This window comes from Inquilinus limosus (genome assembly GCF_051487185.1).
GTDB lineage: Bacteria > Pseudomonadota > Alphaproteobacteria > DSM-16000 > Inquilinaceae > Inquilinus > Inquilinus limosus_F.
The window spans coordinates 1-57,380 of the sequence record NZ_JAHVDK010000005.1; the positions used below are offsets into that span (position 1 = coordinate 1).

Annotated in this window: 48 protein-coding genes; 26 read left to right on the plus strand and 22 right to left on the minus strand. The window is 68.0% G+C overall.

The annotated features are described in order from the left end of the window. Positions 1-171: 171 nt before the first annotated feature. A complete protein-coding gene (locus KXR53_RS06975) occupies positions 172-1,197 on the minus strand; it encodes a LacI family DNA-binding transcriptional regulator (RefSeq protein WP_437374380.1) in 1,026 nt (341 codons plus the stop codon). A 324-nt stretch (positions 1,198-1,521) separates the two neighbouring features. Here KXR53_RS06975 and hisE point away from each other — a divergent pair, with 324 nt between their 5' ends. Further along, entirely contained in the window at positions 1,522-1,854 is a 333-nt protein-coding gene (gene hisE / locus KXR53_RS06980; protein ID WP_437374381.1) for a phosphoribosyl-ATP diphosphatase, read from the plus strand. Positions 1,855-1,957: 103 nt separating this feature from the next. Here hisE and KXR53_RS06985 read toward each other — a convergent pair whose 3' ends face one another. Then, positions 1,958-3,265, minus strand: a complete 1,308-nt coding sequence (locus tag KXR53_RS06985) for a calcium-binding protein (protein ID WP_437374382.1) — start codon at positions 3,263-3,265, stop codon at positions 1,958-1,960. Positions 3,266-3,572: 307 nt separating this feature from the next. Here KXR53_RS06985 and KXR53_RS06990 point away from each other — a divergent pair, with 307 nt between their 5' ends. Next, positions 3,573-4,052, plus strand: coding sequence for a cupin domain-containing protein (locus KXR53_RS06990; protein WP_437374383.1), 480 nt, complete (start codon positions 3,573-3,575; stop codon positions 4,050-4,052). Positions 4,053-4,086: 34 nt separating this feature from the next. Further along, positions 4,087-5,589: a M81 family metallopeptidase gene (locus KXR53_RS06995; RefSeq protein WP_437374384.1), complete on the plus strand. Its 1,503-nt coding sequence runs from the start codon at positions 4,087-4,089 to the stop codon at positions 5,587-5,589. Positions 5,590-7,250: 1,661 nt separating this feature from the next. Here KXR53_RS06995 and KXR53_RS07000 read toward each other — a convergent pair. The 6 genes from KXR53_RS07000 to KXR53_RS07025 form a co-directional block, all read right to left on the minus strand. After that, entirely contained in the window at positions 7,251-7,685 is a 435-nt protein-coding gene (locus KXR53_RS07000; protein ID WP_437374385.1) for a GNAT family N-acetyltransferase, read from the minus strand. A gap of 746 nt (positions 7,686-8,431) precedes the next feature. Beyond that, positions 8,432-8,878, minus strand: a complete 447-nt coding sequence (aac(6'), locus tag KXR53_RS07005; protein WP_437374386.1) for an aminoglycoside 6'-N-acetyltransferase — start codon at positions 8,876-8,878, stop codon at positions 8,432-8,434. Continuing rightward, positions 8,875-9,495 carry a hypothetical protein gene (locus tag KXR53_RS07010; protein WP_437374387.1) on the minus strand — a complete coding sequence of 207 codons (621 nt, stop codon included), beginning with the start codon at positions 9,493-9,495 and terminating at the stop codon, positions 8,875-8,877. Before KXR53_RS07010 ends, aac(6') begins: the two co-directional genes overlap by 4 nt. Before the next feature lie 192 nt (positions 9,496-9,687). Beyond that, positions 9,688-12,819, minus strand: coding sequence for an efflux RND transporter permease subunit (locus KXR53_RS07015; RefSeq protein ID WP_437374388.1), 3,132 nt, complete (start codon positions 12,817-12,819; stop codon positions 9,688-9,690). A 351-nt stretch (positions 12,820-13,170) separates the two neighbouring features. Then, a complete protein-coding gene (locus tag KXR53_RS07020; RefSeq protein WP_437374389.1) occupies positions 13,171-14,412 on the minus strand; it encodes an efflux RND transporter periplasmic adaptor subunit in 1,242 nt (413 codons plus the stop codon). Between the two features lie 169 nt (positions 14,413-14,581). Then, entirely contained in the window at positions 14,582-15,478 is an 897-nt protein-coding gene (locus tag KXR53_RS07025; RefSeq protein ID WP_437374390.1) for an AraC family transcriptional regulator, read from the minus strand. Between the two features lie 133 nt (positions 15,479-15,611). On the opposite strand from KXR53_RS07025, the gene KXR53_RS07030 reads away from it, so the two are divergent. Next, a complete protein-coding gene (locus tag KXR53_RS07030) occupies positions 15,612-16,367 on the plus strand; it encodes an SDR family NAD(P)-dependent oxidoreductase (protein WP_437374391.1) in 756 nt (251 codons plus the stop codon). A gap of 77 nt (positions 16,368-16,444) precedes the next feature. Here KXR53_RS07030 and KXR53_RS07035 read toward each other — a convergent pair whose 3' ends face one another. The 3 genes from KXR53_RS07035 to KXR53_RS07045 form a co-directional block, all read right to left on the minus strand. After that, a complete protein-coding gene (locus KXR53_RS07035; RefSeq protein ID WP_437374392.1) occupies positions 16,445-17,602 on the minus strand; it encodes an iron-containing alcohol dehydrogenase in 1,158 nt (385 codons plus the stop codon). A gap of 28 nt (positions 17,603-17,630) precedes the next feature. Beyond that, positions 17,631-19,013, minus strand: a complete 1,383-nt coding sequence (locus tag KXR53_RS07040) for an aldehyde dehydrogenase family protein (RefSeq protein ID WP_437374393.1) — start codon at positions 19,011-19,013, stop codon at positions 17,631-17,633. Between the two features lie 107 nt (positions 19,014-19,120). Then, positions 19,121-20,218: a nucleoside hydrolase gene (locus tag KXR53_RS07045; RefSeq protein WP_437374394.1), complete on the minus strand. Its 1,098-nt coding sequence runs from the start codon at positions 20,216-20,218 to the stop codon at positions 19,121-19,123. Between the two features lie 141 nt (positions 20,219-20,359). Here KXR53_RS07045 and KXR53_RS07050 point away from each other — a divergent pair, with 141 nt between their 5' ends. After that, positions 20,360-20,866, plus strand: coding sequence for an N-acetyltransferase family protein (locus tag KXR53_RS07050; RefSeq protein WP_437374395.1), 507 nt, complete (start codon positions 20,360-20,362; stop codon positions 20,864-20,866). A gap of 128 nt (positions 20,867-20,994) precedes the next feature. Beyond that, positions 20,995-21,192 (plus strand): hypothetical protein, encoded by a 198-nt coding sequence (locus tag KXR53_RS07055; RefSeq protein WP_437374396.1) that lies wholly within the window; start codon positions 20,995-20,997, stop codon positions 21,190-21,192. Between the two features lie 13 nt (positions 21,193-21,205). Here the strand turns inward: KXR53_RS07055 and KXR53_RS07060 are convergent, their stop codons facing one another. Further along, on the minus strand, positions 21,206-22,021 hold the full coding sequence (locus KXR53_RS07060) for a class I SAM-dependent methyltransferase (RefSeq protein ID WP_437374397.1): 816 nt from the start codon (positions 22,019-22,021) through the stop codon (positions 21,206-21,208). On the opposite strand from KXR53_RS07060, the gene KXR53_RS07065 reads away from it, so the two are divergent. Genes KXR53_RS07065 through KXR53_RS07075 form a run of 3 tightly spaced genes read left to right on the plus strand, consistent with a single transcriptional unit; the run spans position 22,008 to position 24,071 of the window. Beyond that, positions 22,008-22,898, plus strand: a complete 891-nt coding sequence (locus KXR53_RS07065; protein ID WP_437374398.1) for a winged helix-turn-helix transcriptional regulator — start codon at positions 22,008-22,010, stop codon at positions 22,896-22,898. The two genes, KXR53_RS07060 and KXR53_RS07065, sit on opposite strands and share 14 nt — an antisense overlap. Before the next feature lie 60 nt (positions 22,899-22,958). Continuing rightward, on the plus strand, positions 22,959-23,534 hold the full coding sequence (locus KXR53_RS07070; RefSeq protein WP_437374399.1) for an NADPH-dependent FMN reductase: 576 nt from the start codon (positions 22,959-22,961) through the stop codon (positions 23,532-23,534). 39 nt (positions 23,535-23,573) lie between these two features. Continuing rightward, positions 23,574-24,071, plus strand: a complete 498-nt coding sequence (locus tag KXR53_RS07075) for a VOC family protein (RefSeq protein ID WP_437374400.1) — start codon at positions 23,574-23,576, stop codon at positions 24,069-24,071. A gap of 786 nt (positions 24,072-24,857) precedes the next feature. On the opposite strand, the gene KXR53_RS07080 is transcribed toward KXR53_RS07075, so the two are convergent. From KXR53_RS07080 to KXR53_RS07095, 4 genes are all read right to left on the minus strand, one after another. Next, on the minus strand, positions 24,858-25,763 hold the full coding sequence (locus tag KXR53_RS07080) for a DMT family transporter (RefSeq protein WP_437374401.1): 906 nt from the start codon (positions 25,761-25,763) through the stop codon (positions 24,858-24,860). Positions 25,764-25,775: 12 nt separating this feature from the next. Then, the gene (locus KXR53_RS07085; RefSeq protein ID WP_437374402.1) at positions 25,776-26,552 is read right to left on the minus strand and encodes an SDR family oxidoreductase; all 777 of its coding nucleotides are present in this window, start codon (positions 26,550-26,552) and stop codon (positions 25,776-25,778) included. 161 nt (positions 26,553-26,713) lie between these two features. Beyond that, a complete protein-coding gene (locus KXR53_RS07090; protein WP_437374403.1) occupies positions 26,714-28,111 on the minus strand; it encodes a glutamine synthetase family protein in 1,398 nt (465 codons plus the stop codon). Positions 28,112-28,306: 195 nt separating this feature from the next. After that, positions 28,307-29,785: an amino acid permease gene (locus KXR53_RS07095; protein ID WP_437374404.1), complete on the minus strand. Its 1,479-nt coding sequence runs from the start codon at positions 29,783-29,785 to the stop codon at positions 28,307-28,309. A gap of 208 nt (positions 29,786-29,993) precedes the next feature. Here KXR53_RS07095 and denD point away from each other — a divergent pair, with 208 nt between their 5' ends. Then, the gene (gene denD, locus KXR53_RS07100) at positions 29,994-30,992 is read left to right on the plus strand and encodes a D-erythronate dehydrogenase (RefSeq protein ID WP_437374405.1); all 999 of its coding nucleotides are present in this window, start codon (positions 29,994-29,996) and stop codon (positions 30,990-30,992) included. Between the two features lie 45 nt (positions 30,993-31,037). On the opposite strand, the gene KXR53_RS07105 is transcribed toward denD, so the two are convergent. After that, positions 31,038-31,844, minus strand: a complete 807-nt coding sequence (locus KXR53_RS07105; RefSeq protein WP_437374406.1) for an alpha/beta hydrolase — start codon at positions 31,842-31,844, stop codon at positions 31,038-31,040. 284 nt (positions 31,845-32,128) lie between these two features. On the opposite strand from KXR53_RS07105, the gene KXR53_RS07110 reads away from it, so the two are divergent. The 6 genes from KXR53_RS07110 (at position 32,129) to KXR53_RS07135 (ending at position 38,336) form a co-directional block, all read left to right on the plus strand. Continuing rightward, a complete protein-coding gene (locus tag KXR53_RS07110; RefSeq protein ID WP_437374407.1) occupies positions 32,129-33,187 on the plus strand; it encodes an ABC transporter ATP-binding protein in 1,059 nt (352 codons plus the stop codon). Positions 33,188-33,232: 45 nt separating this feature from the next. Next, the gene (locus KXR53_RS07115; RefSeq protein WP_437374408.1) at positions 33,233-34,549 is read left to right on the plus strand and encodes an ABC transporter substrate-binding protein; all 1,317 of its coding nucleotides are present in this window, start codon (positions 33,233-33,235) and stop codon (positions 34,547-34,549) included. 148 nt (positions 34,550-34,697) lie between these two features. Continuing rightward, entirely contained in the window at positions 34,698-35,474 is a 777-nt protein-coding gene (locus tag KXR53_RS07120) for a pentapeptide repeat-containing protein (RefSeq protein ID WP_437374409.1), read from the plus strand. A gap of 105 nt (positions 35,475-35,579) precedes the next feature. Next, positions 35,580-36,521: a carbohydrate ABC transporter permease gene (locus KXR53_RS07125; RefSeq protein ID WP_437374410.1), complete on the plus strand. Its 942-nt coding sequence runs from the start codon at positions 35,580-35,582 to the stop codon at positions 36,519-36,521. Beyond that, entirely contained in the window at positions 36,521-37,405 is an 885-nt protein-coding gene (locus KXR53_RS07130) for a carbohydrate ABC transporter permease (protein WP_437374411.1), read from the plus strand. Before KXR53_RS07125 ends, KXR53_RS07130 begins: the two co-directional genes overlap by 1 nt. 25 nt (positions 37,406-37,430) lie before the next feature. Further along, positions 37,431-38,336 (plus strand): alpha/beta fold hydrolase, encoded by a 906-nt coding sequence (locus tag KXR53_RS07135; RefSeq protein ID WP_437374412.1) that lies wholly within the window; start codon positions 37,431-37,433, stop codon positions 38,334-38,336. A 144-nt stretch (positions 38,337-38,480) separates the two neighbouring features. Here the strand turns inward: KXR53_RS07135 and KXR53_RS07140 are convergent, their stop codons facing one another. Both KXR53_RS07140 and KXR53_RS07145 read right to left on the minus strand, forming a co-directional pair. Further along, positions 38,481-39,227, minus strand: a complete 747-nt coding sequence (locus KXR53_RS07140) for a DsbA family protein (protein WP_437374413.1) — start codon at positions 39,225-39,227, stop codon at positions 38,481-38,483. Between the two features lie 102 nt (positions 39,228-39,329). After that, on the minus strand, positions 39,330-40,667 hold the full coding sequence (locus KXR53_RS07145; protein ID WP_437374414.1) for a M48 family metalloprotease: 1,338 nt from the start codon (positions 40,665-40,667) through the stop codon (positions 39,330-39,332). A 111-nt stretch (positions 40,668-40,778) separates the two neighbouring features. Here KXR53_RS07145 and KXR53_RS07150 point away from each other — a divergent pair, with 111 nt between their 5' ends. The 10 genes from KXR53_RS07150 to KXR53_RS07195 all read left to right on the plus strand — a co-directional run bounded on the left by KXR53_RS07150 (position 40,779) and on the right by KXR53_RS07195 (position 54,219). Beyond that, positions 40,779-41,921: an aminotransferase class I/II-fold pyridoxal phosphate-dependent enzyme gene (locus tag KXR53_RS07150; RefSeq protein WP_437374415.1), complete on the plus strand. Its 1,143-nt coding sequence runs from the start codon at positions 40,779-40,781 to the stop codon at positions 41,919-41,921. Next, entirely contained in the window at positions 41,922-42,692 is a 771-nt protein-coding gene (mtgA, locus tag KXR53_RS07155; RefSeq protein ID WP_437374416.1) for a monofunctional biosynthetic peptidoglycan transglycosylase, read from the plus strand. A gap of 134 nt (positions 42,693-42,826) precedes the next feature. After that, positions 42,827-44,320 (plus strand): hypothetical protein, encoded by a 1,494-nt coding sequence (locus KXR53_RS07160; protein ID WP_437374417.1) that lies wholly within the window; start codon positions 42,827-42,829, stop codon positions 44,318-44,320. Further along, a complete protein-coding gene (locus KXR53_RS07165; protein WP_437374418.1) occupies positions 44,283-45,116 on the plus strand; it encodes a hypothetical protein in 834 nt (277 codons plus the stop codon). The genes KXR53_RS07160 and KXR53_RS07165 overlap by 38 nt, the downstream gene beginning before the upstream one ends. Then, positions 45,113-46,216 (plus strand): hypothetical protein, encoded by a 1,104-nt coding sequence (locus tag KXR53_RS07170; protein ID WP_437374419.1) that lies wholly within the window; start codon positions 45,113-45,115, stop codon positions 46,214-46,216. Before KXR53_RS07165 ends, KXR53_RS07170 begins: the two co-directional genes overlap by 4 nt. Further along, positions 46,213-47,244 carry an OmpA/MotB family protein gene (locus KXR53_RS07175; protein WP_437374420.1) on the plus strand — a complete coding sequence of 344 codons (1,032 nt, stop codon included), beginning with the start codon at positions 46,213-46,215 and terminating at the stop codon, positions 47,242-47,244. Before KXR53_RS07170 ends, KXR53_RS07175 begins: the two co-directional genes overlap by 4 nt. A 216-nt stretch (positions 47,245-47,460) precedes the next feature. Continuing rightward, entirely contained in the window at positions 47,461-49,818 is a 2,358-nt protein-coding gene (locus KXR53_RS07180) for a xanthine dehydrogenase family protein molybdopterin-binding subunit (protein ID WP_437374421.1), read from the plus strand. A 128-nt stretch (positions 49,819-49,946) separates the two neighbouring features. Continuing rightward, positions 49,947-51,032 carry a substrate-binding domain-containing protein gene (locus tag KXR53_RS07185; RefSeq protein WP_437374422.1) on the plus strand — a complete coding sequence of 362 codons (1,086 nt, stop codon included), beginning with the start codon at positions 49,947-49,949 and terminating at the stop codon, positions 51,030-51,032. A 167-nt stretch (positions 51,033-51,199) separates the two neighbouring features. Continuing rightward, complete coding sequence (locus KXR53_RS07190; RefSeq protein ID WP_437374423.1) at positions 51,200-53,467, plus strand: ABC transporter permease; 2,268 nt, start codon at positions 51,200-51,202, stop codon at positions 53,465-53,467. Further along, positions 53,464-54,219 (plus strand): ATP-binding cassette domain-containing protein, encoded by a 756-nt coding sequence (locus tag KXR53_RS07195; RefSeq protein WP_437374424.1) that lies wholly within the window; start codon positions 53,464-53,466, stop codon positions 54,217-54,219. Before KXR53_RS07190 ends, KXR53_RS07195 begins: the two co-directional genes overlap by 4 nt. A gap of 2 nt (positions 54,220-54,221) precedes the next feature. Here the strand turns inward: KXR53_RS07195 and KXR53_RS07200 are convergent, their stop codons facing one another. Genes KXR53_RS07200 through KXR53_RS07210 form a run of 3 tightly spaced genes read right to left on the minus strand, consistent with a single transcriptional unit; the run spans position 54,222 to position 57,201 of the window. After that, on the minus strand, positions 54,222-55,739 hold the full coding sequence (locus KXR53_RS07200; protein WP_437374425.1) for a tripartite tricarboxylate transporter permease: 1,518 nt from the start codon (positions 55,737-55,739) through the stop codon (positions 54,222-54,224). A gap of 11 nt (positions 55,740-55,750) precedes the next feature. Continuing rightward, positions 55,751-56,257 (minus strand): tripartite tricarboxylate transporter TctB family protein, encoded by a 507-nt coding sequence (locus KXR53_RS07205; protein ID WP_437374426.1) that lies wholly within the window; start codon positions 56,255-56,257, stop codon positions 55,751-55,753. Next, positions 56,254-57,201 carry a Bug family tripartite tricarboxylate transporter substrate binding protein gene (locus tag KXR53_RS07210; RefSeq protein WP_437374427.1) on the minus strand — a complete coding sequence of 316 codons (948 nt, stop codon included), beginning with the start codon at positions 57,199-57,201 and terminating at the stop codon, positions 56,254-56,256. The genes KXR53_RS07205 and KXR53_RS07210 overlap by 4 nt, the downstream gene beginning before the upstream one ends. Between the last annotated feature and the right edge of the window lie 179 nt (positions 57,202-57,380).

Genomic DNA, 57,380 nt, shown 5'->3' on the forward strand with positions numbered 1-57,380 from the left:
TTCATCGGCACGGCGACCTTTACCGGTGTCGCGGGGCAGCTGCGCTTCGCCGTGGGCGGCGGCCTCACCACCATCGCCGGCGACGTCAACGGCGACGGCACCGCAGACTTCCACATCCAGCTGACGGGCAGCATCGCCCTGGTGGCGGGCGACTTCGTGCTCTGAGCCGCCTCAGTCCTCCCGGTCTGGCGCCGGACCCCGCACGGTCCGGCGCCAGACCAGCGGCGCCGGGATGGTCAGCCGCAGCGGCGCTGCGCCTTCCGCCGCGTCCAGGGCGGCCATCACCGCGTCGCCGGTCGCCTCGACCGACTGGTCGAAGGTGGTCAGGTCGTAGGCGGACCAGCCGGCCTGCTCGGTGTTGTCGAAGCCGATGACGCAGAGATCCTCGGGCACGCGCAGGCTCAGATCGTGGCGCGCCGCGTCGAGGAAGCCGAAGGCGACCAGGTCGTTGATGCAGAAGGCGGCGTCCGGCCGGTCCGGCCGCAGCAGCAGGTCGTGCGCCGCGGCCCGGCCGGTGGCGTAGACGGTGCGGCCGCCGCGCCAGACCACGGGCTCCAGCCCCTCCGCCCGGGCGGCGGCCAGGAAGCTCGCCTCGCGGGCCAGGAGGGCCGGCGTGCCCTGGGCCGAGGTAACCAGGCAAAGCCGCCGGCAGCCGGCGCGGCGGAACGCGGCCACCGCCACCCGGCCGGGCAGGGCGCTGTCGACAGCGATGTTGTCCGGCCCCTCGATCCGGTCGTCGCGATTGATCAGCACCACCCGCTGCCCGGCGGCGATGCACAGCCGGGTGATCTCCTCCGACGGCGTGCCGGACAGCACGACCGTGGCGTCGGCACGATAGTTCAGGATCTGCCCCAGCGCCGACCGGGCGTCGGCATCGCCCCGGCCGCTGGTGCCGATCAGCATGGCGACACGGCCGCTATGCTGCAGCCGGTCGGTCAGGGCCCCGACCATCCGCGACCGCAGCGGCGTCTCCAGATCGGCGGCGACGATGCAGACGATATTGCTGGACCGGCGGGTCAGGCCGCGGGCCAGGTGGTTGACGTGGTAGCCCAGCGCCTCCGCCGCTTCCAGCACCCGCCGGCGCGTCTCGGCCGAGACGCTGGCGCCGGGGGTGAAGGTGCGCGAGACGGCGGAGCGGGAGACGCCCGCCCGGTCGGCCACCTGCTGGGCGCTGGTGAAGCTGCGGCGACGCGTCACGACGGAAAACCTGCCGGTGTGGGGCCGCCCGTCCAGGCGGCCGACCGATGATCATATGCACAGCCGTGCAGATGGCAACCACCACAATTAGGCGTATTCCTCAGGAGATGTGCCATGAATAGTTGACAGGCGGATCCTTTCGTGTCGAGCTTGCACAGGTGTGCAAGTTGCGGACGATGGCGCTGGCCGGTGGCATTCGGTCGCGCCGGGGACAGCCCGAGGCGGCTGTGTGGCGGATGGAACAATCGGGCGCCGCTTTTGCGGCGCAGGATCCCGCGAGGGCCGTTGGAGGCGGCTCCCGGGGGAAGCGGAGGGGGCGGGGAGATGGGACAGGCGCTCGGTCGGGATCGGCTTCAGGCTCTGGCGGAGGAGCTGCGCCAGCGGCGGTCGCGCATGGAGCTCAGCTCGCGCACCGCGAAGCTGATCGACAGCGGCGTGCCGAAGATGGCGCAGAAGCTGGTCGAAGAGGCGGCCGAGGTGGCGATCGACGCGGTGCAGGGCGAGCGTCAGGCGGTGATCGAGGAGGCGGCCGACCTGATGTTCAACCTGACCGTGCTGCTGACCGAGCTGGAGATCAGCCCCTGCGAGATCTGGGAGGAGATGGACCGCCGCCAGAAGCTCTACGGCATCGCCGAGAAGCTGCCGAAGGATCGGTAGCAACGGCGCCAACATCTCCGGCCGGGCGGAGGCGCGCGGATTTTTCCCGTAAAGAGAAGGGCCGCCCGATGAGAGGACGGCCCTTCGACAAGGATCGGGCGAATTACAGGACGAAGTCGTCGGCTGTCAGCGTGATCGCGCCGAGGAGGCGAATCCCCATGTCGGCCGCGCCGTTGCCGTCGACGTCGACGAAGACATGGGTCTCGGTGCCGTCCACCTCGGCGCGGACCTCATTGGCGGTGCCGCTGAAGGCCGCTGAGCCGATGAAGCTGCCGTTGCCGCCGGTGATGGGCGAGAGGCTGATCGTGTCGCCCTGGCTCTGGGAAAAATCGTTGATCCGGTCGGATGCGCCGACCGTCGATTCCCTGAAGTAGCCGTAGGCGAAGGTATCCGCGCCGAGGCCGCCGTCCAGGTAGTCGATGCCGCCGCCGCCGCTGAGCCTGTCGTCGCCGCGCCAGCCGACCAGATAGTTGTTGCGGCCGTCGCCGATCAGGACATCGTTGAAGGAGCTGCCGACGAGGTTTTCGACGCTCTGGTAACGGTCGCTGGCCGCGTCCCCGGTGTTGGCCGCGGTGTTGAAGAGGCTCGCGGTCACACCGGCCGCGGCGTTGTCGTAGAGCGCGGTGTCGAAGCCGGCATCGCCGTTTAGGACATCGGCCCCGGCGCCGCCGATGAGCTGGTCATGGCCGTCGCCGCCGGTGATCGTGTCGGTGCCGGCGAGGCCGGACAGACGGTTGTCGCCGTCATTTCCGGTGAGGGTATCGTTGAAGGCGCTGCCGCGCACCCATTCGATATCGGTCAAGCTGTCGCCCGCGGCATCGCCGCCCGTGCCGGTGCCGGTGACGAGGTTGACCGTCACCGCGGCGTCCGACGTGTTGTAATCGGCCATGTCGTTCGCCCCGGCGCCGCCGTCCAGGACATCGGCGCCCTCGGCACCGCGGAGATTGTCGTTCCCATCACCGCCGGTCAGGGTGTTTTCGGCCGAGTTGCCACCCAGGAAATCGGCCTGAGCCGATCCGGTGAGATGAGTGATGCCGACGAGGGAATCTCCTTCGGCATCGCCGCCATGTCCGGTGGTCGCGCCCGTCAGGCCGAGGCTGATGCCCAGGAGGTCGATGTCGATGTCGCCGGTGTCGGAGAGGTCGACGGCCACGCCCTCCGCGGAGGCCGAATAATTCGCGGTGTCGAAGCCGGAGAGCTGGATGCCGCCAATGCCGCCGGTGACGGACAGGATGCCGCCGATGATGACATCGGCGCCGGCGCCGCCGGCGAGGACATCGTCGCCGGACCATCCGGCGACAATATCGTTGCCGCCGCCGGCATTAACAGTGTCATTGCCGAGCGCCTGGACGGGGCCAAGGAGCAGTGAAGGAAGGACTTCCCCACTTTCGGTGCCAGTGAATGTCGCCATGGGATGCATCTCCGGTGATCACGGGTCGCGATTCAAACTTGGCCACCGATGTCAGAATTATTCAACTAGGAATCTCATCCAGACTAAATGTCACATTTATCCAAAAATAGGATCTATGTCATTGATGTGATATTTATGGCAAATTTACAACGATGCGTTCGTGACTCGTCCATCTCGCCCGAGGGGCGGCTGGGCCGGCGCTAGGGACCGATGACGGGTTGCGTCCGCCGGCGTCCGGGGGCAGGGTAGCGGCGGCTCGAGCCTGGCGAGGCTGCCACGCCGCGGGAGTTTCCGGACGGACCCAAGCATGACCGAGCAACATCACCACGAGACGCCTGACTGGCGCCTGAACGGGGTGCGCGTGATCCGCGGCACCGATCTCGACCCCAACACCGCCCAGACGCCGGGCATGGACCGCAAGGCGGCGATCAACGCCGCCCGGGTCGGGGCGCAGAAGATCTGGGCCGGCACCGTCACCATCCATCCCGATGCCAAGACCGGCGCGCACCACCACGGCCCGCTGGAGAGCGTGATCTACGTCGTCCGCGGCCGCGCCCGCATGCGCTGGGGCGAGAAGCTGGAATATGTCGCCGAGGCCGAGGCGGGCGACTTCATCTTCGTGCCGCCCTATGTGCCGCATCAGGAGATCAACGCCTCCGCCGACGAGCCGCTGGAATGCGTGCTGGTGCGCAGCGACAACGAGGCGGTGGTGGTCAATCTCGACATCGAGCCGGTGGAGAAGCCGGAGACCGTCTACTGGGTCGACCCGATCCACAAGCATCCGTGACCGCCCGGACGGCGGGGGTGGGGGGAGCAGCGGCATGAGGATCGCGGTCGGCGGGTTCCTGCACGAGACCAACAGCTTCGCCAGCGTGAAGGCGGGCTTTGGCCAATTCGAGATGGCCGACGGCTGGCCCGGCCTGTCGCGAGGCGAGGCGCTGGCGCCGGCGCTCGCCGGGATCAACCTGCCGACCGCCGGCTTCATCGAGGCGGCGACGGCGGCGGGGCACTCGATCGCGCCGCTGCTGTGGTGCTCGGCCGCGCCCTCGGCGCCGGTGACCGACGACGCCTTCGAGCGGATCACGGCGATGCTGGTCGAGGATCTGCGCGCCGCCGGGCCGGTCGACGCCGTCTATCTCGACCTGCACGGCGCTATGGTCACCGAGAGCGTGGCGGATGGCGAGGGCGAGATCCTGGCCCGCATCCGCGCGGTGACCGGGCCGGACGTCCCGGTCGTGGCCAGCCTCGACCTGCACGCCAACGTCACCCGGCGGATGGTCGATCTCGCCGACCTCCTGGTGCCCTTCCGCACCTATCCGCATGTCGACATGGCCGAGACCGGGGCGCGGGCGGCGGCTCTGCTGGACCGCGTCTTCGCCGGGTGGCGGCCGGGCAAGGCGTTCCGGCAGACGGAGTTCCTGATCTCGCTGGTGGCGCAGTGCACCCTAGCCGATCCGGCGCGGCGCCTCTACGCGCTGCTGGCCGAGCTGGAGCGTCAGCACGGTGTCTCGCTCGGCTTCTCCATGGGCTTCCCAGCGGCGGATTTCGCCGATTGCGGCCCCAGCCTGGTCGGCTACGGCGCCGATCCCGACGCGCTGGCCGCGGCGGTGGACGAGATGACGGCCGCGATCGCCGCGGCCGAGCCGGATTTCGTCGCCGAGCTGCTGTCGCCCGACGCGGCGGTGGCGGAGGCCAGGCGCCTGTCCGCCGGGGCGCGCCGGCCGGTGGTGCTGGCCGACACCCAGGACAATCCCGGCGGCGGCGCGGAAGCCGACGGTGTGGGGCTGCTGGAGGCGCTGATCCGCGGCGGCGCGGAAGGGGCGGTGCTGGGCCTGCTGGCGGATCCGGCGACCGCCGAAGCGGCGCACGCGGCGGGACAGGGAGCGGTCCTGAATCACGGCATCGGCGCCGGCAGCGGCTACGCCGGGCAGCGGCCGCTCGAGGCCGCCTGGACGGTCGAGGCCCTGGGCGACGGCCGCTTCATCGGCACTGGCCCGTTCTATGGCGGCAACCGCATGCAGCTCGGCCCGATGGCGCTGCTGCGCCACCCGGGCGGCATCCGCGTCGCGGTGTGCAGCCGCAAGCAGCAGGCGGCCGACCAGGCGATGTTCCGCCATCTCGGGGTCGAGCCCGCGGCGCAGAAGATCCTGGCGCTGAAGAGCTCGGTGCATTTTCGCGCCGATTTCGAGCCGATCGCCGAGGCGGTGCTGGTGGTCGAGGCGCCAGGCCCGAATCTGGCCGACCCGGCGGCCCAGCCCTTCACTCGCCTGCGCGAAGGGGTGCGCCTGCGCCCGCTGGGACCGGCCTTCTTCCGGCGGCCCTGAGATCGGTCGTCGAGTGTTGCGTGGCCTGTCCCGTCTGGCGAGACCTTTTCGGAACTCAGCCGTTCGTCTCGCCCTATGCCTTTCATCCTCCCCCTCCCCTTGCGGGAGGGGGGAAGAGGGAGGGGGCTGCGCGCGTCCGCGCGCGAATGGGGCAGTAAACGGAGCTCTCGGTCTGGCATGTCGCCGGATCGAGGAGGCCTATAGCCGATAGCCGCCTCGACCAAGCGTCCGCAGCAGCAAACGAACCATGATGGAGGCGGCGGGGTTGGCCGAGGCAGCCACCCCGCAACTGACCGGATTCGGCTCGTTGCGGACGATTGCCGGCCTGCCGGCTTCTCTGAAGCGGACATTTCCGCCGATCCAGACTCGCCCCAAAGCGAATCCTGCGCCCGAGGACGGGACCGCCATTGAGCCCGCTCTGGCGGCGCGTGTGCAACTATCAGAGGAAGGCTGCCCTGGCGGCTCTTGGCGCGATCTGTCCGGGATAGGGCGGAAAGCGGCCCCGGCACCGTCTGTGGAGATCAGAGACATCCAAGCAGGTGCATGCGATAGTTCTCCAAGCACTCTGACGACTTTCGCCGATGCTGAAATTCTCCGACACTTACCCGCAGTGGCTGAAGGCCGTTAAGGCCCTCGGCAAGGATCCCACCGCTTCGGTGCGGTGCCCGGCGTGCGGGCAGCGAGATCTTCTCGTAGAGGATATCCCTCTCAAGTATGCCGGGCCTGAGAGCGCGGGTTTGGAGTGGGGCAGTCCACGTATTGACCGTCATTTATACTGCCCCGGATGTGAAGCAGAAACATATCTTCTGATGAAAAATCTAGATTCTTGAATGCGGATAGTGGCGGCTTCGGGTCGCGTGCGCCATATCCGCTCGCCGGCGTCGAGCGCGACGACCGCTTTCGGGCGCCCGTCTCTCGGCTTCGCCGTCCGAGATGGGCGGATAGCGGAAGCCCACGGTTCGGGCTGGAGGTGACATTGCAGGTCACAGATGAAACGGCGGCGAGTCCGAACCAGAAATAAATGGGGACTAAAATTCAACGTTCGAAAACTACTGCCACCAATATACTCCGAGTATTCTTGCGTCCGTCTTCGACAATCCTATCTGGATTCCGCCTCCTATGACATTGGGATCCCGTGGCGTTTCCACAATCCAGATGTCGCCTTCCAGATATGCAGCCATATAATCTTGCCAGACTTCCTCGCTCCCAATGCGTGAGGCTAACTCTGGATTCATAGAAATCCAAACTGCATGAGCAATCGCGATCGCTGCCCTCTTATCGCGAACAACGCCCTCTGCTGGGGGCTGCCAGTTACCTGGCGTAGATGGTTCCTCCGCGCGGCTACCTGCAGAGATCAGCAAGAATGCGGTGCAGAAGAACATTAAGCAGGATCTGGTGTTCAACATCCCCTCCCTCGCAATCTGCCGAGTATGGAAGGGGCTGTCCGTCCTGGCGAGTCAGCTTTGGGTCGCGTCCGGTCATGTCCGCTTCGTAGAACCGATTGTGACGGCCGGTTTTGAGCGCATTCTGAGACCTGGGCTAATCGAGACGGACCGGATTACGCGGGTTCGAGCTATGTCCGGTGTCGGGGCGCCGAAGCGATGACCGCAATTGGCGCACCTCGGTCGAACAACGCAGCAACTCGGGGTGCGATGCGGCCGTCAGGCACCCGCAAGAAGATCACGGCGCATAAGCATAAAGGGCCGGTTGCTATGCTGGATGGATCCAACCGGCTCCCACCCAGCTTTGGCATAAACGCGCTCGGCAGTATCTGTATAAAGCCAGAGGGTTGCGATCCGCATCGAACGGGCGTGCTGCTCTACGGCGGCAATGAGGTAGGAAGCGAGACCCCGGCCGCGCGAATCCGGCTCCACATACATGCCGGCGAGCCATGGGGTAAGGTCAGGCCGCTCTTCAAGGTCATGGGCGATCAAACTGGCAGTGCCGATCGCACGTTCATCCTCGAGCAGGACGAAAGTTTGAGGCATCTGCTCGGCCTCGATGGACCGCTGGACTGCACTCATTGTCTCTTCGAAGGAATGGCCGCTATCACGCCAGAAGGCGTCCCAGAGCCAACCCGCCACGACCGACGCCAACCCGGGCCTGTCGGAGACGGAGACTACAGCAATGTTCGGGCAGGTAGCGCACATCTGCTGATAGTGCGGTCGAGGAGGCGGTCCGTCAAAAGTTGCGTTCAGCTTGATCTGGCAAGCCGGCGAGCATCCGGTTCCGAGATCTGGCCAGGGTGTCCGCTTATGGCGCCCTGCAGCCGGACTGGCCGACAGGGATCGCATCAGAGGCTACCTAGCCACACCTGCGGAAGGTGCTCTCATCGACCACAGCTACCCAATACCGTCTCGGTGGAGTTCCCCAGGAGCGCGGCTCTAGCACGCCATCGAACTCAAATACGTCTGTGGGCTCTAGACAAAAGACCGTCACCAGCATGCCAGCTCGGAATGCCAGTTCATTTTCACCCGAGGGTATCCATACGGCGCCATCTGGGTCGCAGGTGTTGAAATCCACGCCGAGGCGCAACTTTGTTGTCATCGGCCGATGGTCCTCTTGGGCCTGGATCGTGTCAACCTGCTGAATCGCTGGTGCGTTCCGGGGAGCCGGTGACGATCAAAGGGGCGATGGATCGCCTTTGGGTCGCGTCCGGTCATTTCCGCTTCGTAGAGCCAACTGCGACGGCCGCTTTCGGGCATGCTCTCACACCCAAGCCGACCGAGGAGGCCTGAATTCAGTGGGTTTCAGCGGTGTCCGCTCTCAAGAGGCTGGCGTGGCGGCCGCTTATGGCGCTCCCGAGCCAGGCAGCGCCGGCAGGGAAGGGCGGAGAGTGGTCCTACAGGCTTTTACGAAAGAAGACGACGCGTCTTGTCTCCTCGAAACCTAGCGCCGCATGAAACTTGTGGCTCACGACGTTGTCCAATAGGGCATCGGATGCGAACTCAGCACAGCCGATAGACTTGCCCCATTCGGCAATTGCATCGCAGAGCAGTCGCGCCGCGCCCTTTTGCCTGTGGCCGGGCAGAACATAGATTCCTTCAAGGAAGAGAACGGGAGAGGTTTTGCATCCATTGACGTAATCACTGCGCAGTGTGCCTTCAGCGAATCCGATCACTTCGCCTTCATTGGTTTCACAGATGAACGCGACAGCTCGGCCGTCTCCGGCCAGGAAAGTGCGAACCACGTCGTTCCGATGGTGTTGGACAGAATAGTCCGGCCAAAGTGCAGCACGTAACCGCGCCCACGGCTCAACATGTTCCATGGTGCTCCGCTGGATCTTCATCGTCTCACCTTACGCCGCAGTTCGCGTGTCTCCAATGGGTCGAATCGGGTCATGTCCGCTCCCGGGAGCCCGGCGCAATGGCCGCTGTTCACCCTAAGGCGACGTTCATGAGCGGCCAACTTCCCGTCTAGAACCGAGTGCCAGTCATCCCAAAGCGCGCCCCTGGTTATACGTGGCTTCCGACGTCCTGCTGTGACCTGCGCCCGCTCGGGCATCGCGCGCCGGGCCGCTCTCGTGATGGCGCCCGACATGCGGCGGATGCGAATTCGCTTGCCATGGTCGATGGTGCCATCACAGCCCGGACACCCTCCACCGCTTCGCCGGCCACGGACGAGGCTGCCCGCGAGGCCGAGGTGCTGTCCGGGCTGACGGAGCTCGCCCTCGGGCTGGCCCGCGGCTTCCAGGCCCAGGGCGTCGCCGCCCTCAAGGCCGGCGATCTCGACCGCGCCGAAAAGGCCGAGACCCGCTTCAGCAGCCTCTTCCTCGGCATCCGCCGCGCCATCGCCCTCAAGATGAAGCTGCGGCAGCAGCGCGAGGAGGCCCGGCGCGAGGCCGAAGACCGCAAGGGCCGGTGGCAGGACAAGAAGGACCGCCGGCGCCGCGCCGCCGCGTCGCACTCCGCGCCACCGACACCGACGGCCTCTTCGATCTGTGCTATCGCAGCCATGTTCTGGCGCAGGTCGACCTGCGCCAGAACATCGTCCAACCTGTTCACCATGTCCCCGAACAGGTGTCCACCTTGTCCCCGGCCTAAACACCCGCAAGGGGAGGGGGAGGATGAAATGTGGGCGGCCTTGGTCCTGGCCCGCCTACTCCGCCGGGGCGTGGCCGGCGGCGGCGCCTGCTTCCGGCGAGTGCCGGAACCGGCGGCCGAGCGCCAGGGCGCCGCGGGTCAGGTCCTCGACATAGAGGTACAGCACCGGGGTGATGTAGAGCGTCAGCAGCTGCGACACCAAGAGGCCGCCGACCACGGCGAGGCCCAGCGGCTGGCGCAGCTCGGCGCTGGCACCCTGGCCGACTGCGATCGGCAAGGCGCCCATCACCGCCGCCATGGTGGTCATCATGATCGGCCGGAAGCGCAGGGTGCAGGCGCGGTAGATCGCGTCGCGCGGCGCCAGCCCGTCGTTGCGCTGCGCCCCGAGCGCGAAGTCGATCATCATGATCGCGTTCTTCTTGACGATGCCGATCAGCATCAGGACGCCGATGATCGCGATCACCGACAGGTCGGTGCGAAACAGCATCAGCGTGCCCAGCGCGCCGATCGCGGCCGAGGGCAGGCCCGACAGGATCACCAGCGGGTGGGTGAAGCTCTCGTACAGGATGCCGAGCACGATGTAGATCGTCAGCACCGCGCCGAGCAGCAGCAGGCCCTGGTTGGCCAGTGAATCCTGGAACACCTGGGCCGTGCCGGCATAGCCGGTGGTGATGGTGACGGGCAGGCCGATCTCGGCCTTGATCCGGTCGATCTCCGCCGTGGCGTCGCCCAGCGAGCGGTTCGCGGCCAGGTTGAAGGAGATGGTGACCGAGGGCAGCTGGCCCTGCTGGTTCACCGACAGCGGCCCGGCGGTGCGGGTGACCGTGGCGAAGGCGCTGAGCGGCACCAGCGAGCCGTTCGACGACCGGACATAGATCTTGTCGAGCGAGTCGGCGCCCCAGGGGATCGAGGGGTCGGCCTCCAGGATCACCTCGTAGCTGTCGGCCGCGGTGTAGATGGTCGAGATCTGCTGCGTGCCGAAGCCGCCATAGAGCGTCGCGCGCAAATCCTCGTTGGCGATGCCGAGCTGTGCCGCCTTGTCCCGGTCGATGGTGAGCGTCGCCTGCAAGGCGTTGAGCTGCAGGTCGCTGGCGACGTCCTGCAGCGCCGGCGAGCGGCGCATCTCCGTCGTCATCCTGCCGGCCCAATCGTAGAGCTGCTTCTGGTCCAGCCCCTGCATCACAAACTGGTACTGGGCGGAGGAGGAGCGGCCGCCGATGCGCAGGTTCTGCACCGGCACCATATAGGTGTCGATGCCGGAGATGCCGGCCAGCTGCCGGCGTAGGGTCGAAATCACCGTGTCCAGCGGCGGCCGCTGGTCCTTGGGCTTGAGCTGGACGAAGAGCCGGCCGGTGTTGAGGGTGCCGCCATAGCCGATCGCCCCGACCGAGGAGCCGACGCTGTCGACGAAGGGCGAGTGCAGGAACACGTCGCGCACCTGGCTCTGCAGCGCCACCATGGCGTCGAAGGAGACGTCCTGCCGCGCCTGCGTCGTGACCTGCAGCTGGCCGATATCCTCGGTCGGGAAGAAGCCCTTCGGGATCGTCGTGAACAGGAGCCAGGTGCCGGCGATGGTGCCGAGGAAGACCAGCAGCATCGCCGCGCGGTGGCGCAGGCACCAGGCGAGGGTGCGGGAATAGAGGCCGAGCACGGCGTCGAAGCCGCGTTCCAGCATCCGGCCGACCCGGCCTTCCGGCTTCTCCTCGTCATGGCCGCGCAGGAAGCGCGAGCACATCATCGGCGTCAGCGTCAGCGAGACGAAGGCCGAGGCCGCGATCGCCATGGTCACGACCACCGCGAACTCGTTGAAGATCCGGCCGACCACGCCACCCATCAGCAGCACCGGGATGAACACGGCGACCAGCGAGAGGGTGATCGAGAGAATGGTGAAACCGATCTCGCGCGCGCCCTTCAGCGCCGCCTCGAAGGGCTTCATCCCCTCCTCGATATAGCGGACGATGTTCTCCAGCATCACGATCGCGTCGTCGACCACGAGGCCGACCGAGAGCGTCAGGCCCAGCAGCGAGATGTTGTCGATCGAGAAACCGCAGAGATACATGCCGGCCACCGTGGCGACCAGCGAGATCGGCACGGTGACGGTCGGGATGATGGTGGCCGAGAACCGGCGCAGGAACAGGAAGATCACCATCACCACCAGGGCGATGGTGAGGCCGAGCGTGAACTGCACGTCCTCGATCGCCTGGCGGATCGAGGTCGAGCGGTCGTTCAGCACGTGCAGCGACACGGACGGCGGCAGGTCGGCCTGGAACTTCGGCAGCAGGTCCTTGACCGCGTCGACGATGGCGACGGTGTTGGCGTCCGGCTGGCGCTGCACCGCGAGGATGATCGACCGGGTGTCGCCGTACCAGCTGGCCACCTGATCGTTCTCGACGGAATCGATCACCTTCGCCACGTCGCCCAGGCGGACCGGCATGCCGTTCGGCGAGGCGACGATCAGGCTGGCGAAGGCCTTGGCGTCGTAGAGCTGGGTGTTGGCCTGCAGGATCAGCTGCTGCTGCGGTCCCTGCAGCGTGCCGACCGGGGAGTTGTCGTTGGCCTTGGAGACGGCGCTGCGGATGTCGTCGATGCTGATGCCGCGATGGCTCAGCGCGTCGGGGTCGACCTGGATCCGCACCGCGTATTTCTGGCTGCCGTAGATCTGCACCTGGGCCACGCCGGACAGGGTCGACAGGCTGGGCGAGATCACCTGCTCGGCATAGGCGTCGAGGGTCGACAGCGGCAGGGTCGGGCTGCTGATCGCCAGCAGCAGGATCGGCGCGTCGGCCGGGTTGACCTTGCGGTAGCTCGGCGGCGTCGTCATCTCCGTCGGCAGCTGGCGCTGCACGGCGGTGATCGCCGATTGCACGTCCGCCGCGGCGGCGTCGATGTTGCGGCTCAGGTCGAATTCCAGGGTGATCGAGGTCTGGCCCTGGGTCGAGGTGGCGCTGATCGTCTGGATGCCGGCGATGGTCTCGAACTGCTTCTCCAGCGGCGTCGCCACCGAGCTCGCCATCGTGTCCGGGCTGGCGCCCGGCAGGCTGGCGGAGACGTTGATCACCGGAAAATCGGTGTTCGGCAGCGCCGCGACCGGCAGCTGGTTGTAGGCGAAGGCCCCGGCCAGCACCATCGCCGCGGTCAGCAGCGTCGTCATCACCGGCCGCCGGATGCACAGCTCCGAGAGGATCATGGCTGGGGCTCCGTCTCGGGGGCTACCGGATTTTCGGATGTGCCCCGATCGCCGATCGTGGACGAGCAAGCAGATTGCCTCTCCCGCTTGCGGGAGAGGTCGGACATCCGCAGGATGTCCGGGTGAGGGCATCGCGGCCGTGCCGAGTTCACAGGCTTCGCCACAGGCGAGCGAGCGATCCGCCCTCGACGTTGGAACAGTGCTCCTATGAGGACGATCGAGCCGCCCTCACCCGGAACCGCTGCCGCGGTTCCGACCTCTCCCGCAAGCGGGAGAGGCAAAGGGATGTCGCTGGCGAGACTCGCGAAGGCGATGGTATCGGGCAGGAGAGGGGACATCGACCAGGGCCGGTCAGGCTGGATTGCCGGCGGGGGCCGTGCCGCCGGCGGGCGCCGGCGCGGCCTCTCGGACGGCGATCCGCGACCCCTGCATCAGCCGCAGCTGGCCTTCGGTCACCACCTGCTCGCCGGGCTTCAGCCCCTGGGCGATCACCGCCTCGTCGCCGTTCGTGCGTGCCACGGTGACCGGGCGCTGCTCGGCGGTGCCGTCCGGCCGGGCAACGAACACATAGGCGCCGTCCTGGCCGGCCTGCAGCGCCACGGTGGGCACAGTGACCGCGTCCTGCTGGGTGCCGAGCGTAAGCGAGACCTGGACGAACTGGCCGGGCCACAGGGCCTGGCCGGTGTTGCCGAAGGTGGCCTTCAGCGGGATCGTGCCCGACTTGGTGTCGACCGCGCTGTCGACGAAGGTCAGCGTCCCGGTCGCGAGATGGGTCTTGCCGTCATTGCTGAAGGCGTCGACCCCCGGCGGGGTCGGGCCCGCCATGGCCGTGCGGACGGCGTCGAGGTTCCGCTCCGGCACGGTGAAGGCGATCCGGATCGGCATCATCTGGGTGATGGTGACGAGGCCGGTGGCGGCGGCGGTGCCGGAGCTTGAACTGCTGGAGCTGCCGCTGCTGGTGTTGGCCTTGACCAAGTTGCCGGCGGTCACCGCCACGACGCCGAGCCGCCCGGTGATCGGCGCCCGGATCTGGGTATAGGAGAGGGTGAGCTGCGCCTGGTCCAGGCTGGCCTGGTCCGCGGCCACGGTGGCCTCGGCCGCCTTGGCCGTCGCGATCGCCTGCTCATAGGCCTGCTGCGAGACGGCGCCGGTCTTGACCAGCGGCTTGTCGCGCTCGACATCCGCCACGGCCTGGTCGCGCATCGCCTGGTCCTTGGCGAGGTTGGCCTGGGCCAGCGCCACCTGGGCCTTGGCCGGCTTGTCGTCCAGGGTGAACAGCAGGTCGCCGGCCTGGACGGTCTGGCCGTCGGCGACATGCACCTGCATCACCTGGCTGTCGATGCGCGAGCTGACCTGGACGGTCGAGATCGGCTCGACCGTGCCGATGGCGGAGAGGGTGGTGGCGACCGACTTCTGCTGCACCGGCGCCGTCGCCACTGGGATGGCCCGGACTGCGTTCTTCGACCCGGGCTGGCCTGCTTCGGCGGTCTTGCCGCTGCGCTCGATCGCGTCCGCGTTGCCGAAACGCTGCCACGCGACGGCGGCAACGGCGATGCCCAGGACCGCGACGATTCCCAAAACCGAGCGCTTCATGTCCGAACCCCACAGCCGGGGCACACCGCAGGCGCTGTCCGGCCTGGGTGCCCGGACCACATCTACGGCCGTCGTGCACCGCGATGGAGTTAATAATTTTCAATGCGGCATGGTCGACGGAATGGAAAGTGTCGCGCGAGTAGAGGGCGACCGGCGCAGCCGCCGCCGGTCATCCCGGCCCGGCCGCCCGGGTCTCGTCCTTCGCCGCCTTCGTCTCCCGGACGGGCGGCAGGCCGAACATCCGGCCATACTCCCGCGTGAACTGCGACACGCTCTCGTAGCCGACGGCGAACGCCGCACTGCTCGCGGTCGCTCCTTCCGACAGCATCAGCCGGCGCGCCTCGATCAGACGCAACTGCTTCTGGAATTGCAGCGGCGAGAGCGAGGTCACGGCGCGGAAGTGATGGTGGAACGACGATGGGCTCATCCCGGCCACAGCCGCCAGGCGCTCGACCGGCAGCGGCCGTGCGAATTCGGCCCGAAGCACGGCGACCGCACGGGCCACGCGCCGCACATGGCCATCCGGCCGGCCGAGACGCCGGATCGCCGCCCCATGCCGTCCGGCCAGAAGCCAGTAGTGCATCTCGCGCACGAGCTGCGCCTGCAGCACCGGCACCGATGCCGGACGGTCGAGCAGGCGCATCAGCCGCAGCGCCGCGTCGGCGACCTCGGCATCGGTCGGCTCGATCCGCACGGGCGCGTGCTCGGCCACCGTCGCGGCCCCCATCTGCACCGCCAGATCCGCAATGACCGCCGGGTCGAGCTCCAGCACGAGCGAATAGTAAGGGGCGGCGACGCTTGCCTGCGTGATCTGGCTCACGGTCGGCACGTCCGCCGTGATCAGCAGGGAATCGCCGGCGGCGAAGGAGAAGGCCCGGGCCCCCATCGCGATATGCTTGCTTCCCTGCAGCACGAGGCAGGCGAGCGGCCGGGAGATCGCGTATTCGAGGCCGCTGGGCACGGTGGCGCGCACGGTCGTGAGGCCCGGGATCGGGGTCCGCGCCACGCCGTTCGCGTCGGCATGGGCCTCCGCGTAGCGGCGCACGGTGTCGAGCAGAGTGGTCATGCGATGAGCCTACTCCGTCACTGTCGGCGGCAAGCGCCACTTTGGAGGATCAGGCAAAGAACGTCGAGCTTCCGGCAACAACGCCCGGCTCCCCGCCCCGATATTGGGGTGGTCGTTCCACAGGAGTCGGACCATGACCAAGATCACCCTCGTGACCGGCGCCAGCCGCGGGCTCGGCCGCAACACCGCGCTCAGCATCGCCCGCCGCGGCGGCGACGTCATCCTCACCTACCGCGGCCGGGGCGAAGACGCCCAGGCTGCCGTCGCCGAGATCCAGGCGATGGGTCGCAAGGCGGTCGCCTTCCAGCTCGACACCGGCGACGTCGCCGCCTTCGCGCCCTTCGCCGATCGCCTGCGGACCGCGCTGCGCGAAACTTGGTCGCGGGAGACGTTCGACCATCTCGTGAACAATGCCGGCCACGGCGACTACGCCCTGATCGGCCAGACGACCGAGGCGCAGTTCGACGGGCTGGTCGATGTTCACTTCAAAGGCGTGTACTTCCTCACCCAGACGCTGCTGCCGCTGATCGCCGATGGCGGCCGCATCGTGAACCTGTCCTCCGGCCTGACCCGAACGTCCTATCCCGGCTATGCCGCCTATGCGGCGGTGAAGGGCGCGGTCGAGGTGCTGACCCGATACATGGCCAAGGAGCTGGGCAGCCGCGGGATCGCGGTCAACACGGTGGCGCCGGGCGCGATCGAGACCGATTTCGGCGGTGGCGCCGTCCGCGACAACCCGGAGATCAACAACATCTTCGCGGAGATGACCGCGCTCGGCCGAGCCGGCCTGCCGGACGATATCGGGCCGATGATCGCGAGCCTGCTGTCCGAGGACAACCGCTGGGTGAATGCGCAGCGGATCGAGGTGTCGGGCGGCCAGGGCATCTGAGCGGGGGGCGGACAGGCCGCTGCGGGGCCGGCGGAGGCTCTCCGCCGGCACCCCGCTGCGCGCACACCGCGCCGGCGTCAGAGCCGGCCGTTCACCGCGTCCACGAACACCGCGCGCAGGTCGTGGGCCTTGACCGGCTTGGCGTTGCTGCCGGTCGACGGGTCGGCCTCGGCCATGCGGCCGATCTCCTCGGCCCGGTTGTCGCCGATGCCGATCTCCTTCAGCGTGTGCGGGATGCCGATCTCGCGGCGCAACTCCAGCACCCAGATCAGGACGGTGTCGAAGCTCGGCTTCGACAAATCGATGTATCGGCCCAGCCGCTCCATCCGACCCTCGATGGCGTCGCGGTTGTGGACCATGCAGTAGGGCATCAGGATGCCGTTCAAGAGGCCGTGATGGGCGTCGTACAGCGCACCGAGCGGGTGCGCGAGCGAGTGGATCGACCCCAGCCCCTTCTGGAAGGCGGTGGCGCCCATGCTGGCGGCGACCAGCATATTGCTGCGCGCCTCCAGGTTGCTGCCGTCCCTGACCGCGACCGGCAGCCATTCCCGGATCAGCCGAATTCCTTCCAGCGCGATGCCGTCGGCCATCGGGTGGAAGCCGGGGGCGCAGAAGGCCTCCAGGCAATGGGCCAGCGCATCCATGCCGGTGGCGGCGGTGACGTGCGGCGGCAGGCCCAGGGTCAGCTTCGGATCGGCGATGACCGCGACCGGCATCATCTTCGGATGGAAGATGATGCGCTTCACATGCGCCTCCTCGTCGGTGATGACGCCGGCGCGCCCGACCTCCGACCCGGTGCCGGCGGTGGTCGGCACGGCGATCACCGGGGCGATCCTCGACGCGTCGGCGCGGGTCCACCAGTCGCCGATATCCTCGAAATCCCACAGCGGGCGCGACTGGCCGGCATGGAAGGCGATGGCCTTGCCGGCGTCCAGCGGGCTGCCGCCGCCGAAGGCGATGACGCCGTCGTGCCCGCCGGCTTTGTACACGGCGACGCCGTCGGCGACGTTCTTTCCGGTCGGGTTCGGCTTGACGTCGCTGAACACGGCGGTCGGGATGCCAGCGGCCTCGTTGGCGGCGACCGCGTCGGCGATCATCGCCAGCTTCGCCAGGCCGGGATCGGTGACCAGCAGCGGCCGCTTCAGGCCATGGGCCTTGCACAGGTCCGGCAGCTCCTTGATCCGGCCGGGGCCGAACTTCACCGCGGTCGGGTAGTTCCAGTTGCCTTTGAGCATTCTTGGTCTCGCGGAAAAGGGGCGCCGGTCAGGGAAGCCGCAGGTGGAAGGATTTCGGCCGGGTGAGATAATCGTAGCCGAGGGTCGAAAGGGTGCAGCCGCGGCCGGAATCCTTGACCCCGGTCCAGGCCAGGGCAGGGTCCAGGTAATCGCATCGGTTCAGGAACCAGGTGCCGGTCGCGACCTGGTCGCCGATGGCGATGGCGGCGTCGACGTCGCGGGTGAAGACCGCGGCGGTCAGGCCGTAGGGGCTGTCGTTCATCAGCCGTACCGCCTCCTCGTCCGAGGCCACCTTCATGATGCCGACCACGGGGCCGAAGCTCTCCTCGGTCATCACCCGCATCGAATGGTCGACGCCGGTCAGGATCTGCGGCGCCAGATAGGGCGTGCCGGGCTTGTCCGCGGCGAAGCTCTTGGCGTCGATCAGGGCGCGGGCGCCCCGGCGCACCGCCTCCTCGGTCTGGCCGCGCACGAAATCGGCGGCCGAGGCCCGGACCATCGGCCCCAGCGTCGTCGCCTCCTCGGTCGGGTCGCCCAGGACGTATTGCCGAGTCAGCTCGACCGCGCCCTCGACGAAGGCGTCGTACACGGCTTCATGGACATAGATCCGCTCGATGCCGCAGCAGGACTGGCCGGAGTTGAAGAAGGCGCCGTCGACCAGCGTCTCGATCGCGTGCTTCAGGTCGGCATCGGCGCGGACATAGCCTGGGTCCTTGCCGCCGAGCTCGAGCCCGACGCCGACGAAGCGGCCGGAAGCGGCCTCCTCGACCGCGCGGCCGCCGGGCACCGATCCGGTGAAGGCGACGAAGTCGACCGCGCCGCTGCCGATCATCTTCGCCGTGGTCTCGTGGTCGGCATGGATGTGCTGGAACACGCCGGGCGGCAGATCGGCCAGGGCCTGGGCGAAGCGCTCGGCGCAGAGCGGGGTCTGGTGCGAATGCTTCAGGATCACCGCATTGCCGGCCATCAGCGCCGGGATCACGGCGTTGACCGCGGTCAGGTACGGATAGTTCCAGGGGGCAACGACGAAGACGGTGCCCAGCGGCTCGCGCCGGATGAAGCGGCGGAAGCCTTCCTTCGGCCCGACATCGATATCGGCCAGCGCGTCCTCGGCCACTGAGATCATGTAGCGCGCGCGCTCCTCGAAGCCGCGCACCTCGCCGGGGGTGTAGCGGACCGGCCGGCCCATCTGCCAGGTGATCTCGCGCGCGATCTCCGGCCCCGCGGCGACGAAGGCGTCGACCGCGGCGGACAAGAGGCGCGCACGCTCGGAGACCGGCACGCGCCGCCACTCGGCCTGGGCGGCGCAGGCGCGGGCCAGCGCCGCCTCGGCCTCGGCCGGCGTCGCCAGCGGCCGCTCGACATAGATGCCGCCGTTCACCGGCGTGATGGTCTTCAGGATCCGGGTCATTCCTCGTCTCGGGGACAGCCTCTCTGCGGCGCGCATCTTGCGGCCATCGCCCCGCATTTCCCAAGAGGGATCGCGGCCCGAACCGGGCCGCGTCCGGCGCATGACTCTCAGTTCGCTGTCATGACCGGCACCGGCCGGGTCATCAGGTCGACATAGAGGTCGAAGAAGCGGCGGTTGTCGAACTGCTTCACCACCTTGATCTTCTGCAGCAGCCTGGTCGGCTGTTCCTGCCAATAGCCGTAGGTGCGGCCGTAGCCAGGGCCGAAGGCGATATCGACATCGACGAAGAGGTCCTCGACCTTGGTGGCGTAGCTGGGGTCGACCAGATAGGCGAGGGCGAGTGTGTCGAAGACGTTGACGGTCGCCGCCGGGTCCTTGGCGAATCTCTTCGCCATCCAGCTGTCCTTGAACAGCGCGGCGATCGGCCCATCGCCGGCGATGACGCGGTCGAAATCGGCCTTCGAGAGCTGGGTGATGTCGGTGACGTCGAGCGGGATGACGGCCTGGTCGATCGGCTCGCGCATCACGATCCGCGACGCCTCCGGGTCGATCCAGACATTCATCTCGGCGGCCGGGGTGGTGTTGCCCCGGACGTCGAAGGCGCCGGCCATGTACACGATCCGCTTGATCAGCGGCACGATCTCCGGGTTTTTGCGGACGGCCAGCGCGATGTTGGTGGCCGGGCCGATGACCAGCAGCGACACCTCGTGCGGGTTGGCCTTGACCGTGTCGACGATGAAGTCGACCGCTTCCTCGTTCTGCGGCTTGGCCGTCTTGGCGAAGCCGTCGGGAGGGGCCACGAGATCGGCGTCGCCCGGCTGCGGCCGGTGGAACGCGGTCTTGTAGCTCTCGCCGAAGCCGAACAGGGTGCGCTCGCTCTCGAAGCTCTCCGGGTCGTGCACCAGCGGCAGGTTGGCGCCGGCATAGACGCCGACCCGGTCCGCGATCCCCAGGCGCTCGACCGCGCGCAGCGCGTCCGCGACCTCCTGCTTCAGCCAGTTGTTGCCGGTCACGATCGTGACGCCCAAGAGGTCGATCACCCCCTGGCGGTCGAGCTGCGCGGCCATGATCAGGACCTGGCCGTCATCGCCGGCGGTGCTGAAATCGGTGTCGAGGATGACCTTCTCGGCGGCCCGGGCCGGCGCCGCGGCCATTGCTCCTGCCAGCGCCCATGCCGCCAGGGCGGCGGCGATCCATAGCTGCATTCTCGTGCCTCCTCCTTCGCCGACCGGCGTCCCCCGGTCGCCGGGCCACCATGGCACGCTTCGGCCGCCCGCCGCAGCGCGGATCGCGACGGGCCGGCCGCCGATGTATAGGCTGCGCCCGTCGCGATATCGGAATCGGCCATGGCGATCGAGCTGCGCGCACTGCACCCCGAGGATCACGCCCGGATCGCCGCGGTCGACGGTGGCGCGGCCTGGAACGCGGACCCCGCGCTCTGGGCCGGCTATATCGCCGACCAGGCCGCCGGCCGGCGCGCGGTGCTGCTGGCCTGCGCCGGCGGCCGCCCGCTCGGCTACGGCACCCTGGTCTGGGATTCGGACTATCCGCCGTTCCGGGCCGCCGCGGTGCCGGAGATCAACAACCTGGTCGTGGCCGCCCCGGCGCGCGGCCGCGGCATCGGCTCGGCGCTGATCTGTGCCTTCGAGGATCTGGCCCGCGCGGCCGGCCGGCGGCAGATCGGCCTCGGCGTCGGCCTTTACGCCGATTACGGCCCGGCCCAGCGGCTCTACGCCGGGCTCGGCTACCGGCCGGACGGCCGCGGCATCACCTGGCGTGAGCAGCCGGTCGAGCCGGGCGCGCCGGTGCCGGTCGACGACGACCTCGTGCTGTGGCTGACCAAGCCGCTGTGAGCGCCGCCGATTGGCAAGCGGAAGCCGGGCCCGTATCGTCTCCGGCGCGGCGACGGACAGCCGGGGCAAGTGCATGGTGGCGTTCGGATTGGCCTCCGATTTCTCGCCCGCCGCGGCCCGCTATCGATATGCCGGAGCTGCACTGGAGCTTCCCTGTCAGCCGCGCCGAGGCGCTCCGCGGCTTCCGGGAGCGCCTCTTCGCCGAGTTCTGGTACCGGCCGGCCGAGACCTACGACCGCATCCTCGACGACACCGCCCGCTGGGCCGCGGCGCAGCAGCCGCATCTCTGGGCGGAGGTCTACCGGACGCCCGGCCAGTTGCTTTGAGCAGCACGGGGATTCAGCGCCGTTCGCCGATGGTGATCAGGTACTCGCGCCGAATATGGAGCCCCGCCTCGACGCGGTAGTGATCGTGATAGGCGTCGACGTCTCTCTTCAAGGCGATCCGGCCGGCCTCGTCGAGACCGTCATGGATTGTCCGGAGCGGCCCGAAGCCGCGCAGATACCACGCCCAGACGGCCTCGGCGCTGTCATGAAAGGCGTCGCTGACACCCCATTCGAATATGAGGGCGAAATCCCGTCCAAGCAGGCCTTCGACGTAGTTGGGATCGCCCCACCGCAGGGGCGAGGGCTCCGGCGGCGGCGTCCTGCTGTACGCTCCCAACACCGCGAAGAAGCGGGCCACGGCGCCGTCGGGCGCCCAGGTCGCGAGGCAGAGCCGCCCGCCTTTCCGGCAGACCCGGCCGAGCTCTCGCGCCGCGGCGGCGTGGGCGCCGGCGAACATGACGCCGAAAGTCGAGATGACCCGGTCGAACTGCCCGTCGGCGAAGGGCAGGGCCTCGGCATCGGCGACCCGATAGTCGATCCGCGGCGTGACATGGGTGGAGAGTTCCTCCGCCGCCTGGATCAGCTCCGGTGCGATGTCGACGGCCGTCACGCGCGCCCCGGTCCGCGCGACGTTGCGGGCGCTCCAGCCCGTTCCCGTCGCCACGTCGAGGATTTGCTCACCCATCTTCGGGCTCAGGCGCTGCGCCGCGTGCTTGAGCGCGTCCGAGATGGCGAAACTGATATCGTCATAGGCCCGCCCGCCGACGCCCCAGACCGCGGCGGCCGGCCGGTTGTGGTCGAGGATCCTGCTGATCGTGCTCTCCGGCATCATGGCCTCCCTTCGCTCGGGAGGTGATCCGACCACGCAATGCCCACCGCGGCTACTCCAGGATCTGGAGTGGGCGCGGCTTCCGGGGAGGCGTAAGATCGCCGGTCGTGAAGGGGCGATCGCGGTGAGGAGCTATAATCAGTTCTGTCCTGTCGCCAAGGCTGCGGAAATCTTCTGCGAGCGTTGGACGGCGCTGATCCTGCGGGATCTGGCGGTCGGCGCGACGCGCTTCTCCGACCTCCAGCGCGGGGTGCCGCTCGCCTCGCCGACCCTCCTATCCCAGCGGCTGAAGCAGCTGCAGGCGGAGGGGATCGTGATCCGGCGAAGGTCGAACGACGGACGCAGCTGGACCTATCACCTGAGCAAGGCGGGAGAGGAGTTCATTCCGATCGTCATGGCCCTCGGCGTCTGGGGCCAGCGCTGGTCGCGGCGAGAGCTCGCCGAGCATGAGAAGGACCTCGGCTTACTGTTATGGGCGCTCGAGAAGGGCGCGCATCCGGAATGCCTTGGCGATGGACGAACCGTCATCGAGCTCGAATTCACCGACCAGCCGGATGCGAAGCGGCGCTGGTGGTTCCTGAACGAGAACGGGCGCTGCGAGCTGTGCCTGAAGCGGCCGGACCGCGATGCCCAGATCTATGTCGCGGTCTCGTTGCCCGATCTCATCCGCATCTGGCGCGGTGATCTTGCGCTTTCGGCCGCCATGGCGTCAGGGCTCATCGAGGTGCACGGCAGCGCCCGAATGCGCAAGGCGTTCCGGCACTGGCTCGGGATCAGCGGCCTGGCGGATGTGAGGTCCGAGAGGATTGATGCCGCCGATGCCGTCGCCAGCGGCCAGGCAGGCGCCGATGAGAGCGAACGCCCGGAAATCCGCTAGACTTGAAGTAGACTTGAACTTGTAGCGTGCCCTCGACTCACCGAATCCGAGGGGCACATCATGGATCATCTCCGCATCGGCCTGATCTACGGCAGCGTCCGCGACGGCCGGTTCTGCGACACCGTCGCCCGCTGGGCGGCCGGGGAGGTCGAGCGGGCCGGCGGCTTCGCGCTCGACGTCATCGATCCACGGGCGCTCGGCCTGCCGGACTGGAGTGGCCGGCGGGACGGGGAGGGCGTCACCGCCTTCCGCGAGCACATCGACCGCGCCGACGCCTTCGTCGTGGTCACGCCGGAATACAACCACGCCTATCCGGCGGTGCTGAAGTTCATGATCGACGCCGCCTATGCCGAGTGGCAGGCCAAGCCGGTGGCGTTCGTCTGCTATGGCGGCATCTCCGGGGGCTTGAGGGCGGTGGAGCAGCTGCGCCTGGTCTTCGCCGAGCTGCATGCGGTGACGCTGCGTGACACGGTCAGCCTGGCCTTCGCCCAGCGGCGCTTCGATGCCTCCGGCCGGCTGGTCGAGCCGGCGGAGACCACCGCCGCCATGGCGGTGATGCTGAAGGCGCTGCGCTGGTGGGCGACGACGCTGCGCCAGGCCCGCATCGCGGCGCCCTATGCCGAGGCGCTGGCGTAGGCGGGTTTGGTCTTGATCCGAGAAGAAAGGGGTGCGGCCATGGCGGTCGTTCCGATCCAGGCTCTTTACGAAACCCACCTCACCGTCAGCGATCTCGACCGCTCCGTCGCCTTCTATCGAGACGTGCTGGGTCTCGAACTGGCCCACAGGGTGCCGGAACGCCATGCCGCGTTCTTCTGGATCGGTGCCAGGGAGCGAAGCATGCTGGGGCTCTGGTCGATCCACTCGTCCCCTCTGCAGTTCCGGCTGCACATTTCCTTCAGGGTCGATCTGGAGGACGTGCACCGCTCGATCACGGCCCTTCGCCAGGCCGGGGTCGAGCCGAGGCCGGCATTCGGCCAGCCCGCGACGGAGCCGATCGTCTTCTCCTGGATGCCGGCCGCCAGCGTCTTCTTCGATGATCCGGACGGCCACTCGCTGGAATTCATCGCCTGTCTTCCCGGGGAGCCCCGCCCGGAGCACGGCGTCGTATCCCTCAGCCGATGGCAGGCGCTCAATCGAACCGCCGGCGCCGGGACGCCGCCGGAGTGGGCCTGAACCCGCCGATCTCGGGAAAAAGAACCCCGCCGGAGGGGGCGGGGCTGAGGGGTCCAGTGGTGGAAGGGAGCTTTCGCACCCCCATGAGACAGACGATGTCGGGTCGCATTCTATTCCGAACGATCTTGTTCGCTGCCGCGACGGCAGCGGATCACCCCGGTCCCTCGAAGCTCCGCCACCCGGGCGTGAACAAAGAAAACCCCGCGACCGGCGAACCGGGCGCGGGGCTCAGAACCACAAGCTTCGTCAGTGTGCCTGTCAAAGCCGTATAGCTCTCTTCGCCTGATCAGACGGCGCGCAGATTTTCCGCGGCAGACTTGCCGGTCCTGCGGTCCGCGACAAGCTCGAACGAGACCTTCTGCCCCTCATTGAGGGTGCCCATGCCCGGTACCCGTATCCATGGGTGTCATTCCTTTAAGTACATAGGTTTCGGCCACGCCGATGGCGTGGCCAGCGAATTCGAGATTTGTCGGAAGGTCGTCAGTCAGGCGCGCTGTTTGCGGCGAGGCCAAGTCGTTCGGCCGAAACTCGATACGCGGACAAGTGGTGATCGTTCCCTTGTTCCGCAAGGCCCGATATGGCTGCGGGAGAAAGCCCCACCGGCCGAAGATGGCGAGGACGCCGGCAGCGTTCGGCACGCGGTTCCCGTCCGGGCTCCAAAAAAGAACCCCGCCGAGGCGGGGCTGAGGGGTCCAGTGGTGGAGGGAGCTTGGCCCCCCGTAACCAGAGACGATCGGCGGGCGCCCCTTATTCCAAAAAATTCGCGTGGCGGAGTTCGGCACGGCCTCACCGCGCCAGGGCGGCGAGGGCGATGCCGCCGAGGGTCAGGGCCAGGGCGCCGATCTCGCGCAGGCCGAACGGGTCGCCCAGCATCGCGACGGAGGCGAGCACCCCGATCACCGGCGCCACCAGAGACCCGATGGTGGCGACCGAGGCCGGCAGCCGCCGCAGCGCCGCGAACCAGGCGACATAGGCGAGGCCGAAGGCCAGGGCGCCGCCATAGACCAGCGCCAGCCAGCCGAAGCCGTCGAGCGCCGCGAAATCCGGCTGCTCGAACAGCAGCCAGAGCAGCAGCAGCGGCAGGAGGCCGAGCCCGGTCTGCCACGCCACCAGGGCGGTCGGCGGCATCGCCACCGGCGCCCGCTTGGCCAGCACGGTGCCGAGCGCGAACAGCATCGACCCGGCCAGGGCGAAGGCCACGCCCTGCAGCTTGGCGCCGATCTCGGCATCGCCCGGCGTCTCATGCGCCACCAGCAGCACGATGCCGGACAGGCCGAGCACCAGGCCGATGCCGCGGGCCGCGGTCGGCTTTTCACCCAACAGCGGCCAGGCCAGCAGCGCGGCCCAGAGCGGCAGGGTATAGGCCAGGATCGTCGTCTCCGACGCCCGCAGCCACAGCAGCGACAGGGTGGTCAGCGCCATCCAGGCGGTGACGTTGAGGCCGGCAGCCAGGCACAGCCGGCCCCATTGGCCGCGCGGCGGCCGCAGGGATTCGCGGCGCGCTAACGCGATCGCCACCACGATGGCGGTGCCGATCAGGCCGCTGGCCGCCCGCACCGAGAAAGGCGGCAGCACCGTCACCAGATGCTTCACCAGGGGCCAGTTGAACCCCCACATCAGGCTGGTCGCGACCAGGAAGCCGAGCCCCTGGACCGACACGCCCGAGGTCCTGGGCGCGGCGTTCGTCACCATCCGGCCGATACCCTAGACGACGACGGGGCTCTGCAGCCCGTCCATGCTGATATTGACGCCGGTGATGTAGCTCGCCTTGGCCGAGGCCAGGAACAGCACGGCGTCGGCGATCTCCTCCGGCTCCGCCGGGCGGCCGAGCGGGATGCGCGACACCGCCCGCCGCCGCGCCTCCTCCAGCGAGATGCCGTGCAGCCGGGTCTCGGCCGCGAGGCCCTCGGCCACGCGCTCGGTCTCGGTCAGGCCGGGGTTGAGGCCGACGACGCGGACGCCCTTGCCGGCATAGGCGGTGGCGAGGCCGGCGGTGGCCAGCATCAGCGCGGCATTGGCGGCGCCGCCGGCGATGTGGACCGTGGACGGCACCTTGCCGCCATTGCCGATGATATTGACGACGACGCCGGTGCCCCGCGCCACCATCCGCTTCACCACCGGGTCGATGACATTGATGTAGGAGAAGAACTTGGCGTCCATCGCCGCCCGGTAGGCGGCCGGCGTCAGCTCGTCGGCCGGGGTGCGCCTGGCGGCGCCGGCCGAGTTGACCAGAACGTCGATCGGGCCCAGCGCGCGCTCGGCCGCCTCCACCGCCGACAGCGCCGCCGCGGCGTCGGTCAGGTCGGCGGCGATGGCGATGGCGCCCGGAAGCCCGGCCGCGGCGCGGTCGAGATTGGCCGGGCTGCGCGAGGCGATGGCCACCCTGGCGCCCTCCGCCAGGAACGCCTTGGCGCAGGCCAGGCCGATGCCCTTCGATCCGCCGGTCACCAGCACGGTCTTTCCGGTCAGGCCGAGATCCATGGAACATCCCTCTCTGTTGGCACGCGGTTCCACCCCCGCTCCGTCATCGCGAGCCGAAGGCGAAGCGATCCAGGGCCGTGCGAGCGACTCTGGATTGCTTCGTCGGCTTCGCCTCCTCGCAATGACGGGGAGGGGTTATGCCACCGGCGTCAGGCTCCGGATCAGATGATCTCGAAGTACCGTGCCAGTTCCCAATCGGTGATGTGCTTGCGGAATTCGCGCTCCTCCCATTCGCGGGTGGCGGCGAAGTGCTCGACCCATTCGTCGCCGAACAGGGCGCGCGCCGGCTTCGAGGCGCGCAGCCGCTGCGCCGCCTCCCACAGGGTGCGCGGCAGCTCCATCTTGCGCGGGAAGGTCTTGGCGTAGGCGTTGCCCTGGACCGGCGGGCCCAGCTCCAGCTTCCGCTCGATGCCCCACAGCCCGGCGCCCAGCGCCGCGGCCAGGACGATGTAGGGGTTGGCGTCGGCGGCGGCGATGCGGAACTCGACCCGCTGGCTCTTCGGCCCGCCCTGGATCACCCGCAGCGCCGTGGTCCGGTTCTCCACCCCCCAGGTCGCCGAGGTCGGCGCCCAGAAGCCCGGGATCAGCCGGGAATAGGCGTTCACCGTCTGCGCGATCATGGCCAGGAACTCCGGCATCAGCGCCTTCTGGCCGGCCACGAAATGGCGCATCGTCGCGCTCATCCCATGCGGGTCCTTCGGGTCGTGGAAGGCCGGCTTGCCCTTGGCGTCGACCAGCGACATGTGGATGTGGCCGCTCTGCCCCGGCACCTCGTTCGACCACTTCGACATGAAGGTGGCCATCAGGTTGTTGCGCTGGGCGATGACCTTGGTGAAGGTCCGGAAGATCGTCGCCTTGTCGGCGGCGGCCAGGCCGTCATCGACCGCGATCGCCGCCTCCAGCACGCCGGGCCCCGTCTCGGTGTGCAGCCCCTCGATCTCGCAGTCCAGCGCCTGCATGGTGCCGAGCAGCTCGTGGTACAGGTCCGACCACACCGAGCTGCGCAGCACCGAATAGCCGAAGAAGCCGGGCGTCAGGCTGGTCAGGTTGCGGTAGTGCTTCTCGCGCACCGAATGCGGCGTCTCGTCGAACAGGAAGAATTCGTATTCGAACGCCGCCTTCAGGCCGAAGCCCATGTCCTTCGCCTTGTCCAGCATCCGGCGCAGCAGGGCGCGCGGGCACACCGCCTCGGCCTGATCGGCCAGCTCGCACAGGAAGAAGGGCAGGCCGTTCTCGAAGGGCAGGCGGCGCATCGTCTCCGGCAGGATGCGCACCGGCGCGTCCGGATAGGCGGTGTGCCAGCCGGTGTAGCGGACGTTGTCGTAGAGCTGGTCGTGGCTGTCCCAGCCGACGATCACGTCGCAGAAGCCGAAGCCCTTCTCCAGTGCCGACAGGAATTTGTCGCGGGAGATGTACTTGCCGCGCAGGATGCCATCGACATCGGTCAGCGCCACCTTGACGTGGCTGTAGTCGCTCTCTTCGACCAATTTGCGGGCATCATTGGCCGTGATGGGGGCCGCGGTCACGGGGGCCGCGGCCCGGGTGGTGGGTTGCGCCATGATGTCTCGAAGTCTCCCGTTTCCTGTCGCCCGCTGTTGCGTCCGGTCTGGCCGGTGCGGGTTGTGATCTCTTGCAGTCCTATTCTGAGCACGCCGAGCGAAGCGGCGGCAAGAGAGGCTGCGACGCCTCCTGATGCCGGATGATCTATATTGAAATGGCCGGGGAGGGGCCGCGCCGGCCCCTCCCCAAACCCATCAGTGCGACTCGTAGGCTGCCTTGCCGCGCTCGAGCGCGAACTTCTCTTCCGGCGACAGCACCAGCTTGTGCCGGCCCCAGATCAGGAAGTAGGCGACCCCGATCAGGATCCAGATGGCGACCGGCAGCACTGCCTGGCGATAGGCGGCGTCCTGCATCTGGAAGCCCAGAGTCACGATCGCGATGGCGGCCGTCAGCACCGCGCCGGGGATGCCCAGCGGGCTGCGATAGGGCCGTTCGATATGCGGCAGCCGGACCCTCAGGACGATGAAGGAGATCGCCTGCAGCAGGTACGACAGCATCGCCCCGAACACCGCCATGTTCAGCAGCGTCGTGCCGATCACCGTGGTGGCCACGCTGGTATCCGTGGTGAGCCAGATCACGATCATCACCGTGAAGCCGACCACCGCGCCCGCGATCAGGGCGAGGTGCGGGGTCTTGCGCGTGCCGTGCGTGACCGACAGGCCGCGCGGGAAGTAGCCGGCCCGCGACAGCGAATAGATCTGCCGGCCGAAGGCGAAGATGATGGTGTGGAAGCTGGCGACCAGGCCGATCACCGCGGCCAGGGCCAGCAGCTTCGCCAGCCCCTCGCCGTAGAAGGCGCGGAAGCCGTCCAGGATCGGCTCTCCCGACGATCCCATCGTGGCCGCGCCGCCGCCGACGCCGGCCACCAGGAACAGGGTCAGGAAGGCGGTCAGGATCAGCGTGAACATGCCCAGCAGGATGCCTTTTGGCATGTCCCGCTTCGGGTCGTGACTTTCCTCCGCCGCCAGGGGCAGCTGCTCGATCGCCAGGAAGAACCAGACGGCGAAGGGCATGGCCTTGAGGATGCCTTCGACGCCGAGAGGCAGCCAGGCGGAGTTGCCCTCGGCCGGCGGGATGTTCAGCGCCAGCGCCATGTCGAAATACGGCACGGCGCTGATCCAGTAGATCGCCAGCACCAGCAGCGCCAGCACCGTGACCAGCACCGAGACGCGGAAGGACATCTCCACGCCGACGATGTTGAGGCCGACGAACAGCAGGTAGAAGCCGGCCCACCACAGCGGCATGGCGGCGGCCGGCGTCTCGAAGATGCTGCCCATATAGGTGCTGATGAAGAATACGATCACCGCGGGGGTGAGGATGTATTCGACATTCTCGGTCAGGCCGGTGATGAAGCCGGCCCAGGGCCCCATGGCGGAGCGGGCGAAGGAGTAGGCTCCGCCCGTATGCGGCATCGCCGGCGACATCTCGGCCAGGCTGAAGGTCAGGCCGAGATACATGATCATGATGATGATCGTGGCATAGAACAGGCCGCCGAAGCCGCCGGCGCCGAGACCGAAATTCCAGCCGGAGAAGTCGCCGGAGATCACGGCGCCGACCCCGAGGGCCCAGAGCGAGGCGACCCCAGCGTATCGTTTCAGGCCGCGCTTCTCGAAATAGCTGCGGTCGACCGTCTCGTAGCGGACGGCGCCGGTCTGCGCGCTCCCAGTCGGCACGACCTCGGTCTGCGCGCCCGTTGACTCTTGATTTGTCATACAAACGCCCCCCTTATTGATCCACGGCCAGCGTGGACTCCTCGATCAGACACCCGATGGGGGAGGTTTCACAAGGTCCGCTGAGAAAACGGGCGTCGCCGCGGGCGGCGGTCTATTGTGGTGTTGGGCCGTCGGGGCATGCCCGGCGGCAGCGGAGGAGCGTTCGGACATGAAGGTCGTCATCACCGGTGGTCTCGGTTTCGTCGGGCTGAACCTGGCCCGGGCGCTGCTGAAGCGGGGCAGCCTCACCGGCATCTCCGGCCAGCAGGAGCCGATCGACGCGATCACACTGTTCGACATGGCGGCGCCGGCGGAGCGTCCGGCCGGTCTCGACGACCGGGTGTCGATCGTCACCGGCGACATCTCCGACCGCGCCACCGTCTTCGGCCTGGTCGACCGCGACGACATCTCGGTGTTCCACCTCGCCTCGATCCTGTCGGGCGGCGGCGAGAAGGATTTCGACCTCGCGCTCAAGGTCAATCTCGACGGCGGGCTGAACGTGTTCGAGGCGGTGCGGGCCCGCAAGGGCGGGGCGCAGCGCCTGGTCGCCGCCAGCTCGATCGCCGTGTTCGGCGGCTCGGTGATGCCGAAGGTCGTCACGGACGAGACCAAGCAGACCAGCCAGACCACCTACGGCATCACCAAGACGATCTGCGAGCTGCTGGTCAACGACTACAGCCGCAAGGGCTTCTTCGACGGCCGCTCGGCCCGGCTGCCGACCATCTTCATCCGCCCGGGCAAGCCGAACTCCGCCGCCTCCAGCTTCTGCTCCGGCGTGTTCCGCGAGCCGCTGAACGGCGAGGAATGCGTGCTGCCGGTGACCCGGGCGCAGCTGCCGATGCTGGGCTACCGCAACTGCATCGCCAGCTTCATCGGCCTGCACGAGGCGCCGGCCTCGGCCCTGGGCGACGACCGCGCCGTCAACCTGCCGAGCCGCGCCTACACGATCGAGGATATGGTTGCCGCGGTGAAGCGGGTGGCCGAGAAGTACCAGATCACGCTGGGGCCGATCACCACGAAGCCGGACCCGGTGATCCAGGCGATCGTCGACGGCTGGGCCACCGACGCCTCCTGGGACCGCGCCCGCGCGCTCGGCCTGCCGATCGACGAGAGCATCGACCGGGTGGTCGAGGACTATATCGAGGACTTCCTGCCCAACCGGCGTTGATGGCGGCGGCCGGGACGGGGCGGACCCGACCCGGCCCGCCTCGCGTCATGCCGCGCCGGCCGCCTCCAGGATCAGCGCCGTGATCTCCTGGGGATGCGAGACGATGCCGAGATGGCTCGACGGCAGCTCGATCGTGGTCGCGTTCATGCGCCTGGCCATGAAGCGTTGCAGGTCGGGGTTGATCGTCCGGTCCTGGGCCGAGACCTGGTAGAAGCTCGGCTTCGACCGCCACGCCGCCTGCGTCACCTTGGCCGTGAACAGCGTGTCGGAGACGCGGCCCTGAACGGCGTACAACACGCGCGCCTTCGCCGGGTCGACATCGCCGGCGAAGTCGCGCAGGAACGCTTCTTCGCCCAGCCAGGCATAGCCGCCGGCATGGACCAGGCCGGCGCTCGCCGGTGGGGTCGGGTAGGTCTTGGCCAGCGCCGTGTAGTCCTCGTCCGCGTCCGGCGCGCGGGCGGAGCAATAGACCAGGGCCGAGACCTTCGGATGCACGCCGGTCTGGGTGATCACCTCGCCGGCATAGGAGTGGCCGACCAGCACGGTCGGGCCGTCCTGCAGGTCCAGGATGCGCTGGGTGAAGGCGCAGTCCTCGGCCAGCGACTGCAGCGGGTTCTGCACCGCCGTCACAGTCAGCCCGGCCTGCTGCAGCCGGGGGATGATCTCCACCCAGCAGGACCCGTCGGCATAGGCGCCATGAACCAGCACGACGTTGCGGGCGCGGGGCACGGCGACCGGCGCGGCCGGTGCGGCCGCCGCCGCGGCGCGGGCATGGCCCGCCGCCAGCACGGCCGCACCGCCGGCGGCGGCCAGGCCCATCAGGAACTCACGGCGATCGATCGCGTTCAGCATGGTTTTCTCCGCAAGGCAGGGCACTTCCGGCTCGTCCGGAAGCGACGCTCGATCGCCTCTGTATGTAGAGTGCGTTGTTGAGCGGCATCTGTGTATTCGGATGCGGCCACGGACCCGTTTCATGAATATTTTTTTCGGTTCCTGAGCCGCTTAGGGATTCCGGCGTCGCCGATCCCAAATCGTCGGACCATACGGCCGAATCCGTTTGACCCGTCCGGGCCATCCGCTACGCTCTCCGGCAACAATCGGCGGCCGCAGCCGCCGACAGCAGACAGGGAGGACAGATGGCGTCGGTCTCGATCCGCGGTGTCACCAAGAGCTTCGGCGCCGTACCCATCATCCATGGCGTCGACATCGAGATCGGCGATCATGAATTCGTGGCCCTGGTCGGCCCTTCCGGCTGCGGCAAGTCCACCCTGCTGCGCATGATCGCGGGGCTGGAGCGCATCACCGGCGGCGAGATCGCGATATCCGGCCGCCGCATCAACGATGTCCCGCCGAAGGAGCGGGACATCGCCATGGTGTTCCAGAACTACGCGCTCTATCCGCATATGACGGTGCGGGACAACATGGCCTTCGCCCTGATGCTGGCCAAGACCGACAAGGCCGAGATCGATCGGGCGGTCGGGGAGGCCGCCGGCATCCTCGGCCTCTCGGCGCTGCTCGACCGCTATCCGCGCCAGCTCTCCGGCGGCCAGCGCCAGCGCGTCGCCATGGGTCGCGCCATCGTGCGCAACCCGCAGGTGTTCCTGTTCGACGAGCCCCTGTCGAATCTCGACGCGAAGCTGCGGGTGCAGATGCGCACCGAGATAAAGCTGCTGCACCAGCGGCTGAAGACCACTTCGATCTACGTCACCCACGACCAGGTCGAGGCCATGACCATGGCCGACCAGATCGTGGTGATGCGCGACGGGCGGGTGGAGCAGGCGGGCGCGCCGCTGGAGCTCTACGACAACCCCGTCAACGTCTTCGTCGCCGGCTTCATCGGCTCGCCGGCCATGAACTTCATCGACGGCACGGTGGCGGATGGCGGCGTCCGCGCCGGCGACGGCACGCTGCTGCCGCTGCCGCCGAATGCCTCGGTCGAGGCCGGGCGGCGGGTCCGCTACGGCGTGCGGCCGTCGCATCTGCGCGTCGCCGCCGACGGCGCCGGTCTGCCGACCGAGGTCGAGGTGGTCGAGCCGACCGGCGACGACACCTTCGTCTATGGCCGCATGGCGGGGCAGGAGATCTGCGCCATGTTCGGCGAACGCCAATCCTTCGGCCCGGGCGACATGATCCGGCTGCAGCCCGATGTGGGGCGCATCCATCTGTTCGACGCGGAGACCGAACGCCGCCTGTGACGGCGGCTGGACCCTTCAGAACAAAGACATGACGGGAGAGGAAACATGGCTGAGTTCACGCGGCGTGGCATCCTGAAGGCGGGGGCGGGGCTGGCGGCCGCCGGCGCCCTCGGCACCTCCGGATTGGTCCGGCCGGCCCACGCCCAGGACCTGTCCTACACGCCGGAATCGGGCGCGTCGCTGCGGGTGCTGCGCTGGGCCAAGTTCGTGCAGGGCGACGAGACCCAGTGGCTCGCCAACACCAAGGCGTTCAGCGATAAATACGGCGTTCCGGTCCGGGTCGACAGCGAGGGCTGGGAGGACATCCGGCCGAAGGCGGCGGTCGCCGCCAATGTCGGCAGCGGGCCGGACATCGTGCTGGTCTGGTTCGACGACGCCCAGCTCTATCCCGACAAGCTGCTCGACGTCACCGAGCTCGCCACCTATCTCGGCAACAAATACGGCGGCTGGTACGAGGGCCTGCAGGGCTATGCCCAGCGCGACGGCAAGTTCATCGGCCTGCCGCTGGCCGCGATCGGCAACGCCATCTGCTACCGCGAGAGCTGGGTGAAAGAGGCCGGCTTCTCCGAATTCCCGAAGGACACCGACGGCTTCCTGGCGCTGTGCCGCAAGCTGAAGGAGATCGGCCACCCGGCCGGCTTCACCCTCGGCAACGCGGTCGGCGACGGCAACAATTTCGGCCATTGGATCATGTGGAGCCATGGCGGCAGGATGGTCGACGAGCAGGGCAACGTCGTCATCAACAGCCCGGAGACGATCGCCGGGCTGAAATATGCGGCCGAGCTGTACAAGACCTTCATCCCCGGCACCGAGGCCTGGCTCGACAGCAACAACAACCGGGCGTTCCTGGCCGGCGAGGTCGCGATGACCGCAAACGGCGTGTCGCTCTACTACGCCGCCAAGAACGACGCCAATCTGAAGGAGATGGCGAAGGATATCCGCTGCGTGCCGCTGCCGGTCGGTCCGGTCGGCAGGCCGGTCGAGCTGTGCCAGACCACCTCGGCGGTGGTGTTCAACTACACCAAGTACCCGAACGCGGCGAAGGAGTACCTGCGCTTCATGTGGGAGAAGGAGCAGTTCTTCCCCTGGATGGAGCAGTCGAGCGGCTATTGCTGCCAGCCGCTGAAGGGCTATGCCGACCACCCGACCTGGAAGGCCGACCCGAACCACGCCGCCTATGCCGGCGCGTCGGAGCGGCTGCGCACGAACGGCTATGCCGGTCCCCTGGGCTACGCGTCAGCGGCGGCGATGGCGGACTACATCGTCGTCAACATGGTCGCCGAAGCCGCCACCGGCCAGCGCACGCCGGAGGAGGCGGCCGCGCGGGCCCAGAAGCGGGCAGAGCGGTACTATCGGGTGTAGCGGCGGGCGGTCGTTTTTGATCCCTGCCCCCTCATCGTCATGGCGAGGCGCGAAGCGCCGTGGCCATCCAGGAGTCCGTGCCGCTGGATGGCCACGCCCCTGCGGGGCTCGCCATGACGATTTGGTAGGTTCGCCTCGAGGAGGGAGGATGGTGTTCGGCGGTCGGGTCGTGCTGGCGACACTGCTTCTGGCCCTGGCCGTGCCGGCGCGGGGTGCCGATCTGACGCGGGACCAGGTCGTCGCGATGCTGGCCCGCGGCTCCCCCGCCGCACCAGCCGATCTCTCCGGCCGGTCGCTGGAGAAGGTCGACCTCAGCGGTCTCGACCTGTCGGGGGTGAAGCTCGCCGGTGCCAACCTGTTCGCGGCCAAGCTCGAAAACGCCAACCTGACCGGGGCCGACCTGTCGGGCGCCAATCTCGGCCTCGCCTGGGTGATCCGGGCGAACTTCACCGATGCCGACCTGTCCGGCGCGAATGTCCAGGGGCTGGTGGTCTCCTCGGGCCTCCAGACCAACCCGGCCGAAGCCCCCGTCTTCACCCGCACGAAGTTCGTCGGTGCGCGGGTGATCGCCCGCTTCGGCGGCTTCGACCTGCGCGGCGCCGATTTCACCGATGCCAGGCTCGGGGTCGACATGCGCAATCAATCGATGGGCATCATGCGCGCCGACTTCTCGGGCACGAGGCTGGACGGCGCCAACTTCACCCGCGCCGATCTCGGGCGCGCCTGGTTCCGTTTCGCCAAGCTGCAAGGGGCCCGGTTCACCGGGGCCAGCCTGCTGCACGCCGATTTCTCCGGCGCCGACCTGACCGGGGCGGATCTCACCGGCGCCGACGCCACCGGCGCCGATTTCGGTGCGGCGATCCTGACCGGCGTCACCGGTCTCGACACGGTCAAGGGGCTGGATCCTGCGATCCCCCACCAGTAGCGCCGAAGGCGGGTAGACCGGGGCGCAATATGACGGGCATATTCAGTCCGGCTTGAGGCCGAGCCGGGCCGCCCGAAGAAGGCGGCCGGACACTGTGGAGGAATGATGTCGATCGCACAGCGAAGATCGCCGCCCTATGCCGCCTCCTGGACGGCCAGGATGATGGAAAGCCGCAACGCGCTGGGGCTGGCCTTCCTGCTGCCGGCCGCAGCGATCCTGCTGCTGTTCCTGACCTATCCGCTCGGCCTCGGGGTCTATCTCGGCTTCACCGACACGCGCCTCGGCCGGCCCGGCATCTGGATCGGCATCGAGAACTACGAATTCCTCTATGAGGATTCGATCTTCTGGCTCTCCGTGTTCAACACCATCCTCTACACGGCCGTCGCCAGCATCTTCAAATTCGTTCTCGGTATGTGGCTGGCGCTGCTGCTGAACCGGCACCTCCCGTTCAAGGCCTTCCTGCGCGCCATCGTGCTGCTGCCCTGGGTGGTGCCGACGGTGCTGTCGGGCATCGCCTTCTGGTGGATCTACGACGCCCAGTTCTCGGTGATCTCCTGGGCCCTGATCCAGCTGGGGCTGATCGACGCGCCGATCAACTTTCTGGGCGACGTCGCCAACGCCCGCACCTCGGTGATCGCCGCCAATATCTGGCGCGGCATCCCCTTCGTCGCGATCTGCCTCCTGGCCGGGCTGCAGACCATCCCGCAGTCGCTGTACGAGGCGGCGGTGCTGGACGGCGCCACGAATTGGCAGCGCTTCCGCTGGATCACCCTGCCGATGCTGTCGCCGATCATCGCGGTGGTGATGACCTTCTCGGTGCTGTTCACCTTCACCGACTTCCAGCTGATCTATGTGCTGACCCGCGGCGGGCCGCTCAATGCCACCCATCTGATGGCGACGCTGTCCTTCCAGCGCGCCATCCCCGGCGGCCAGCTGGGGGAGGGGGCGGCGATCGCCTCGGCCATGATCCCGTTCCTGCTGGCGGCGGTGATGTTCAGCTATTTCGGCCTGCAGCGGCAGCGCTGGCAGCAGGGAGGGCGCGACTGATGGCGATCAAGAGCGATGTGGTCGCCGATGAAGGCGGCATGGGCTATCTCGAAAAGCTGCCGCGCCGGGTGGTGACGGTCTATCTGCCGCTCGCGGTGTTCGTCTTCGTGCTGCTGTTCCCCTTCTATTGGATGGGGATCACCTCGATCAAATCGAACGCCGAGCTCTACAACTACAAGGACTATAACCCGCTCTGGGTGGCCGAGCCGACGCTGCGGCACATCCAGTTCCTGCTGTTCGAGACCTCCTATCCCGCCTGGCTGTGGAACACGATGGTGATCGCGGTCGGGTCGACCGTGCTCGCGCTGGTCTGCTCCGTCCTCGCCGCCTATGCGATCGAGCGGCTGCGCTTCACCGGGGCGCGTTTCGTCGGCCTCGCCATTTTCCTGGCCTATCTGGTGCCGCCCTCGATCCTGTTCATCCCGTTGGCGGTCCAGCTCGGCGGGCTCGGCCTCCTGAACAGCCAATGGGCGCTGATCCTGACCTATCCGACCTTCCTGGTGCCGTTCTGCACCTGGCTGCTGATGGGCTATTTCCGCTCGATCCCCTACGAGCTGGAGGAATGCGCCATCATCGACGGCGCCTCGCGGCTGCAGATCCTGCGCCGGATCACCCTGCCGCTGGCGGTGCCCGGGCTGATCTCGGCCGGGATCTTCGCCTTCACCCTGTCCTGGAACGAGTTCATCTACGCCCTGACCTTCATCTCGGATTCCGAGCGCAAGACCGTGCCGGTCGGGGTCTTGACCGAGCTGGTGCAGGGCGACACCTATCAATGGGGCGCCCTGATGTCCGGCGCCCTCTTGGGCTCGCTGCCGGTGGTGCTGCTCTACTCCTTCTTCGTCGAGCACTACGTCTCCAGCATGACCGGCGCCGTGAAGGAATGATCCCCCCGGGGCGAAGGAGAGTGCCGTGACCCGGACCGCGTCCGTCGACACCCCGCTGCTGCGCGTCGCCTATGAGGAGTCGGGCCCCGCCGGCGGCCGTCCGCTGGTGCTGCTGCACGGCTGGCCGGACCATCTGCGCACCTGGGACCGTGTGCTGCCGGCGCTGCATGACGCCGGGTTCCGCACCCTGGCGCCGAATCTGCGCGGCTTCGGCGGCACCACGTTCCGCGATCCCGGCACCATGCGCTCCGGCCAGCTCTCGGCGCTGGGGCAGGATCTGCTCGATTTCGCCGCGGCGCTGGGCCTGGAGCGCTTCGCCGTGGTCGGGCACGACTGGGGCGCCCGCGCCGCCTACATCGCCAGCGCCCTGGCGCCGGAGCGGATCTCGCATTGCGTCGCGCTGTCGGTCGGCTGGGGCACCAACGCGCCCGACCAGGAGCTCAGCCTGACCCAGGTCCAGAACTATTGGTACCACTGGTACATGGCGCTCGACCGCGGCGCCGATCTGGTGCGCAACGACCGCCGTGGCTTCACCCGCTACATCTGGCGGATCTGGACCCCGGCCTGGAATCTGCCTGAGGAGGAGTTCGAGGCCACGGCCGCCGCCTTCGACAATCCGGACTGGGCCGAGGTGACGCTGCATTCCTACCGGGTGCGCTGGGGTCTGGCGCCGCGCGACCCGCGCTATGACGACATCGAGGCGCGGCTGGCCGGCGATCTGCAGATCGCGGTCCCGACCCTGGTTTTGCATGGCGGGTCCGACCCCTGCAACGACTGCGCCACCTCGGCCGGGAAGGAGAAGTTCTTCAGCGGCCGCTACGAACGGGACGTGCTACCCGGGATCGGACATTTCCCGCAGCGCGAGGCGCCGAACGCGGTCACCGAGGCCGTCCTGCGGTTCCTCGCTGCAGGGACTGATCCGGGCGCTTAGCGCTCCCATAACCGTCATTGCGAGCGCAGCGAAGCAATCCAGGGGCAGCTCGCGCCGGCCCCTGTATTTGCTTCGTCGCTTTGCTCCTGGCAAATGATGATGGGTTCGCGGCCGCGAACCCAACCTGCACGTCCGCGTCCGGCCTCAGCCGGCCCGATCCTTGTCGACCTGGCTCTTCAGCGCGTCGTAGCCGACGGCGCCTGGGATGATCTGGTCATTGATGACGAAGGCGGGCGTGCCCTGCACCCCCAGCGCCTCGGCCAGGTCCATGTTGGCGCGCAGCTCCGCCGCCACCGACGGGTCGTTCATGTCCTGCTTCAGCTTGTCGAGGTCGAGCCCGACCTGCTTGGCGGTGTCGAAGATCACTTGGTCGTTCAGCTGGCCTTTGACGCCCATCAGCTTGCTGTGGAACTCGAGATACTTGCCCTGCTTCTGCGCGGCCAGCGAGGCGCGGGCCGCGGTCACCGAGGCGGGCCCGAGGATCGGGAACTCCTTCAGCACCACGCGCAACCCGCTGTCCTCCTTCACCAGCCGCTCCAGGTCGGGCTGTGAGCGCTTGCAGTAGCCGCACTGGTAGTCGAAGAACTCGACCAGGGTGACGTCGCCCTGAGGGTTGCCGATCACCGGCGAGGATGGGCTGCGGAAGATCTCGTCGGCGCGGCTGGTCAGCATCTTGGCCTGGCTGGCGCGCTCCTCCTGCTCCTTCTTGGCCTGATAGGCGTCCAGCGCCTCGACCACGATCTCCGGATGGGCGCGGATGTAGTCGCGCACGATCTGCTCGATCGCGTCCTTCTGCGCCGGATCGATCGTCTGCTGCGCCTGCACCGAGGGCGCGGCGACCGCCACCGCGGCAAGGACGGCCAGGCTGGCGAGGCGGCTGGGGCGGAGCATCGGAGGATCCTTTCGCTGCAACATCCCTCACTACTCGCCTTTCGCGGCGGGATGATCAAGCGTTACACGGCTCCGGCGACAATTCGACCGTGAGGCCATGCACTAACCCGGCCGGTCCTCGGCCTCCCGCTGCAGGTCCTGGGCCCGGCGCCAGCCGGGAGAGCCGCGCGGCAGCAGCTGCAGCGCCCGGTCGACCTGGGCGCGGGCGTTGCGCCGGTCGCCGCGGGCGAGATTGTCCTCGGCCAAGGCCAGGGCCGCCTTGCCCATGTCGCCGACCTTGCCATAGGCGGTGCCCAGCAGCCGCCAGACGATCGGCGGCGTCTTCTCCGGGTCGACGCTGGCCCGCTCCAGGTCGCGGATGGCGCTGCGCAGTTCGGCGTCGGAGCCGCGGTCGATCTTGGTCTGGGCCAGCGGGATCAGCAGCAGCGGCTCGTTCGGCAGCAGGGCCAGGGCGCGCTCGTAATAGGGCCGGGCCTCGGCCAGGCGCCCGGTCTCCAGGAGGATCTGGCCCCGCAGCTCGAGGAAATAGGGGTTGCGCGGCTCCGCCTTGATCAGCGCGTCGGTGCGGCTGAGCGCGTCGGCGAAGATGTTGTTGCGATAGGCGGCAATCGCCCGGGCGTATTGGGCGGGAATGCTGGTGTCGCTCGGCGGATAGACCCGCGCCACGGCCTGCGGCTGGGTGAAGCCGAACAGCTTGGCCCGCATCCGCGCGAACATGTCGTCGTAGCCCGGCGGCATGGGGCCGCCGCGGATCGGCGACTTGTCCACCGCCGCCTGCACCGCCTCGATCCGGTCCTCGGTCAGCGGATGGGTGCGGGCGTAAGGGGAGCCGGTGGGGCGGGCCAGCTCGGCATCCTGCATGCGCTTCAGGAAGCTCAGCATGCCGTCGGCCGGGATGCCGGCCTGGGCCAGGAAGCGCAGGCCCGCCTGGTCGGCCGAGCTCTCGATCCCGCGGGTGAAGTTGACCATGTTCTGCCGGACCATGTCCTGGGCGGTCACGGCGCCGGCCATGGCGGCGTCGCCGCGCCCGGCCGCGGCGCCGGCGGCGGCGCCCAGCAGCGACCCGATGGTGGCGATCAGCCTGCTGCGCTCCATCTGCTCCGCGCCGCGCGCGAGATGGCCGCCGGCGATGTGCCCGGTCTCGTGCGCCAGCACGCCCAGGAGCTCGCCGGCGTTGCGCGCCTGCAGGATCACCCCGGCGTGGACGAAGAGGTTCTGGCCACCGGCGACGAAGGCGTTCACGTCGTCGTCATTGACCAGGTAGATGCCGACCGCATTCGGGTTCAGCGCCGCCGCCCGGAAGATTGGCGTCATCATCCGGCGGATGCTAGTTTCGATCTCGGCGTCGCGGACCACCGGAATGCGTTGCGCCTGGGCCTCCGCCAGGGGCCCGACGATGACCGCCGCCAGTGCCAGCACCACGATCCGAATGACCTGCATCAACGCTCCGCTCCCCCCGTGTCGGCGATCCGTTTCGCTGGATCATCACGCTAGAGACGGACTGTGTCGACCCGGTGGCGCAATGCCCGCCCCGGCCGAGGGCTGACCGCCATGAAGATCTCCCGCCGCGGCCAGGTGCCGCCCTTCATCGTCATGGATGTGATGACCGCCGCCGCAGCGCGCGAGAAGACGCATGGCGACGTGCTGCATCTCGAGGTCGGCCAGCCCTCGACTCCGGCGCCGGCCGGCGTGCTGGCGGCGGCGCAGGCGGCGCTGCGCGACGACCGGATCGGCTACACCGTGGCGCTCGGCATCCCGCCGCTGCGCCAGGCGATCGCGGCGCATCACGGCCGCGCCTACGGGGTGTCGGTGGCGCCGGAGCAGGTGGTGGTCACCACCGGTTCCTCCGGCGCCTTCCTGCTGGCTTTCCTTGCCGCCTTCGATGTCGGCGACCGGGTGGCGCTGGCGGCGCCGGGCTACCCGGCCTACCGCAACATCCTGACCGCCCTCGGGGTCGAGCCGGTGGAGATCCCGGCCGGGCCGGAGACCCGCTACCAGCCGACGCCGGAGCTGCTGGAGCGCCATGGCGGCAAGCTCGACGGGCTGATCGTCGCCAGCCCGGCCAACCCGACCGGCACCATGCTGTCGCCCGAGGCCCTGGCCGAGCTGACCGCCTATTGCGAGGCCAACGCGATCCGCCTGGTGTCGGACGAGATCTACCATGGCATCACCTACGGCATGGCCACGGCGACGGCGCTGCAGACCAGCCGCAGCGCCATCATCGTCAACAGCTTCTCGAAATACTATTCGATGACCGGCTGGCGCCTCGGCTGGCTGGTGCTGCCGGAGGACCTGCTGCGGCCTGTCGAGTGCCTGGCGCAGAACCTCTACATCTCGCCGCCGACCCTGTCGCAATACGCGGCCGTCGCCGCCTTCGACTGCGGTGAGGAGCTGGATCGCAACGTCGCCCGCTACGCCCGCAACCGCAGCCTGCTGCTGGAGGCGTTGCCGCGCGCCGGCTTCGACCGGCTGGCCCCGGCCGACGGCGCCTTCTACCTCTATGCCGAGATCGGCCACCTGACCAACGACAGCGTCGAGTTCTGCCGGCGCATGCTGGCCGAGACCGGGGTGGCGGCGACGCCGGGCGTCGATTTCGATCCGGTCCGCGGCCACGCGACCATGCGCTTCTCCTTCGCCGGCGCGACCGAGGAGATGGCCGAGGCGGCGGAGCGGCTGCAACGCTGGCTGCGATAGATGGCGCGGGCAGCGCGGCGCCGGGTGTCGTCCCGCTGGCAGCTGCCGCGCCTGCCGCGCCTCGCCCTGCCGGGCTGGCTCGGCCGCTGGTGGGGACGCCGGCGCTGGTGGTCGAAGATCCTGTGGGGGCTCTTCGCCCTCCTGTTCCTGGCGCCGCTGGCGCTGACCCTCGTCTACCGCGTGCTGCCGGTGCCGGCGACGCCGCTGATGGTGATCCGCCTGTTCGAGGGCGAGGGCTGGCACCGCGACTGGGTGGCGTGGGACGACATCGCGCCGGTGATGGCCCGGGCGGCGGTGGCGGCGGAGGACAACCTGTTCTGCCGGCACGACGGCTTCGACTGGGAGTCGATGCGCAAGGCCTGGGACCGCTACCAGTCCGGCATCGGCCGGCTGCGCGGCGGCAGCACCATCTCGATGCAGACGGCGAAGAACGTCTTCCTCTGGGACGGCCGCACCTTCATCCGCAAGGGTTTCGAGGCCTATCTGACGGTGATGATCGAGGCGCTGTGGCCGAAGCGCCGGATCATGGAGGTCTATCTCAACGTGGTCGAGCTCGGCCCCGGCATCTACGGGGTCGAGGCCGCGTCGCAGGCCTATTTCGGCAAGAGCGCGGCGCAGCTCTCGGCGCGCGAGGCGTCGCTGCTGGCTGCGGTGCTGCCCAACCCGCGCGGCTGGTCGGCCGGCAAGCCGTCGCGCTACGTCGCCGGCCGCGCCGCCACCATCCGCGGCCGCATCGGCCAGCTCGGCGACCTGCTGGACTGCGTGGAGTAGCGGGCCGGCGGCAGCGCCTGACCACACGGCCATGACCCCTCATCCTTTCGGCTCTTGGAACGAGGCCGCAATTGACGCACCCTCTTCGACGGTGGATATGTCTGTCCATACGGTGAGCAGATTTGAGTCGGATTATGGGATCGCCACTGAAGTCGTTGACGGCTGTTCTGAATCTGGCGCCAAGCAACATTGACGCTACGACTACGGTATTTCCATCGATCAGCAGTGAATCTATCGCCCGGCGGCTGGATCTCGAGCGGGAGGCGGAGTGCAGAGGCAAGGAGGACTTGCCGCAGACCGATGCCATCGACCTGGATGTTGTGGAGAGCAAGATCGTCGATGAAGTTTCGGAAATACGCCGGGTCGGATTGACCGCCTATGAAAGCGAGATGCGGGTTTACGCGGACCGCATGAGCGGCTTGGACATTGAAGGCAAAGTGTCCGAAATCGACGTCTCGATATCAAACGGCATATCGGCGTTGCGGGAACGGGTGCATATCGGCACGGATCATCTTTACCTTCAGGGCGAAAGACTGAAGCTGCTGCGGGAGGAACTTGAACGGTTCCGCCATCGCCATCGTCTGGACAGAACCGCTCATCTGCCGACATCCGCCAAGCGCCACATCATGCAGGCGGTGATCCTCCTGATGCTGGCCGCGGAGTCGATCATCAACGGCAGCTTCTTCATGGAGTCGAATGAGCTGGGCCTGATCGGCGGTGTGTTCACCGCCTGTACGGTTTCGGCGATCAATATATTCTTTTCTTTTCTGTTCGGAAGAATGGCCATCCAGGTCAATCATCGGAATTGGATCAGGAAATTGGTCGGAGCGGCCGCTTTCCTGGCGTTTCTGGCATTTGCGATCGGATTCAATCTCTTCGTCGCACATTTCAGAGAAGTCGCGGGCCTGGTCAACTGGGAGGCTGCCGCGCGGCAGGCGGCAGGCCAGTTCTGGGCAGACCCGCTCGGCCTGACGATCTTCAACTCATGGATCCTCGTCTTCGTCGGCTTTGCCTTCGCCACGGTGGCCTGGATCGAAGGATACGGATGGGACGACCCCTATCCGGGCTTCGGCAATGTGTGGCGGCGATGGGAGCGTTCGATCGCCGACTATGCGCATGAGAAGGAGATCCTGCTGGAGGAGCTCCGGGACACCAAGGACGAGGTGCTCGAAACCATCAGGAACGCGCGGGCGGATATCGCGTCGCGGGTCAGGAACTACCTCCAGGCGTCCGATTATCGGGATCACCTGCGGCTCGCGCTTCCGGTCTTCCTGGAGCAGACCCAGCAGGCTGCGAATTCCCTCATCGGGCAGTACCGGGAGATCAATCTCTGGCACCGGTCCTCTCCCGCGCCGGAATATTTCGCAAGACCGGTCTCTCTCGCGCAGGTTCAGCCGATCGTCGGCGAGGCGGAGGCGTCCGCCAGGCGGGCGGAGCTGGGGAGCCTCACCGAGCGGGCCGACGCCATCCTCTCGGATCGAACGGCGGAGCTGCTGACGAATTTCGAGGCGGCGTTCGGCGAGTATGAGCGCATCAGCCGATTTGCCAGGGGGTTGAGTGCCCAGGGGTTGAGTGGCAGGGGGTTGAGTGATGGTCGCGAGACGCCGTCGCCTGCGGAAAAGGCGTAGCGCATCGGATTCCGCCAGCCTCTGGAAGGCCGGCCTCATCGCGGCGGCCGCCTGCGCCCTCTTCGCCGGCGGCGCATGGCTCTACGTGGAGGCGGCAAGGGCCAATCCGAAGATCGATCCGGTGACGCTTTGTCCCGCCGGCGGCCCGGCGGGGGTGGCCGCTGTCCTCATCGACACGACGGATGCGCTTTCGCCGGTGCAGCGCATCGACGTCCTCAACAAGCTGCGTGGGCTTCGCGAGGAGCTGCCGCGCGGCTGGCTGGTTGCGGTCTACCCGGTCAAGCCGGCGCCGGAGCCGCAGCCCCGGGCATCGCTGTCGCTGTGCAACCCCGGCCGAGGGGAGGGGCTGAACCAGCTGACGTCGAACCCCGCCCTGGTGGAGAAGCGGTGGCGCGAGGCCTTCGATACGCCTCTCCAGGATCTTCTCGGCAGCCTGGTTTCGGAAGGTCAGGGAACCTCGTCTCCGATCATGGAGACGATCCAATCCGTCGCCGTCGTGGAGTTCGGGGATCCCGACAAGAAGGACCTCCCGAAGCGGCTCGTTTTGGTGTCCGACATGCTTCAGTACAGCCAGAAGTTCTCTCAATACAATGGCCTCAAGACGTTCAGTGAGTTTGTAAAGACGGACGCCTATCGATCTCTGAGGAGCGATCTCAGAGGTGTCGATGTGGAGATACTCTACGTGAATAGAGCGAGCCAGGAGCGGCGCCAGAACGCGGACCATATCGAGTTCTGGACGGATTTCTTTGCCGATGATGGCGCCAGCATAGCGAGAATCGTGAGGATATTCGGATGACCCAGGGCCTGTCAGCGCAGCCGCGCCGAGCCTTCCAGCTCCAGGTCTCCGGCGCGGCCGACAAGATCCTGTTCGCGGGGGCGTTCGCATTGGGGGCCGGCGCCATCATCGCCCTCAAGCTCTACGATGCGAAGCAGTGGGTGATCAGCCTGTTCGTGGCTGCGTGCATGATCGGCTATGTTGTGGTCTGCCTGCGCGCCCAGATCGCCCAGCTCCGCGAGGATATTGTCGCCGACAACGTCTATTATCTGGGGTTCCTGTACACCCTGACCAGCCTGGGGATGGCGCTCTATCAGATTGCGTCGGTCGAGGACGATCGGATCATAGAAGAGCTGCTGTCGAATTTCGGAATCGCCCTCCTGTCGACGATATTGGGGATCTTCCTTCGGGTCATGGTGAGCCAGCTCCGGCGCGACCCGGTGGAGGTCGAGCGGGAGGCCCGTCTCGAACTGATCGAGGCCGCGACAAGGCTCAAGGGCGAGCTTCGCGGGATGATCCTTCAGTTCAACGATTTCCGAACGGAGATGACCCAGATCCTGCGGGAAGGGGCCGAGCTCACGATCACGCATCAGGGCGAGGCGTTGCGGCACTATGGCGAGATGCTCGGAAAGGAAATCCACACCGTCGCGGAGCGGGTCTCGGCCGATCTGGCAGTGCCGCTCGAAAGCGGGGCCCAGGATATCGGGCGGGCGACGGGCGCTCTTCGGTCCCGCGCCGATGAACTGGCCCAGCAGCTGTCCGCATCCGCCGTCGAGCTGAAGAAGGCCACCGGCTCGTTCACCAAGTCGCTGGACGATTCGGCCAGGCGGGCCGCTTCGATGGCCGAGCGCTTTGCCGACGAAACGGGCCGCGTGCACGGCCAGGCGCTCGACCTGTCCGGCACCCTCGTGACCCAGCTCGCGCTGCTCCGGACCGATCTGGGCCGGCTCCGGGACGCGATGGCCCAGAATTCGGAGGCGATGAGCGCCGTCCGCGCCGCCGGCCGCGAGGATGCGGCGACGGTGGCGCAGGCCCTCCGCGAGCTCGGGGCGCGGATCGACCGGGGAGCGGATGCGGAAGGCGAACCGGCGCCATCCAGGAGCTGGTGGTCGCGCTCATGATCGATGATCAGCCGACGCCGAGCCTCCCGCTTTCGGATCGGCGATCCTACCGCCGCGGCGTGATTCTCGGCCTGACCGTGGCCGAATTCTTCCTTCTGCTCTCATTCGTTCTGGTCCTGTCCCTGGCTCTGTTCCTTGCGCGCCAGTCCGGCGACCGGGCAGCGCTGAGAGAGGTTCAGCAGATGCTGGTCGACGCCGGATCGCGGGACAGCGTGCGAACCGTCCTCGACCGCATCGCCATTCTCGAAGAGGGCGTCCGCAGCCGGGATGAGAGGATCGCGGCGTTGCTGGCCGAAAAGGAGAGGGCACGCCCGATTTTGGAAGCAACAGCGGGAATGGACAGGAAGGAGATCGAGAACTTCATCGAGTTGGTGCGGGGAATTTCGTCCAGGAAGCGGAACGGTGAGATCACCGCCGACGAGATCGCCAGAATTGCCGGGAATGCGGATCTGGTCGAGACGGTCCGCGGCATCACCGACTCCTGGGAGGATTCGAACCGCAGGATCGGACAGGCGCTGGAGGCGGAGTTCGGTAAGGATCTGTCACGCTGGAACGCGGAGATCGACGACGACGGCTCCGTGTTCCGTTTCCTGGCCCCCGATGTGCTGTTCGATCAGGGCCGCGCCACCCTGACGCCGGCGTTCAGGGGAACGCTCGCGGATTTCTGTCCAAGATTTCTGCGGCTGCTGCACGAGCGCCGCGACGCGATCGCGGAGATCCGGATCGAGGGGCACACCTCTTCGGAATGGCGGCAGGCCACCGCTGCGAGGGAGGCCTATTTCCTCAACATGGAGCTCTCGCAGGAGCGGACGCGATCCGTGCTGGAGTATTGCCTGGGGCTGGGCGGCGTCGCGCCCGTCGAGGACTGGGCGAGGCATATGCTCGTCGCGGTCGGCATGTCCTCGAGCCGCCCGGTGCTGGACCGCGGCGGCGTCGAGGATTTCGATCGGTCGCGCAGGGTGGAGTTCCGCGTCGTCACCGATGCGGAGGCCCGCATCGGCGAAATCGCTCACCAGCTTTCCCAATAGGCCGGTCAGAGTCGAAGGAATTCAGGCTGGCATCCGGACCGGCCGGACCGCTATCCTGTCCAGGCCTGCGCCCGGCCGGGGAGCGTCGCCGAAACGGTGCCTCCCATCCCGGGCCCCGCCCGTAGTCTGGATTCCACCATCTCTCGAGAGCCAGGGCAGACGCCTCGCCATCGAGCGTGAGCCTTGGTTCCGTCCTCAGCGATCGAGGCTCTGCCGATGAACGATCTCTTCAAGGCCGAGGATTCCGCCGCCCTGCAGTTCGGCATCGGCCAGCCGGTGTCCCGGATGGAGGATCCGGTCCTGCTCCGGGGCGAAGGCCGCTACACCGACGATGTCAGCCTGCCCGGCCAGGCCTATGCCGCCTTCGTGCGCAGCCCCCATGCCCATGGCGTCATCGCCGGCATCGCGACCGAGGCGGCCCGCGCCATGCCGGGTGTGCTCGCGATCTACACGGCGGCCGACCTCGCCCCGATGGGCTACGGGCCGTTGAAGTGTCTGTTCGCGTTCAAGCATCGCGACGGCACGCCGATGACAGTGCCGCTTCGCCACGCGCTGGCATCGGACAAGGTGCGCTTCGTCGGCGACCCGGTCGCGGTCGTGATCGCCGAGACGGCGCACCAAGCGCGCGACGCGGCCGAGGCCGTCGCGCTGGACATCGATCCGCTGCCGGCGGTGATGCGCGTGGCGGAGGCGATCGCGCCCGGGGCGCCGCTTCTCTATGACGATGCGCCCGACAACCTGGTGCTCGACTACCACTACGGCGAGACCGAGAAGGTGGCCGAAGCCTTCGCCAGGGCCGCCCATGTGACGCGGCTCGAGATCCTCAACAACCGCGTCGTCGTCAACGCCATGGAGCCGCGCGCGGCGGTGGCGAGCTACGACGCCGGCACCGGACGCTTTACGGTCTATGCGCCGAGTCAGGGCGTGTTCGGCAAGCGCAACAACCTGGCCGAGGCAATGGGCGTGCCGCCCGACCGGATCCGCCTCATCACCGGCCATGTCGGCGGCTCCTTCGGCATGAAGGGCGCGGTGTTCCCGGAATATGTCTGCCTGCTGCACGCCGCCCGTGAGCTCGACCGGCCGGTGAAGTGGACCGATCAGCGCTCCGACAGCTTCGTCTCCGACCATCACGGCCGGGACATGGAGGTGGTGGCCGAGCTGGCGCTCGATGCCGAAGGGCGCTTCCTCGCCACCCGCTTCACGGGCCACGGCAATCTGGGCGCCTACGTCTCGCAGGTCGGGCCGATGATGACGACGCTCAACATCGCCAAGAACTCGATCGGCATGTACCGGACGCCGCTGGTCGAGGTGAGCACGATCTGCGCCGTCACGAACACTGTCCCGATCGGCGCCTATCGCGGCGCAGGCCGCCCGGAAGGCAACTACTACATGGAGCGGCTGATCGACACGGCCGCCGCCGAGCTCGGCATCGACCGAGTCGAGCTGCGCCGCCGCAACATGGTGGCGCCGGACCAGCTGCCCTGGAAGACCCCGGCCGGCACGGCCTATGACAGCGGCGACTTCCCGGGCCTGCTCGCCCGCGCCATCGAGGCCGCGGACTGGGACGGCTTCCCGACCCGCCGGGAGGAGAGCGCCGCCCGCGGCAAGCTGCGCGGCCGCGGTATCGGCTGCTATCTCGAGGTGACGGCGCCACCCACGAACGAGATGGGCGGCATCCATTTCGAGCCGGACGGCACCGTCACCATCGTCACCGGCACGCTCGACTACGGCCAGGGCCACTGGACGCCTTTCGCCCAGGTCCTGCATTCGAAGCTCGGGATCCCGCTCGACCGCATCCGCCTGGTCCAGGGCGACAGCGACCGTCTGATCGCGGGCGGCGGCACCGGCGGCTCGAAATCCATCATGGCGAGCGGCGCGGCGATCCTGGAGGCGGGTGATCTGGTGATCGAGAAGGGCCGGCAGATCGCCGGCCACCTCCTCGAAGCCGGTGCCTTCGACGTGGAGTTCGGCAACGGCCGCTTCACCGTGGCCGGCACGGATCGCGGCATCGGGCTGATGGAGCTCGCCGGCCAGCTGTCGGCGGGGCTGGAGCTGCCGCCCGACGTGCCGGACTCGCTCGACGTCGACCATGTGTTCCGGCAGGCGCCGTCCGCCTATCCGAATGGCTGCCACATCGCCGAGGTCGAGATCGACCCGGACACCGGGACCACGGAGGTTGTGCGCTATGTGATGGTCAACGACTTCGGCACGCTGGTGAACCCGCTGCTGGTCGAGGGCCAGCTGCATGGCGGCGTCGTGCAGGGCATCGGCCAGGCGCTGATGGAGCGCACCGTCTACGATGCGGAGGGCCAGCTGACCACCGGCTCCTTCGTCGACTACCAGATGCCGCGCGCCGCCGATGCCCCGCCGGTCTTCACCTTCGAGAGCCGTCCTCAGCCCGCCGCGACCAACCCGCTGGGCGCCAAGGGCTGCGGCGAGGCCGGCTGCGCCGGGTCGCTGCCGGCCGTCATGAACGCCGTGGTCGACGCCCTCTCCGGCCTGGGGATCCGCCATGTCGAGATGCCCGCGACGCCGCTCGCGATCTGGGAGCTGATCGCGGCGCGGCGGGCGTGATCCGACCGCGTCCGATTGGGCGCGCAGCACCGGGGCTGGTCAATATGATCCACAAATTGTATATCTAAGACTGAAAATATTACCGGTGTCAGAGACTGCACAACCGGAACAAAATAGGGAGGAATATAATGATGCGTACGCTTCTGACGGGAGCGAGCGCGTTGGCGCTCTTGGGCGCCTTCGGCGGGACTGCGATGGCCCAGACCGGCATGCTGGAGAAGGCCGTCGGCGGCTACACCTTCGACCAGGCGGCGAAGGAGAGCCCGGACACCAAGAACTTCAACAACAAGGATGGCAAACTGACCTTTGCCATCGTCACCCACACCGCCGGCAACGGGTTCTTCGACCCGACCTATGTCGGCGCCAAGGTCGCGGCCGACATGATCGGCGCCAGGCTGCTCATGCTCGGCTCCGAGGCGCCGGTGGACGATATCCCGCGTGAGCTCGAGATCCTCAACCAGATCGTCCAGGACCCGACCATCGACGGCGTCATCATGACGACGCCGCAGGCCGGCGCCTATGACGACCTGGTGCGGACGCTCGAATCCAAGGGCATCCCGGTCGCCACCACCAACAGCTTCGACCCGACGCTCCACAACCGCAGCAGCATCAGCCACACCGGCCAGGATGCTTCGGCGGCCGGCATCGGGGGCGAGGCGATGGCCAAATGCGTCCTCGACTCCGGCGCCAAGAGCGGCACCATCCTGTTCCCGAGCACGACCACGCTCGGCAATGTCGAGGTCAACAACCGCGTCACCGCGGCCTTCGAGGCGACGGTCAAGACGCTGGAGGCCGCCGGGCGCCTGAAGGACTTCAAGATCGATGCCGGGCCGACCAACATCGGCGTCGATGTCGACCAGAACAACGTCACGGGTTCGATCGTCAGCCTGATCGAAAGCCGCGGCGATGTCGTCGGCATCATGGGCAACAACGCCTTCGTCACCCCGGCGATCGGCGACGCCGTGAGCCAGCTGAAGATGGGCGACAAGATCTGCAGCTACGGCTTCGATCTCGGGCCCAAGCAGCTCGAGCAGATCAAGAACGGCAATCTCGACGGCGCGCTCGGCCAGCAGCCGTTCCTGCAGGGCTTCTGGCCGGTGATGCAGCTCTACCTGCAGATCGACCGCGGCGTCGCCGCGGCCGATCTCGACACCAAGGCCCAGCTGGTGACCAACAGCAACGTCGAGAAGGTCGGCAAGCGCTTCGAGAACTGAGAACCGAGAGCCCGTTTGAGAATGCGCTGGCGTGAGTCGGCTGGTGGTAGCTTCGAGACCCGGAGCGCAGCGGACATGAAGGTCCGTGAGCACCGGAAGCGCAGAAGACGCCGCCAGACGGCCGCGCCAGTCGCATTGTCGAACGGGCTCTGAGCCGTCGAGGGATCATGGCAACCACCACCGCGCCCGAGCAGGCACGGCCGACCCGCTTCGGCGGTTTCGCCTATGGCTGGGAGGTCGGGCTCTTCCTCGTCATGGCGGCGCTCTATCTCGCCGGGACCCAGGTCAATCCGCGCTTCTTCGGCGACCTGACGGCGCTGCACAGCGTGCTGCGCGACGCCTCCCGCTTCGGCGTGATGGCTGTCGGGATGACCTTCGTCATCGTCAACAAGGACCTCGACCTGTCCGTCGGCTCGACGACGGCGATCGTCGCCGTCCTGTTCTCGATCCTCTTCGCGCCGACCCATTACGATCTCGGCGCCGGGGTCGCGATCGCCGCCAGCGTCGCCCTGGGGCTCCTGATCGGGCTCCTGAACGGCGTGCTCGTCACGGTGCTCAAGGTGCCGGCCTTCATCGCCACGCTCACCATGCTGTTCATAGGCCGCGGTTTCGTGCTCGGGCTGACCGGCGGCAAGAACATCGCCTATGAGGCCAAGGCGCGCGACGTCCCGATCTTCGCCCTCGGCGAGACCAACGCGCTGGGCTTCAACAACCAGATCCTGATCTTCCTGATCGTGGCGCTGATCGGCGGCGTCCTGCTCGCCTATACCCGCTGGGGCTACGAGACCTATGCCGTGGGCGGCAATGCGACGGCCGCGGATTATGCCGGCATCAGCAGCCGTCGCGTGCGGATCCGCGGCTTCGTGCTGTCCAGCCTCTGCGCGACCATGGCCGGGCTGATGGCCGTGTTCCAGGACAAGGGCGTCAACAGCGGCTACGGCGTCGGCCACGAGCTGATCGTGATCTCGGCGGTGATCGTCGGCGGCGCCAGCATCATCGGCGGCCGCGGCCGGATCCTCGGCTCCTGCATGGGCGCCCTCCTGATCGTGCTGATCGACAAGGTCCTGCGCGAGGGCGTTCCGATCGAGCGCGTGGTCAAGGTCGGCAACATCGAGATGGTCGTTCAGGCGATGGCCTCGATGCCGCCCGGCGCGGTGCCGGTCTTCCTCGGCCTGATCCTCCTCGCCGCCGTGCTGATCGAGCCGTGGATCTTCCGCCGCAAGGTCATTCCCCGGCTGTGGGCCCGGCTGCGCCGCCGGCCGTTGCCCTTGCCGGAGGTGGAGGTGGAGACGGTCGCGGTCGAGGGAGCGCCCACGCATGGCACGGCCATGGCGGCGGAGGAGATCCACGCCCGCGGGCTGAAGCGATTCCTGCTGCAGCGCGAGGCGGCGGCGGTCATCTTCATGGTCGTGCTCTGGGCGCTCGGCATGTATCTGCGGCCGGATTTCTGGGGCAGCCTGGACAACAGCTTCAACCTGCTGCTGGCCTTCACCGAGATCGGGATCATGGCAGTCGGGATGACCTATGTCATCGCCAATGGCGACATCGATCTGTCGGTCGGCTCGGTCCTGGCCCTGTCGGGCGCGACCGCGGCCTTCCTGATGAAGTTCCTGGATGTGGACCCGCTGCCGGCGGCGCTGGCCGCCTTCGCCGCCGGCACATTCGCCGGCGTCGTCAACGGCTTCCTGACGACCAAGGCGCGGCTGCCGGCCTTCGTCGCCACGCTCGGCATGTTCTACATCGCGCGCGGCCTCGCCGCCTGGTTCGTCGCCGGGCGCCAGCTCAGCCAGTTCCCGGAGAGCTACAACCTGATCGGCCGCAAGCTGATCGAGATCCTGCGCTATGTCGGCCTCGAGCCGGCGCGCGGCAGCTTCTGGTCGGCCTTGGCCAGCGCCGTCAGCACGCAGACGATCTTCCTGGCGGTCCTCGCCGTCCTCGCCGGCATCGTCCTGTCGCGGACGACCATCGGCTATCGGGTGCTGGCCACGGGCGGCAACCGCCGCGCCGCCGACTACGCCGGCATCGACACCGACCGCGTCCGCTTCTTCAGCCTGGTCTTCAGCGCCATGTGCGCGTCGCTGGCCGGCATCGTCTACATCGCCTATTTCCGCAGCTTCAACCCGTCGGCCGGGCAGCTGCGCGAGCTCGACGTCATCGCCGCCGTGATCATCGGCGGCGGCAGCATCTTCGGCGGTTTCGGCACCATCCTGGGCGCGCTGGCGGGGGCCGCCGTGATCACCCTGATCCGGGCGCTCCTGTCCCTGCAGATCATCCTGCCCGGCGGGGAATCGGTGGTGATGCCGCAGCACTGGATCAACGTCTTCATCGGGCTGATCCTGATCGTGGCCGTGCTCGGCGACATCTGGCTGCGCCAGGAAGGCCTGCTGCAGCGGCTGTTCGCGCGGCTGCGCCTGCGAAGGGAGCGAACCGCATGACCGACCCCGGCACGCCCATCGTCGAGATGCGGCATATCTGCAAGAGCTTCGGTGCCATCCGCGCGCTGTGGGAGGTCAAGCTGCGCCTGATGCCCGGGGAGATTCTCGGACTCGTCGGCGACAACTCGGCCGGCAAGTCGACGCTGATGAAGATCCTCTCGGGCGCCTATCAGCGCGATTCCGGCGACATCCTGGTCGCGGGCGAGGATGTCCACTTCAGAAGCCCGCATGAATCGCGCGACCGCGGCATCGAGATGATCTACCAGGACTTCGCGCTGTGCGGGAACATGGACGTCGCCGCCAACGTCTTCCTCGGCCGCTGGCCGACCCGGGGCTGGTTCGTGGACCGGCGGCGGATGGAGACCGAGGCGAATGACGTGATGCGCCGCCTCAAGGTCGACATCAACCACGTCCGCCAGCGGGTCGAGAGCCTGTCGGGCGGCCGCCAGCAATCGGTCGCGATCGCCCGCGCGATCAGCTTCGATCCGAAGGTCCTGATCCTCGACGAGCCGACGGCCAACCTGTCGGTCCCCGCCACCGAGCGCCTCCTGGAGACCATGGACGAGCTGCGGCGGCATGGGGTCGCGCAGATCATCATCAGCCACCGCCTGACCGACATATTCGAGATCGGCGACCGCATCATGGTGCTGAAGCGCGGACGCAATGTCGGCGAACGGCGGATCAAATCCACGACCACGAAAGAGGTGCTGGAGCTGATCGTGCAGGGCGAGCCGGAGACCGCGGGCGCCTGATCTCAATCTTCCTCCGCCGCCAGCTGCGCCAGGACCCGGCCCTTGCCCATCTGGCGCAGCACCATCGGCACCACCACGACCAGAACGGTGATGACCAGCAAGGTGATCGAGATCGGCGAGGAAACCAGGATCATGGGGTCGCCCCGGCTGTTCTGCAGCGCGCGGCGCAGCGGCAGCTCCGCCATCGGCCCCAGGATGAAGCCGACCACCACCGGCGCGATCGGGTAGTGAAAACGGCGCAGCATGTAGCCGAGCAGACCGAAGGCCAGCAGCAGGCCCAGCTGGAACGATGACGGGTTGGCACCGATGGTGCCGAGCGTGGCGAAGACCAGGATGCCGCCATAGAGCCAGGGGCGCGGGATCGACAGCAGCCGGACCCACAAGCCGACCAGCGGCAGGTTCAGCACCAGCAGCATCGCATTGGCGACGAACAGGCTGGCGATCAGCCCCCAAACCAGGCCCGGATTGCTCTGGAAGAGCAGGGGGCCGGGCTGGATGTTGTACTGCTGGAACCCGGCCAGGAGGATCGCCGCCGTGGCCGAGGTCGGCAGGCCGAGGGTCAGCAGCGGCACCAGCGTGCCCGCGGCCGACGCGTTGTTCGCCGCCTCCGGCCCCGCCACGCCTTCGATAGCGCCCTGGCCGAATTCCTCCGGATGCTTCGACAGCTTCTTCTCGGTGGCATAGGAGAGGAAGGTCGGGATCTCGGCGCCGCCGGCGGGCATGGCGCCGATCGGGAAGCCGAACAGCGTCCCACGCAGCCACGGCTTCCAGGACCGCTTCCAGTCCGACCGGTTCATCCAGATCGAGCCCCGGATCGGCTCGACATGCTCCTCGGTGCGGCCTTGGCTGCCGGCGACCGACAGGGCCTCGCCGATGGCGAAGAGGGCGACCGCCAGGATAGTGACGCCGATTCCGCCCAGCAGCTCCGGGCTGCCGAAGGTCAGCCGCGCCCGGCCGCTCAGCTCGTCGAGGCCGATCAGGCCGATGGCGAGGCCGATGGCCAGCGAGGTCAGGCCGCGCATCGGCGAATCGCCGAAGGCGGCGGAGACGGTGACGAAGGCCAGGATGATCAGCGCGAACTTCTCCGGCTCCCCGAAGGAGATCGCGATCTTGGCCACCTCCGGCGCGACGAAGGCCAGGGCCGCCGTCGCGATCAGCCCGGCGACGAAGGACCCGATCGCCGCGGTGGCCAGGGCCGGGCCGCCACGGCCGGCGCGGGCCATCTTGTTGCCCTCCAGCGCCGTGATGATCGAGGCGCTCTCGCCCGGGGTGTTGAGCAGGATCGATGTGGTCGACCCGCCATACATGCCGCCGTAATAGATGCCGGCGAACATGATCAGCGATCCCCCAGGATCGAGGGAATAGGTCACCGGCAGCAGCAGCGCCACGGTCAGGGCCGGGCCGATGCCGGGCAGCACGCCGACCGCGGTGCCGAGGGTGACGCCGATCAGGGCATAAAGCAGGTTGACCGGCTGCAGGGCGACGGCGAAGCCGTGGGCGAGGAAGGCGAAGGTGTCCATGGATCAGGCCTTCACTGCAAAAACAGCCGTTCCAGCGGCCCCGCCGGCAGGGTCAGGTCCAGTCCCATGGTGAAGATGAACCAGACCACGAAGGCGAAGACGATGCCGATCGGGATGGTCCGCCACAGCGGGCCGCGGCCGAAGCCTCGAACGGTCGCGGCGAACAAGAGACCGGTCGCGATCGAGAAGCCGGCCGTGGTCAGCAGCAGCATCTGGGCGGCCAGGCCGCCGACGATCCAGGCGAGGGGCGGCAGGTCGTCCTTCTCGCGCGGCGGCGGGTTGCCGCGCCAGGCGTCGACCGCCGTCCACGCCGCCAGGATCAGCAGCATGCCGCCGATCAGGCGGGGGAAGATCGCGGGCCCGAAGCGGGCCGCGAACCCCCTGACGTTGAGCTGGCTGGCGTCCCAGAACAGCACCACGGCGACGACAGCCAGGGCCGCGGCGATCCCCAGGACCGGCCAGTCCGGCCGACGCCCCATGGCGTGTTTCGGGGTGGCGTGTTCCGGGGCGGTGCTCATTCGGCCAGACCGACGTCCTTGAGGATCTGCTCGGTGGTGCTGATATCGGAGGCGAGCTGCTTGTCGAAATCAGCGCCGGCCAGGTAGGTGTCGGTCCAGCCCTTGGTCTTCAGCGTCTCCTGCCAGGTCTTGGACTTGGCCAGCTTCTCGATGTCGGCGGCGACGGCGGCCTTCTGCTCGTCGCTCAGCCCCGGCGCGGCCGCGACCATGCGCCAGTTCTGCACCACCACGTCGAGCCCGGCTTCCTTCAAGGTCGGGGCCTCGACGCCGGGCAGCCGCTCGGTGCTGGACACCGCCAGGACGCGCAGCGCCCCGGCCTTGACCTGGGATTCGAACTCGCCATAGCTGGAGATGCCGGCCGTCACCTGGCCGCTCAGCACCGCCGCCAGCGCCTCGCCGCCGCCGGAATAGGCGATGTAGTTGATCTCGGTCGGGTCCACCCCGGCCGCCTTGGCGACCAGACCGACCGTGATGTGGTCGGTGCCGCCGGCCGAACCGCCGGCCCAGGTCACGCCGCCCGGATCCTGCTTCAGCTGCGCCACCAGGTCCTGGATGGTCTTGACCGGGGAATCCTTGGGCACGACGATCGCCTCGTATTCCCCGGTCAGGCGGGCGATCGGGGTGACGTCGGCCAGGGTCACCGGCGACTTGTTGGTGATGATGCCGCCGACCATGACGTAGCCGCCGACGATCAGGGCCTTCGGGTCGCCCTTGGACTGGCTCACGAACTGGGCCAGGCCGACCGTGCCGGCGGCGCCGGGCACGTTGACGACCTGGACGCTGCGCGAGATGCCCTCGGCCTGCAGCGCCTGCTGCATCGACCGCGCGGTCTGGTCCCAGCCGCCGCCGGGGGCCGCCGGCGCCATGATGGTGTAGTCGTTGGCCCGCGCTGCGAATGGCAGCGCCAGCACGGCCGCAACGGCGGCGATCGCCAGTCTCTTCATGAGTGTCCTCCCGGAAATCGGTTTGGTTTTGGCCGAAAGCATAGCGCCCCGTGCGCTCACCGCACAGGATGGTCGCTTATCGGCCGCTGCTGATGGATGGAGTGGTGACGGGCCGCCGCCAGTCGCGGGGCTCTTGCATCTCGGGTGAAATCGGGACCTCCCTGGCCTGTTGCTTCGCC

Excerpts from the sequence above, each read along its gene's own strand:
- KXR53_RS07110 (WP_437374407.1), top strand. The coding sequence starts at position 32,129 with ATGGCGTCGGTCTCGATCCGCGGTGTCACCAAGAGCTTCGGCGCCGTA.
- mtgA (WP_437374416.1), top strand. The coding sequence starts at position 41,922 with ATGGCGCGGGCAGCGCGGCGCCGGGTGTCGTCCCGCTGGCAGCTGCCG.
- KXR53_RS07150 (WP_437374415.1), top strand. The coding sequence starts at position 40,779 with ATGAAGATCTCCCGCCGCGGCCAGGTGCCGCCCTTCATCGTCATGGAT.
- KXR53_RS07070 (WP_437374399.1), top strand. The coding sequence starts at position 22,959 with ATGGATCATCTCCGCATCGGCCTGATCTACGGCAGCGTCCGCGACGGC.
- KXR53_RS07145 (WP_437374414.1), bottom strand. The coding sequence starts at position 40,667 with ATGCAGGTCATTCGGATCGTGGTGCTGGCACTGGCGGCGGTCATCGTC.
- KXR53_RS07200 (WP_437374425.1), bottom strand. The coding sequence starts at position 55,739 with ATGGACACCTTCGCCTTCCTCGCCCACGGCTTCGCCGTCGCCCTGCAG.
- KXR53_RS06990 (WP_437374383.1), top strand. The coding sequence starts at position 3,573 with ATGACCGAGCAACATCACCACGAGACGCCTGACTGGCGCCTGAACGGG.
- KXR53_RS07050 (WP_437374395.1), top strand. The coding sequence starts at position 20,360 with ATGGCGATCGAGCTGCGCGCACTGCACCCCGAGGATCACGCCCGGATC.
- KXR53_RS07180 (WP_437374421.1), top strand. The coding sequence starts at position 47,461 with ATGAACGATCTCTTCAAGGCCGAGGATTCCGCCGCCCTGCAGTTCGGC.
- KXR53_RS07075 (WP_437374400.1), top strand. The coding sequence starts at position 23,574 with ATGGCGGTCGTTCCGATCCAGGCTCTTTACGAAACCCACCTCACCGTC.
- KXR53_RS07185 (WP_437374422.1), top strand. The coding sequence starts at position 49,947 with ATGATGCGTACGCTTCTGACGGGAGCGAGCGCGTTGGCGCTCTTGGGC.
- KXR53_RS06985 (WP_437374382.1), bottom strand. The coding sequence starts at position 3,265 with ATGGCGACATTCACTGGCACCGAAAGTGGGGAAGTCCTTCCTTCACTG.
- KXR53_RS07140 (WP_437374413.1), bottom strand. The coding sequence starts at position 39,227 with ATGCTCCGCCCCAGCCGCCTCGCCAGCCTGGCCGTCCTTGCCGCGGTG.
- KXR53_RS07090 (WP_437374403.1), bottom strand. The coding sequence starts at position 28,111 with ATGGCGCAACCCACCACCCGGGCCGCGGCCCCCGTGACCGCGGCCCCC.
- KXR53_RS07105 (WP_437374406.1), bottom strand. The coding sequence starts at position 31,844 with ATGCTGAACGCGATCGATCGCCGTGAGTTCCTGATGGGCCTGGCCGCC.
- KXR53_RS07120 (WP_437374409.1), top strand. The coding sequence starts at position 34,698 with ATGGTGTTCGGCGGTCGGGTCGTGCTGGCGACACTGCTTCTGGCCCTG.
- KXR53_RS07195 (WP_437374424.1), top strand. The coding sequence starts at position 53,464 with ATGACCGACCCCGGCACGCCCATCGTCGAGATGCGGCATATCTGCAAG.
- KXR53_RS07175 (WP_437374420.1), top strand. The coding sequence starts at position 46,213 with ATGATCGATGATCAGCCGACGCCGAGCCTCCCGCTTTCGGATCGGCGA.
- KXR53_RS07025 (WP_437374390.1), bottom strand. The coding sequence starts at position 15,478 with ATGACCACTCTGCTCGACACCGTGCGCCGCTACGCGGAGGCCCATGCC.
- KXR53_RS07170 (WP_437374419.1), top strand. The coding sequence starts at position 45,113 with ATGACCCAGGGCCTGTCAGCGCAGCCGCGCCGAGCCTTCCAGCTCCAG.
- KXR53_RS07165 (WP_437374418.1), top strand. The coding sequence starts at position 44,283 with ATGGTCGCGAGACGCCGTCGCCTGCGGAAAAGGCGTAGCGCATCGGAT.
- KXR53_RS07130 (WP_437374411.1), top strand. The coding sequence starts at position 36,521 with ATGGCGATCAAGAGCGATGTGGTCGCCGATGAAGGCGGCATGGGCTAT.
- KXR53_RS07020 (WP_437374389.1), bottom strand. The coding sequence starts at position 14,412 with ATGAAGCGCTCGGTTTTGGGAATCGTCGCGGTCCTGGGCATCGCCGTT.
- denD (WP_437374405.1), top strand. The coding sequence starts at position 29,994 with ATGAAGGTCGTCATCACCGGTGGTCTCGGTTTCGTCGGGCTGAACCTG.
- KXR53_RS07045 (WP_437374394.1), bottom strand. The coding sequence starts at position 20,218 with ATGCAGCTATGGATCGCCGCCGCCCTGGCGGCATGGGCGCTGGCAGGA.
- KXR53_RS07035 (WP_437374392.1), bottom strand. The coding sequence starts at position 17,602 with ATGCTCAAAGGCAACTGGAACTACCCGACCGCGGTGAAGTTCGGCCCC.
- KXR53_RS07055 (WP_437374396.1), top strand. The coding sequence starts at position 20,995 with ATGCCGGAGCTGCACTGGAGCTTCCCTGTCAGCCGCGCCGAGGCGCTC.
- KXR53_RS07060 (WP_437374397.1), bottom strand. The coding sequence starts at position 22,021 with ATGCCGGAGAGCACGATCAGCAGGATCCTCGACCACAACCGGCCGGCC.
- KXR53_RS07210 (WP_437374427.1), bottom strand. The coding sequence starts at position 57,201 with ATGAAGAGACTGGCGATCGCCGCCGTTGCGGCCGTGCTGGCGCTGCCA.
- KXR53_RS06995 (WP_437374384.1), top strand. The coding sequence starts at position 4,087 with ATGAGGATCGCGGTCGGCGGGTTCCTGCACGAGACCAACAGCTTCGCC.
- KXR53_RS07160 (WP_437374417.1), top strand. The coding sequence starts at position 42,827 with ATGGGATCGCCACTGAAGTCGTTGACGGCTGTTCTGAATCTGGCGCCA.
- KXR53_RS07040 (WP_437374393.1), bottom strand. The coding sequence starts at position 19,013 with ATGACCCGGATCCTGAAGACCATCACGCCGGTGAACGGCGGCATCTAT.
- KXR53_RS07205 (WP_437374426.1), bottom strand. The coding sequence starts at position 56,257 with ATGAGCACCGCCCCGGAACACGCCACCCCGAAACACGCCATGGGGCGT.
- KXR53_RS07080 (WP_437374401.1), bottom strand. The coding sequence starts at position 25,763 with ATGGTGACGAACGCCGCGCCCAGGACCTCGGGCGTGTCGGTCCAGGGG.
- hisE (WP_437374381.1), top strand. The coding sequence starts at position 1,522 with ATGGGACAGGCGCTCGGTCGGGATCGGCTTCAGGCTCTGGCGGAGGAG.
- KXR53_RS07030 (WP_437374391.1), top strand. The coding sequence starts at position 15,612 with ATGACCAAGATCACCCTCGTGACCGGCGCCAGCCGCGGGCTCGGCCGC.
- KXR53_RS07125 (WP_437374410.1), top strand. The coding sequence starts at position 35,580 with ATGTCGATCGCACAGCGAAGATCGCCGCCCTATGCCGCCTCCTGGACG.
- KXR53_RS07190 (WP_437374423.1), top strand. The coding sequence starts at position 51,200 with ATGGCAACCACCACCGCGCCCGAGCAGGCACGGCCGACCCGCTTCGGC.
- KXR53_RS07085 (WP_437374402.1), bottom strand. The coding sequence starts at position 26,552 with ATGGATCTCGGCCTGACCGGAAAGACCGTGCTGGTGACCGGCGGATCG.
- KXR53_RS07115 (WP_437374408.1), top strand. The coding sequence starts at position 33,233 with ATGGCTGAGTTCACGCGGCGTGGCATCCTGAAGGCGGGGGCGGGGCTG.
- KXR53_RS07015 (WP_437374388.1), bottom strand. The coding sequence starts at position 12,819 with ATGATCCTCTCGGAGCTGTGCATCCGGCGGCCGGTGATGACGACGCTG.